Consider the following 52,307-nt stretch of genomic DNA (forward strand, 5'->3'; position numbering starts at 1 on the left):
AGTACATTGCAACGGTCTGTTCGCGCATGGGGAAAGTAGGAATGAGGCGGTTAGAGACCTCAAACCTACTTCTGCTCTGCCGAGCAGACTTTTTTTGTGCTCTCCAACTACTCCGCAACTTGGGTTATGTAGTTTAAGTGGTCTGGACCTCTTACGTCTAATGCGAATGCCTTTAAATGTTATACTTCAATTCGATAACCTTATTGGCAACGAAAATGCGCGACCAAAAAGGCCCTGGCTATCAAAGTCTTGTTCCTGCCCAACTCCTTACCCATCCTTCCGGGTGTGGCAGAACACCCTTTTTGCCCCTTACCGAAGTTGCTTTATCAAATGCAGTATGGTAGGGTAAACCCAAAAAAAGGACCTTCCTGCCATGTGGCAAGAAGGTCCTTTAGAATCTTGGTCGATTTATAGCTCTCGTAACCAGTGTCTTTGCTTGTGCTAAGCCAAGCGCAACGCGCTGGTTATTGGACCAGCACGGCGTTGAAGAATCGGCGCTCGGTAGTGCCATTTCCGGTGGCATCAACTCTGAGAACATAAGTATTGGCAGCGCGCGATGAAACGGGCGTAGCACCCGCGCCAACTGGAACACCATCGCCAGCGGCGCGGAGGCTATTGGCTGGAATGACCACGGTAGCCACGCCATCAACCACCGGGAAGCTGCCCAGATTAGCCGTGCGAGTCGTTCCGGTGGAGTAGGTTGTCACAATGCTCACCGACGAAGCACCGGTTGCCGCCACCTGTAAGGTGAGGGTACTGCCCACTTTGTAGTCAGCCGTGACTTTGTCGATATTGTTATCGAATACGATTTGGAGCTTGGGCCCCACGTTGTAGTCCGTTTCGGTTTTCTTGCAGCTGGCCAATGTCAGCACTGACAACAGCAGCAGCAGGAACGATAAAGAATTCTTTTTCATGCGATGAGATTTGAAAGAGGAGGTGAGTTTGGGCGCTGCTCTTGTCGCGAGCAGCGCCCAAATGATGCACTATCGGTCCCAGAAGACCGTCGGCGTGGTCAGGTTGGGACGGGCCGGAGTGTTGGGGTTGGAAGTGCGCTCCAGGTCGGAATATGGTAGAACGCGCAGGATGGCCGAAATACTCGAATTGACTGGAACAATCAGGGTTGGAAATCCAGTGCGGCGGTAATCGGTCCAGGGCTCTACGGCCACGCCGTAGTTGGCGATAAACTTCTCTTCTACGATAGACTGAATGGCGTTGGCCGCAGTCAACACCGGACGCGATGCGATGTAAGTGGTAATGTTAGGCGTGGCAATTTCGTCGGACACCCCAGCGTCGGTCATTGATGCCCGTATGCCAGCCGCAAACGACGTTTGGGCCAATGTTAAGTTACCGGTACGGGCATAGTATTCAGCCAGAATCAGGTTGTATTCAGCAAAAGTGAGCATTCGAACGGGGGCATTGCCATCGAAGTTGTTGAAGCCCGTACCGCCTGGAATGACGTTGCCGCGCAGGTAAGTATTCATGCGCGAAAAATTCGCGGCCACAACGGTCACACCCGTGCCATTGGCGGCTCCTACATACGGCAGTGAGGGGGCTGCCAGCGATGTCAGATAGACCGGTCGACGCGGGTCGTTCTTGGCGTTCATCAGGTTCACGAACGTTGCGCTGGGGAAAAAGGTGTTGTTGCGCGACTTCTCGAACTGGTCAATGGGGTTGTTCCGGTTCGGTATCGCTTCGAACCGCATCAGAAAGTTGTCGGCGTTATTACGCAAGAAAATCGAGGCGGGTGCGGCGAGCAGGGCCGCGAAGTCGGCATTTGAAGTGGCGTTTACTTTTGGGAATGAGTGCAGGTACAGGCGCAATTTCAAGGTATTGGCCATCCGTTCCCACTTGGCCATGTCGCCGCCATAAATCAGGTCGTCGTTGCTGGGGGTGAGTATCGACGACTTCTTAATGTCGCTGATGCCATCATTGAGCAAGGCGATGATGCCGGCGTACACGGTAGCAGATGCGTCGTACTTGGGCGCAAAGTTCTTGTCGAACTGCAACGCCTCCGTGAAGGGAATATCGCCAAAGGCATCCGTCGTTACTGAAAACAGGAAGGCTTTGGTGATTTTCGCGATGCCGGCATACTTTGGGCTGCTGTCCTGGGTCTGGTCAATCAGCTTCTGCATATCGGCGAGGCTGCCGGCAAAGATTGCGCCGCGCCACACGTTGTTGATGTCGGTAGGCGTGATGTTGTAGCGGTCGTACTCGGCCGTTTGAATACCGGAGCCACCCTGCCCGGAAAACTGCTGTACGATGAGCGAGGTGTAGCGGTGCAGGTCCGACCCCATCAGGAAGCCCAGCGACGTTTCGGCGGCCACCAGCAAGTTGGAGGCGGGAGCCACCAGCACGGCATTGGGGTTCTGGTTAATGTCCAGGAACTTCTCGCACGAGGCGAACAGCCCCAGGCTGGTAGCACCGGCTGCGGCCAGAGCGAATAATTTGAAAGCTCTCATAAAATCCGGATTATTGAATTAGAAGGAAAGGCGAATCGAGCCGCCGTAAGTCCGCGACTGGGGCAGGGCGTTGAACTCCAGGCCCTGCGAGTTGCTCTGGCCCTGGGCGTTCACCTCCGGGTCGATGTGCGGCACGTTGGGCGCGTACAAGAAGACGTTGCGCGCGTTGAGCCCGATTTCAACGGTTCCCAAAAAGGTTTTGTCGGTCAGGGTTTTAGGCAGCACGTAGTTCAGCGCTACCTCGCGCAGCCGCAGCCAGGAGGCATCAAACACCACGAGCTCGGCTTTGCCAAACCCGTACAGGTCGTCGAAATAGTTTTCGGCGGTAATCTGCACGTTGTTGGTGCGGAACGTGCCACTGGCGCTGCCATCGGCATTGAGGTTGGGAATAACCCCATCGATGACGTAGGTAGCGGACCGGTTGCCGGTTTCTTTGCCGGCTCCCTGACGACGCAGGTCACTTACGTTGCGCGAAATAATGTCGCCACCGTAACGAATATCCAACAGCGTGCTCAAGGTCAGGCCTTTGAACGAGAAGTTGTTGGTCAGGCCACCTACCCAGTTCGGGTTGGGGTCGCCGATGATTTGGTTATCGGAGGCCAGTCGGGTACGACCGTTTTGCGAGAGCAATAGCTTGCCCTGCGGCCGGCCTTTCTCATCCACGCGCTCGCGCTCAAACACGCTGCCGAAAATAACCCCGTAGGGCTGCCCGGCAATGAGGCGGGTACTCGGCGTTACGAAGCCGCCCAACGTAATCTGGGGTACGCCCACGGCCAGCTCGACTACGGTGTTGCGCACCCGCGAAAAGTTGAACGAGTTGGTGTAGGTGAAATTCTTCGTCTTGATTGGCGTCGTGCTCACGAGCAGCTCGATGCCTTTGGCTTCGGCGATGCCCGCGTTCCGGTAGTAGGTGGAAAAGCCGGAGGCCGCCGCCACGGGAACGTCAAAAATGAGGTCAGTGCTACGCTGCTGGTAATAGGTGGCTTCAACGGCGATTCGACCGCCGAAAAATCCCAGGTCCACGCCGCCTTCGTAGCTGGTCGTGAACTCGGGGCCCAGACTGGAGTTGCCGCCCGTGTTGCTCAAAGACTGGCCTAGTTGCCCACGGAAGGGGTACGCGATGTTGGGGCCGAAGCCGTCGGCTGGGTTATTGGAAGCCGCGTAGTACGTGTCGGTGACGTAAATAGGGGCCTCCCGGCCAACTTTGGCCGCGGCAGCCCGCAATTTGACCAGGTTCACCGTCGTGTTGCCTTTCAGCATCGGCAAGGCATCGGACAGTACGACGCTGAGCGAGGCGCCGGGGTAGAAATAGCTGTTTTTAGCGGCGGCTCCGCTGCTGGGAACAAGCGTGGATGAGTAGTCGTTACGGCCCGACAACGTAAGGGTCGCAAAGTTGCGGTAGCCCAGAGCCAGGTCGCCGAAGAAGCCGACGAGGCGGCGCTTGGTGCGGTCGCCGAAGGGCTGGAACGAAAGCGCGTTGTTGATATTGTTGAAGTAACGGACCTGTAGGTCGCTGCCCAACACCCCGATATCCACCGACTTACGCTGGTTTATCTCGTTGCCCAACAGCAGGCGTATGTTGAAGTCTTCGGTGATATCGTGCTTCAGGTTGGCCGTCAGGTAAGAGCTGATTTCGGTGCGCGTGAAGGTATTGTCCTGCAGGTTGCCCACCAGCGCGGCCCCGCCGCCAATGCTCACACCGCGGCTGCCGCGGCCGTTCACCGCCTGCGACACCAGGTTGTAGGTATCCACGCCCAGCTTGTAGTCGAGCGACAGCCATGGAGTGAAATCGTACCCTACGTTTACATTACCTACCACGCGGTTAATCTCGTCCTGGTAAGTGTTGTTCTTGATGGTCCAGAGCGGATTGTCATCGTTGCTGAACCAGGTGTTGTTCGGCGTGAAGGAGCCCGCCACGGCGGCACCCTGCTGGCCGCCACCGGGCAGCTCGAACGGGTACCGATTGACATCATAGCTGCGCGGCAAAAACCAGCTGCGGAAGAATGGATTGGCCAGCACGTTGCCTTGGGGGGTCCGCTGCGATTGGTTGTTCGTGTAGATGACGCTGGTGCCCGAACGCAGCTTGTCGGTGAGCTGCGCGCTGCCGGTAAAGGTTAGCGTGTTGCGAGTCAGCTCATTGTTGCTCAAAATGCCGGATTCTTTCAGGTTGCCATACGAGGCATAGTAGCGCAACCGCTCGGTAGCGCCCGACAAGGCGATGTTATTCTGAAAGTTATAGCCTGTTTTGAACAGGTCCTTTACGTTGTTCGGGTTGATGGTAAGCTGCTCCTGCTCACCGCGGAAGTTGGTCACGGCCTGGCCCGTGGCCGCCGGGCCCCACGACGAGTTGCTTAGGGGGTTGAACACGCCCAGGTTGCCCTGGCCGTAGGTATTCTGATAGTCGGGCAGGCGGCCTACCTGCACCGTGTTGTAGTTTGAGGTGACGGAGACACTCTGCTTTTTGGCTCCGTACCGGGCTCCCTTCTTCATCGTGATGATGATGGCACCCGAAGCAGCCCGCGAGCCGTAGAGCACCGCCGCCGCCGGACCTTTCAGCACCGAGATGCTTTCCACATCGTCCTGGTTGATGTCGATGGCGCGGTTTGAGTTCGATACCCCGTTTTGCAGAGCATTGCCGCCACCGCCGTTGTCAATCGGAATGCCGTCCACCACGAACAGGGGCTGGTTGCTGGAGGTGAAAGTGGTCATGCCCCGAATAAAAATGCTCGACGAAGCGCCCACCATTCCGTTGGCCGCCTGTACCCGCACCCCGGCCACCTTTGCCGTAAGCGAGTTCGAGATATTGGTAGCGCGGGCCTGGGTCAGCTCGCGCGATTGAATTTCCGAAACCGAGAAGCCAAGGGCTTTTTTCTCCTGTTCCCGACCGAATGACGTGACGACCACCTCGCTCAACTGTTTGGTATCCTGCGCGAGGGCAGCATTAACCTGCGATTCGGAGCCGATGGCCCGCTCTTGGGTGGCCATGCCCACGGAAGAAAAGACGAGCGTACCACCGCTCTCGGGCACGGAGAGGCTATAAGCACCGTCCGCGTTAGTTGAAATGCCGCTGTTAGTGCCCTTGAGCAGGACTGTAACACCGGGCAGCCCTTCGCCGGATTTTTGGTCTGTTACTCTACCCGAGACCGTGCGCGTTTGCGCCATCGCTCCATGGAGAAGGGTAAACATGAGCACAAAACCCATGAGTAAGATTTTTTTCATGAATAGTAGGTTGAGATTAAAAAGATGTTAAAAGATTTCTCTATTGCCAAAACTAAGGTATAGCCACCACATATTGGAGAATATTTAAATCGTAACAGGGCTCTTGCACCAAATCTTTATACATATGCCACCTTATATTGAAAATGAGCGAAAGTCCAAATTGGGATGATTCGGACTTTGGGCGGTGGTCTGAGTTGTGCTGAAGTTTTGAATTAATGGATGATTTTAACCCTCCACACCTGCGTTAGGCGCAGCAGCCTGGCCCTTCACAAGAACGGTTCAAGCTACGGTAAGACTAAGTTGCTAGTCATTAGTTGTCAGTTGCTAGTATGATGGCAATCAACTGACTGACAACTAACAACGAGTGACTAACAACCCGTTTGCTTTTGAATGACTGCTTACATACCGTGGTGCGACCTGCGGTCACCAAGCAGTTTCTGCCTCCGCTGCTCTCACACGGGCCGCGCAGTTGGCCTGAGCCGCGAGAAGTTGCTCCAAGAGCCCAACTCCCGGCGTGGTACCGCTCGCGCAACGGTCGCGGCCCGCCTGAGCAACTCCGGATGGCCTAAAAAAAAAAGTCCCGGTAAGCCCCTGTTATTGCCACCGCCGACGCTCAAACTAAATGAGCTGTGGACGTTTATGGGCCGTAGAAAGCAGAAAGTCTGGCGCTAGTTGGTCTTAGAGCGGGCCTCGTGGCGCATCGTGGCCTGGGGGCTGGGCTGCCGGGGAGGCCAACGAGCTGGCGCGCGTAACAGCAGTCAATCAATTAGCCAGCAATCAAAAGGGCTTTTCGGGTGGCTATTGGGCCAGGTCCTTTGAAATTGATTTTGCGACAATAAAATCTAAATCATCCCAATTGGGACCACCGCCTGACACCGAGTAGTGGAGATGCCTGCCGCAACCCGGCTAAACGCAGTAGCGCCTTCAGATTCATTGAATCCGAAGGCGCTACGTCACCTTGTTTGCTCAGCTTCGATGGGCTAAGCGGAGGGATAAAGACCTAAATCACATTGAAACGGGCGTATAAAGCATATGGCGGGTTGATTTGAGTACCCGAAATTACTTTGGCCGGCGGAGTGCCAACGCCGTCCAGCCGCACATCGGTGAGCGGAGTCAGAATCACGCGGGAGCCGTCTTCCAGCACGTACTCGAACGTGAAGATGATGGCATCGCCGTTGAGGATGGGATTGCGCGCACCGGGAGCGCTGGGCGTCGACAGAAGCAGGTTGCTGAGCGACGGCAGAGTTCTGCCAGCGGCGAACGACAGCCGCTGGAGGCCCGAAAGAGCATCCTGGCTGTTGAGGGATACCGTGGCCGGAAAGGAGCTGTAGGAGCCAGCCAGGGCCCGAGGGCCGATTGCCTGGTTAGGACGTTGGAAGCTCTTATAAACTTCGACAGCCCTAATCTTCACGTCGCGCTGGTCGGGGATGTTGAGAACAAACTCCAGGACCGGGCGGGTGGGATTCGCCAATGTGGCCAGCTGGTTGATGCTGGCACTGGCCCGTTGGGTGTCGAAATACGACTTAGACGCGTCGGCGGTGAACTTAGGGAAGATGAGCGGCACGCTGGTCACTTCCGGGGCCGGAATCTTGCTGCTGTCTTTGCAGGCGCTGAGCGAGCCCATTGCGGAGAGCAGCAGCAGGCCAAAAATTACCTTTTTCATAAACTGAGCTAGTTAAAGCGAAGGGGTGGCGGGCCTATCGGTCCCAGAAAATGCGGTAGTTGGCATCCGACTCGGTGAGCTGGCGCTTGGGCGCGGCCGGGTTGGGGTTGGCAATGAGCGACGACTGCGAGTAGAATAAGCGGCGGGGGAACAAGCCGGCACCGCGCGTATCCGCGTCGCCGTCTTCTTCCAGGCCCACGTTGCTGCCAATGTTAGCGTTGTCGGGCACGGTGATGATGGGGAAGCCCGTGCGACGCCAGTCGGTGTAAATGTCCGGCCCCATGCCGAAGCTGGCGATGTACTTCTCCTCCATGATAACCTGGAGCGGAGCAGCACCATTGAAGCGCACCAAAGCGGCATTTCGGTAATTGGTAATTTCCGAAGCTGAAATCACCCCGAGCACCCGCGTGGCGGCACCGGTAGGATTTGGCGGCGAGTTGGGCACGGCCGGAGTAGAGGTACCCTCTGCCAGCGCGATGGCGTTGACTTTTGCAAAAGCAGCATTGATGGCATCTCCTAACGCGGTGCTGGCACCAGCCCGGTCGTTGAGGACTACCAATCGGGCTTCGGCTTCCAAAAACTTGAGGTTGAAGAAGGGCAGCAAGCGTTGGGCCACGGTGCCCCGCCCGAACGTAGTGTTGGCGTTGCCGCCGCGACCATCGTCGAAGCGCCCGCCCACGGGGTACAGGCCGGGCAGCGTGCGGGTATTGGACGATACGCCGTTGCTGGCCGGACCCGTGCTGCCCTGACGAACGGTGATGAAAGCAGGCTTTGAAGCGTCCTGGAAGTCGTAGGTGCCTGGGCTGTTGGCGGCGGTGCTCTCCGGTTGTTGATTGAAGAAATAGTAGGGAATGCGGGGGTCGGGGCTAAATGGGCCTATAGCGGTAGCCGATTTGCCGTTACGGTACCGCATCAGCAGATAGAGGTACCGGCCGATGCTGTTTTCGCGCCCAACATCAACATAGTCGGACAGGAAGCCAATGTTCCGGTTAGCGGGCGCTTCAGACTTGCTGTATTTGAATTCAAAGTCGTTGTCGGACTCGTTCCTCATCAGGCCGCTGGCATCGGCCAGCAGTGCGCTGATTTCGGGCCGGAAGCCATCGGCGCGGGTCTTGCGAATCTGCACGTACAGCTTCAGTTTGAGCGTGCGGCCGAAACGCGCCCATTTAGCAAGGTCACCATCATAAAATAAGTCTCCCCTTACTGCGGACCCCCCCGGCTTAGCCAGGTTGGCGATGCCTTCGTCAATCAGCGAAAACAGGCTCTGGATGCCCAGGCTCGAATTGCCGTTGTAGATGTCGGCGTCTTTGTCGTAGCGCGGAGCCAGGTTAGCAGCTCCTTTCAGGGCTTCCGAGTAGGGAATATCGCCGAACATGTCGACCATTTCGCTAATCACGTAGGCTTTCTGGATTTGGGCAATGCCCACGTAGCCCCAGCGTTGCTCGGCCGTGCCCTGGGTAATGAGTTGCTCGTTGTTGGCGAGCATGTCGGAGTACAGGCCGCCCCACTGGTTGCCAAACGAGTCGCCGTTCTGCTGGTAGGTGCCGATGCCCCGGCCGTTGGAAAGCTGGCCCATCAGGGCCGACGTAGCCTGGCCGATGCCCGCAATGCTAAAGCCCAGGTACGTGGAGGTCGCGGTCTGCGTCACGGGGAGCAGCAAATTCAAATCGGCCTTGGTCGGACGAATGGGGTCTACGTTGACGTCGTAGAAGTCCTTGCACCCCGAGGCTCCCAGCAACAGGCTGGAAAGGGCCAGCGCGGTGGAAATAGTACGTAATTTCATGAGGATAGTGAGTCGAAGTCTGAATTAGAAGTTCACGCGCAGGTTCACGCCGTAGCGACGGGTGTTGGGTGCGTTGGTGTATTCGAAGCCCTGCTGATTGCTAGCGCCGAAGGTGCTGGTCTCAGGGTCGAAGTTGGTGTACTTCGGGATGTTGGGCGAGTACCAGTACAGGTTACGGCCCGAAACGGAGATATTGATGACGTTGAAAGGCGTTTTGGCCAGCAAGGTCTTGGGCAGGTCGTACCCCAGCGAGATTTCGCGCAGGCGCACCGTGGTAGCGTCGTACACGCCTTTCTCGTCGATGCTGCCCAGGCCGGCCGCGCCCGAGCTGAAGTAGTAATCATTGACGGAAATGGCCGTGTTGTTGGCAATCGTCGAGCCGTCGGCGTTGCGCAGGGGCGTGCGGGTAGCGGGGTCGCCCTTAACCCCGTTGATGATAACCAGGCGGTTACGGTCCTCGGTGTCTTTGGTCACGCCCCGGCCCAGGTACGACTGCAGCGTAGTCGAGTACAGGTCGCCGCCCTTGCGGTAGTCCACCAGTACGTTCATCGTAATGCCCTTGTAGGTGAACTGGTTGATGAAGCCCATCTGGAACTGGGGGTTCGGGTTACCGATTACCTGCAGGTTCTGGTCGACAATGAGATAGCCGGTAGCGGGGTTAATCAGGTAGTTGCCGCTTTCGTCGCGGGCAGCGCGGCGGCCGTAGAACACGCCGTAGTCCTCGCCCGGCTTCAGAATCGCCTGAATGCCGCCGCTGAAGCCAGTACCGAACGCAATCTGGGGCAGGCCTTCAATCAGGCTCACTACCTTGTTCTTGTTGTGCGTGAAGTTGAACGTGCTGCTCCATTGGAAATCTTTGGTCTGCACGGGCTTGCCCGTGAAAGCAATTTCCACGCCTTTGTTGGTAATTTCCCCGAAGTTGGTGAAGTACGAACCGAAGCCGGTACCGGCATCGAGTGCAATGGGGGCAATCTGATTGGTCGAGCTACGGTTATAATAGGACGCTTCCAGAGTCACCCGGTTCTTCAGGAACGATAACTCGGTGCCAACTTCAAATTCGTTGGTGAACTCCGGCGTGAGCGCGGGGTTGCCAATGGTACCACTCAGGCCCAGGCCTGGCGTGGTGTTGAACGGGAATTCAGTGCCGATGCCCTGGCCGGCGTTGCCAAACGTGGGGTTGATGGTATAGCGAATCGGCCCGGCCACGTACGGGCTGGCATCGCGGCCCACGCGGCCGTAGGCGGCCCGCAGCTTGGCCAGCGACAGCCAGGGAATGTCCAGGCCCAGGGCTTCGTTGATAATAACCGAGCCGCTGAGGCCCGAGTAGAAGAACGAGCGGCCGCTGTTGCCGACCTCACCGTTTTTGTTCAGCGTCGACGACCAGTCGTTACGGGCCGTGCCGGTTAGAAACGCCCAGTCCTTATAGCCTATGGTGGCTTCGCCGAGCAGGCCCATCAGGCGGCGCTTGGAGAAGTCGTAGCCGTTGGTATTCTTCTCGCGGGTGTTTTCGATATTATCGATGCCAAACACGATAATGCCGCGGCCGGCGTAGGCCAGAAAGTTTTGCGAGCGCTGGTTGATGTTCTGGCCAAAGGTGGCCCGCAGGCTGATGTCCTCGGTCAGGTTTTTGTCGAATGCCAGCAGCACAGTCTGGTCCAGCTCGGTGTTCTGAATGTTGTCTTCCAGCACGTTGCCCACGCCGCCGTAGCCATTGGAGCCGGGGCGCACGGTGGTGCGGCGGTTGTCGGTGTAGGTGTTCACGCCACCTGTGTAGGTGAGCGACAGCCAGTCGCGAAACGCGTAGCTCACGCTGGCATTGGCCGTGCTACGGTCGGTGCGCGATACGTACTGGTTGTTCTCGGTGCTCCAGCGGGGGTTATCGGCCTGGGCCGACAGCCAGCCGAAATACTGCTGGCGTGTGAGCGGGTCGATGTAGGGCAAGCCCTGCAGGTCCATGTTGCGCGGAATAAACAGCGTGCGCGCAAACGCCGACGCACTGCCCACGGCGTTGTTGGCTCCCAGCTGGGGGCCCTGCTGCTCGGCATTGGTGTAGCTCACCGTGCCCTTCACGGTAAACTTGTTGAACTGGCCCGAACCGCCGGCACTGATGCTGTTGCGCACGTAGCGGGCATTGGGAATGGTACCCACGTTATCGGTGCGCGATACGATGGTCGTGAACGTGGTATTCTCGCTGCTACCCGTCAGCGACACGGAGTTCTCGTACAGGTGGCCGGTATCGAAGTAGTCCTTCACGTTGTTGGGGTAGGCCTGGTACGGAATGGTTGCATCCGTGGCAATGCCCAAATTGGTGTTGCCCGCCTGCGGGTGGGGCAGTACCGTGGGCGCAATGTCGCTGCCGAAGGCGGGGCCCCATGAGCCGTTGGTGGCGTAGTTGTTGCCACCGCTGCCAAAGTTGGCGCCCGTGCCATACGTATTCTGGTACTCGGGCAGGCTCGCGATTTTCTCAATTGCGTAGCCCGTGCTGTAGCCAATCTGTACGCCTTTGGCCCCGCGCTTGCCGCTGCCGGTTTTGGTGGTGATAACGATAACGCCACCAGCCGCCCGCGAGCCGTAGAGGGCCGACGCCGCCGCGCCCTTCAGTACCTGAATATCCTCAATGTTGTTGGGGTCGATATCACCCGTGCGGCTGGAGTAGCCGGCCCCGCGCACCAGCTGGTTCTCCGATTCCGTTTGGGAGTTGTCGTAGGGCACGCCGTCCACCACGAACAGCGGCTGGTTGTTGCCCAGCAGCGACGTATTGCCGCGGATGGTGATTCGCGACGAAGCCCCGGGCACCCCGCTCGAGCTGATGATGTTCACCCCCGGCACCTTGCCCGAGAGTGTGCGCAGAATATCCGGCTCGGACTTCTGCACCACCTGCTCGGCCTTTACACTAGCCACGGCATACCCCAGGGCACGCTTCTCGCGCTGAATACCCAGCGACGTTACCACGACTTCATCCAGCTGCTTGGCATCAACCACCATGGCTACGTCAATAGTAGCTGAGCTCCCTAAGGTTTGCTCTATCGTAATATAGCCCAGGTATTTGAATTGCAGTACGGCATCTGGGCCGGATACGTTTAAGGCATACTGGCCATCGGCGTTGGTGGCGGTACCCGTAGTGGTACCCTTCACGATGACACTCACGCCCGGCAGGCCTTCATTGGTGCTTCTGTCGAGGACGCGCCCCGACACGACACGGCTCTGCGCCCAGCTTCGCCCGGTCAGCGTTAGCAACAGCAGCAGGCTTAATAGTAAGGTTCTCTTCATTGATTTATGTAAAATGGGTGTATGAGAAAAGAGGAAAGAAGTTAGGGTGGCAAGTATTTAAAAGTTGAAAGTACGGCTTTTGCCGAAAATCCCGTTACTCACCGGTCTGCTTATGGCTGTGCAGCGAGTTTGGTTATCTGTCGGCCTGACGGGTGGCGGACAGCTAAAAAACAGTATATAAAATCGGGGGAATGCTCCGTGAGCAACTTTCGAGTGCTTGTACATTTAAGAAAATCCTGCGGTTTCTTGTGATTCTCAAACGATAGATTGGAAGTCCGGATTTTTGGACTGGCACAACCAGGCATAGCACCCAGATGCCATCGGCCGCGGAATGGCACATCAGCGGCCTGAAGGAAAATCTCCATTGGTTCTACCCGGTTTAAGTGGTCAGCCTGTTGCCAGCATATGTTGTGAGATACGACCGAAGTAAATGCACAATCAGGTAGGCGGAGTACCGGGCAACCATTGTCAATTGCTAACCTGGCAGCTTCTTCAAAAGCAATTTCGACCGTAACCCGGCAGGTAGATAAACCCCGATAATTCAATGCACTCACTACTGTTGGCAACAGGTGTACAAGGTAGTGATAGGGCCTGCAAAATGCTGCTTAACTACAGTGCAATCCAGCGCTTAACAGGATTATGGCCTAAAGCAGCAAATCACGGGTTTTACATGAATTCAGGCTAAATCCAAGTAAACTGACTAGATAAGGGGGCAGGCTAATGTTAGCGTAACAAAAAAACTTGTAATACCTTGCTGCCAGATTACTCCATTCCAGAGTGCGTTTTTTTTCTTTTTTCCCACCTTACTCACATTTCACTTTTTTACTCACCACTTTCACTTGTACATGAAACACTTTTTTTTCATGGTCGTCTTACTGATGACCTGCCTGTTGCAGCAGGCGGTTGCCCAAGACAAGTCCGTGTCCGGTCGGGTCACAGACGGGTCGAATGGCCAGGGCTTGCCCGGCGTAACGGTGCTTGCCAAAGGCACTAAAATCGGTACGGCGACCAACGCCGAAGGCCAGTTTACCCTGTCCGTACCGGCTTCAACTACCACCCTCCAGTTCAGCTCGGTAGGGTACAAAAGCACTGACCGGGATGTTACCTCCGCCTCGACGGTGGATGTAACAATGGCCGTTGAGGCTCGCAACCTCGATGAAGTAATTGTAACGGGCCTGGGCACGAGCATTGCCCGCTCCAATGCCGCTAACAACGTGGCCTCCATCTCGGCCGATGAATTGGTGGGCCGCACCCGTCCCTCCACGGTGGACGGGGCTATGTACGGCAAGCTTTCGGGCGCCGTAATCACGCAGAACAGCGGTGCCCCCGGTGGAGGTATTTCGGTGCAGCTGCGCGGTCCTTCGTCCATCAACGGCTCTTCGGAGCCGCTGTATATCATCGATGGGGTGTACGCCAACAACAACTCCTATGACTCAGGTCGTGGAGCTGCTGCCTTCAGCAACGCCGGTGGTGGCCGCCAGGACGGTGCCACCAACCGCCTCTCCGACATCAACCCCGACGACATCGAAAACATCGAAGTGCTGAAAGGGTCCTCTGCCGCCGCCATCTACGGCCAGCGCGCCAACGCCGGTGTTATCATCATCACCACCAAGAAAGGCCGCGCCGGCCAGACCAAAATCAGCGTCCGTCAGGACTTTGGCGTTACCAGCATCCTGCGCAAGTTTGGCTATTCGGATTTCACCCCCGAGAAACTGGACGTGTACTACGGCCCTGGCCAAGACGCCGATGACCAGAAAGTGTTGCTGGCTGCTGCTAAAGCTTCGGGTAAAATCTTCGATTACGAGAATGAGCTGTATGGCAACAAGGGCTTTCTCTCGACTACTAGCGCCAATATTTCCGGCGGCGGGGAGCGCATCCGCTTCTTCGTTTCGGGCTCGCGCACCGATGAGGCCGGTATCCAAAAAAAGACGGGTTTCCAGCGCAATAGCGTGCGGGCCAACGTGTCGACGGATATCACCAAGAACTGGGACTTTGCGCTGAACTCGAGCTATACCAACTCCAGCAACCAGCGTGGTTACTCCAACAACAACAACAACGACGCTTCCATCCCGTACCTGGTGGCCATCACGCCGAGCTACGCCAACCTGTTCCCCGTGAACGGCAAGTACCCTGACAACCCCTACGCCAATGAAAACGCGCTGGCCTTGCGCGACCGCGGCATCAACAACGAGAACACCAACCGTTTCCTCGAGTCATTCACCTCTACGCTCTACTTGTTGCGTCAGGAGAACAGCTCGCTGCGTTTCGCTGCTTCGGGTGGTATTGACTTCGCTCTGACCGACGCCGAATTGTACCTGCCCGAGGACTTGCAGTCGCAGGTTCGCCTGGCCAACCCCGGCGCTTCGCGCTACAGCAAAACCAAGCAGCTGAACACCAACCTGCAAGGCGTGCTGATTTATAACCTGCAGCTGGGCAAAGTGGGCCTGACCACCTCGGTGGGTACCACCCGCTTCACCCAGGACGTGGACGGTTCCTTCGTGCAAGGCGAAGGCTTGGTGCCGACCCTGCGTAACCCGAACCGGGCCACGCGCCAGACCTTCGGTGAGTCCTTCTCGTCAAGCGTCGACTTGGGCTATTCTATTGGCCAGGAAGTAAACTTTGCTGACCGCATCATTGCCCGTGCCGGCGTTCGCGCTGACCAAAGCAACCTCAACGCCGACCCCAAGAAGAAGTACTACTTCCCCAACGCTTCGTTGGCCGTAAACCTGAGCAACTTCGACTTCTGGACCTTCAAAGACCAGGTGAACCTGTTCAAAGTACGTGCTGCTTACGGCGAAACCGGCGGTGTACCCGGCTTCGGCTCGTACTTTACGCCTCTGAACACAGTGGTAATCGACGGCCGCACCGGCCTGCGCAACATCACTGCCGTGGGCTTCGACCGCGTGGCTCCCGAGCGTGCCGCTGAATTGGAAGGTGGCATTGACCTCGCCTTCCTGAACAACAAGATTACCTTGGAAGCCACCGTGTACCGCAAGAAAGTAACCGACTTGCTGTTCAGCTACGCGCTGGCCCCTTCGACCGGTGTAGGCGCCATCTCGGCCTTCCCCGTGGGCGACCTAGTCAACAAAGGCCTGGAAATTGGTCTTGGCGTACTGGCCATCGACCGTCCGAACTTCCGCTACCACCAGCAGACCCAGTTCTTCCTGAACCGTTCGGAAGTAACGCGCCTCACGGTGCCTACGCAGGCTGCTGGCCCAGGCTTCGCCACGCTCTTCGGCCGCAACTACCTGGCCCTGGGCGAATCGCCCACGCGGTGGTTCGGCAACCCGGTAGTGGGCGGTTTCCCCACTCGCTACCAGGAATCGCAGCCTCAGTACCAGATGACGTTTGCGAACGATTTCACGTTCTTCAAGCACATCGACCTCTCGTTCCTGATTCACGTGAAGCAGGGCGGCTACAACAGCACCCTGACCCAGAACGCCTACGACCAGGGCGGTACTTCGCCTGATTACATGGAGCCCATCACCCTGGCCGACGGTACCCGTTCGTTCCTCGGCTTCGAGCGCTACAACGGCGACCTGAGCAACACCTCGTCGAACTACATCCAGGACGCCAGCTACATGAAGCTGCGTGAAGTATCGCTGTACTATTCCTTCACGAAGGACCAGCTCGGTGCCTCGATGGGTAAGTTCGTGCAGCGGGTTAAAGTGGGTGTTTCGGGCAACAACTTGGTGCTCGTAACCCCCTACAAAGGCGGGTTTGACCCGGAAGTGTCCAACTTCGGCAGCCGCCCGGTGGGTGGCAACCAGGACTTGTACGCCTTCCCGAGCGCGCGCCGTATGTTCCTGCACTTGAACTTTGATTTTTAAGCGCCCGTTCGGCCCCTACAACCCTTCAAGCTAACCTCAAAGACCATGAATAAAACTTTTATCCGGGCACTGCTGCTGAGCGGTGTCGTTGCTTCCCTCTCGGGATGCAGCTATTTTGAAATTAACAAGCTGGAAGACCCCAACTTCCCCACGCTGGCATCGGTGTCGAGCAATGCTACCAAGCAGCAGATGGACTTCCTGGCCTCCGGGACGTTCTCGGATATGCGGACCAACGGGGACGGTATCGTGTGGTACCACCAGCTCACCGGCATCATCGGCCGCGAAGTTTATGTGCTGGCCAACTCCGACGGTCGCTACGTAACGAACCCTCTCGGTACGGCTCCCTTCGACAACAACAACTTCCTGAGCGGCCGGTACTTCACCACCTACTCTTCAGCACGCCGTACGGCCCGTATCCTGGTGGCTTCGGCCAACAACACCAGCTCAATAACCGAAGAGCAAAAGAACGGCTACATCGGTTTGGGCAAAACGGCTGAGGCTTACGCCATGCTGGTGCTATCGGACCTGCAGTACGAGAACGGATTGCGCGTTGAGGTAACCAACGAGCAGAAGCCGGGCAAGATTCAGCCGTACCCCGTGGTGCTGGCTGCCATCAAAACGCTGCTCAGCGACGGCGACGCGGCCTTGGCAAAAGCGGGCACCACGTTGGCCTTTCCGGTTCCCAGCGGTTTCGCGGCGGGCACTGCCGGCGCTTCCTTTAACACGGTGGCGGGCTTCCGGCAGTACAACCGGGCCCTGGCGGCTCGTTTGGCCATTCGCTCCAACAACTATGCAGATGCTTTGGCCGCTATTACGGCTGCTGGCAGCTTCTTCAGCAATGACGCTCTGCCCGTAACGGCTGGTCCACGCTTCAATTACTCGGCTACGGCCGGCGACGCCGTGAACCCCTTGTTCCAGGCTCCCAACGCGGCTCTTTCGGTGACCACGGTGGCGCACCCCACGTTCCGGACCGACATTCGCACCGGCGACACGCGCATCAACAAAATTGCTGCTCGTACTACCCGCCTGTCCCGTCAGGGCCTGAGTAGCAACGATGACGTGGTGCTGTACCCCACGCAGACTTCCCCTATTCCGGTTATCAAGCGGGAGGAGTTGTTGCTGATTGCCGCCGAAGCCAACGCCAACACCAGCAATTTGCCTTTGGCCATCACGCAAATCAACAAAGTGGGCACGGCCTATGGCTTGCCAGCTTACACGGGTCCGATAACTGTGGCTGCTGTGATGGAGGAAATCCTTTATCAGCGTCGCTATTCGCTGTTCTTTGAAGGCCAGCGTTGGGTTGACCTGCGTCGCCTCAATAAGCTCGACAAGTTGAACGTACCCGGCACCAGCCTGCCTGAGAAACTGAGCACTGGTCAGCAGACCATCGTGCTGAAACAACTGCCGATTCCTTTCCAGGAAATCGCCTGGGACCAGGCTAATCCTCAGTAATTAGCTTTTGCCGCAAGGTAAATAAAAAGGCCACCCATTCGGGTGGCCTTTTTTGTGTTCTCACCGCTAGGCAGAAGCTACTGCGGCTCAGCTCCGCATCAGAAACCCCTTGATAAACTCATCCAAATCCCCGTCCAGCACATTCTGCACGTCGGTGCGTTCGATGCCGGTACGGAGGTCCTTGATGAGCTTATAGGGGTGTAGCACGTAGTTGCGAATCTGGGAGCCGAATTCGATGCGCTTCTTGGTGGCTTCCACCTTGTCGCGCTCGGCGTGCCGCTTGTCCATCTCAATCTGGTAGAGGCGCGATTTGAGCATGCGCAGGGCGTGCTCCTTGTTCATGAGCTGGCTGCGCTCAATCTGGACGGCGATGATGATGCCGGACGGCGCGTGGGTGAGGCGCACGGCGGTTTCCACCTTGTTCACGTTCTGCCCGCCCGCGCCGCCGGCCCGGAAGGTATCCCAGGAGATGTCGGCGGGGTTGATGTCGATGACGATGGTGTCGTCAATTACGGGGTAGGCAAATACGGACGCGAACGAGGTGTGCCGCCGCCCGCTGCTGTCGAAGGGCGACATGCGCACGAGGCGATGAACCCCGATTTCGCTCTTGAGGTAGCCGTAGGCAAAATCACCATCTATTTCGAGCGAAGCCGATTTGATACCCGCCCCTTCGCCGGGCTGGTAGCTGATTTGCTTCACGCCAAAGCCGTGGCTTTCGGCCCACATGATGTACATGCGCATGAGCATTTCGGCCCAGTCCTGGCTTTCGGTACCGCCGGCGCCGGGGTTGATATCGATGATGGCCGACAGCTGGTCCTCTTCGTCGGAGAGCATGCGTTTGAACTCCAGCTGCTCCAGTTTCTGGAGCGTGGCGTCGTAGTCGGCCTGCATTTCGGCCTCCGGCACGTCGCCCTCCTTGTGGAAATCAAACAGGACTTCGGTATCAGCCAGTGCCTGCTCTACGGCTTCGTAGTCGTCGGTCCAGGTCTTGATGGCCTTGACTTCGCGCAGGGTGGTTTCGGCGGCTTTCGAGTCGTCCCAAAAGCCGGGAGCGGTGGTTTGCGCCTCGGCGGCGGCTATTTGGGCTTTGCGGGTATCGTAGTCAAAGATACCTCCTCAGGGCCTCGGCGCGGCCCTTCAAGTCCTTAATCTGGTCTTGGGTCATGGTGGGGGATAGGTGAACGGATAATCGGGAAACCGGCGGCGGTGAAGCTGCCACCAGGAGATTACCAAAGCGCGAAAGTACCGAATTCTGACCCGGCACCCGGCTTTGGTTCTGGTCGTACCTTTACAGTAGGTCCGGAAATAGTCGGTAGCTCACTTCCTGATGGGCTGCGTCCGGCTTTCTCCCCTGTCGCTTCAGGCACGGATAAGGAACGGCCGTTGCCCTGTATCGGACTGACCACAAGCAACTGATTATGACAACTGAGGAGCTAAAACGAGATTTTGAGTCGGCGCACATCAAGCACGTGCATTTTAAAAGCAAGCTGCGCTCGTTCCTGTTTGGCAACGGCGGTGCCGAAGGCCCCCTGCGCGACCCTGAGCAGTGCAGCCTGGGCCAGTGGATAGCCAGCCGGATGCGCGGCGCGGGGGCGTATGCCCACTTGCCAGAAGCCCGACAGTTCGACCGGCAACACGTTCTCATTCATCGGGAAGCCAACCGGCTAATGGATTTGCACCTCCTCGGCCAGAGCAGCGAGGTTAGCGCTGGTTACGTCCCGCTACAGGTAATTGCCGACGAAATGGCGACACTCCTCCAAACCATGGAGGCCAGGCTGCGTACGCAGGCACACTAAATGCGCAACGCCATCTTATCTGCATGAAAATAACCCTCACCACGAAGCTGTTTGCCGGGTTTGTGCTGTTGCTGGCGCTTTTTGCCGTGGTGGTGCTATTCTATTATCAGCTGGCGGGGCAAGTGTTGACCAATTCGCGCAAAGTGGAAGCCTCCCAGCGGGTATCGAACAGGGCCATTACCCTACTGCGGCACATCGGGGATATGGAAACGGGTTTCCGGGGCTACCTGCTGATTGGTAATGAGCAAACCCTGGTGCCCTATTACGATGGCGAGCGGAACCTGATTGGCCGGTTTACGCAGCTGCGCGGGATGATGGACAGTGCGCCTGAGCAGATTCAGCGTCTGGAGCAGGCCCAGCGGCTGTTTCGGCAGTGGGAGAGCTACAGCCACCTGATGATATCGGAAAAGCGCGAAGCCCGCCGCCGCAATCCCCGGCAGTCGGGCCTCGACGCGCTCCCGCACCGCAGCTTAACCGAAGGCCTCACGGGGAAGCAGATAATGGATAATATCCGGAGCCGGCTGACGGCGTTCGAAAACTCGGAGGGCGTGGTGCGCAAGCAGCTGCGCCAACGGCTGGACGACAGCATTCAGCGGGCCAAGTGGCTGTCGGTGGCGCTGGCCGTATCAGCCTTGGTGCTGGGCCTCCTGTGGGCAATATACATTGTGCGCATCTTCTCTACCCGCCTCAAAAGCATGTTGGAGCTGGCCCGGCGCATGGCCGATGGCGACTACACCACCCAGATTGTCGACACCAGGCAGGACGAAGTGAGCGAGCTCACGGCAGCCCTGAACGTGATGGCTCGCACCGTAGGGGCCAATATCAATCAGCTCGAAAGCCGCAACCAGGAGCTTGACCAGTTTGCCTACGTGGTTTCGCACGACCTGAAAGCGCCCCTGCGCGGCATCGAAAGTGCTTCGCGCTGGATTGAGGAAGACATGGGCAAAGACCAGCTGCCCGCCCATATTCGCGAGTTTCTGGGACTGATGCGCCAGCGCGTGCACCGCATGGAAAAGCTTATCAGCGGCATTCTGGACCTGGCCCGCGTGGGCCGCGTGGCCCAATCCGACGAAACGGTATTCGTGCGAACCCTGCTGCGCGAGATTATCGACACGCTGAACCCCCCCGAAGGCTTCCAGGTGGAGCTGCCGTTTTTCCTGCCCACGCTCACCACCAATGCCGTTCAGCTCCAGCAGGTGTTCACCAACCTCATCAGCAACGCCCTGAAGTACCACGACCACCCGGCCACGGGCAGTGTGCACATTGGCTGCGACGATGCCGGCGAGTTCTACCAGTTTTCGGTAGCTGACGACGGCCCCGGCATCGACCCGGAATATCACGACCGTATTTTCATCATTTTTCAGACCCTGACCGAGCGCGACACCCTCGAAAGTACCGGCGTGGGCCTGGCCATCGTAAAAAAAATAGTGGAGCGCCAGGGCGGGCGTATCTGGGTCAAATCGGCGCAGGGACAGGGCGCTAAGTTTATTTTTACCTGGCCTAAGCAGCCCCCCAAAACCAAGCCCATCGGCGCGGGCATAGCCGCCAAGCCCGCATCTACCGTACAGATGCCAAATTAAGACCCGCTCACCGCGGTTTGTCGCGGGCATATTCCCGCTATTGCCAATTGCCAAGCCTATGTCCGCCGACTATCCCACGCCCAGCATTCTGCTCGTGGAAGACGACCAGATGGACGTTATGAACGTGCAGCGTGAGCTGCGCCGCAACAACATCAACGTACCGCTCATTCATGCCCGCAACGGGAGCGAAGCCCTCAAAATGCTGCGAGGCGACGACGGGGAAACGAAGATTGCCAGGCCCAGCCTGGTGATGCTCGACATCAATATGCCCCGTATGAATGGCCTGGAGCTGCTGGAAACATTACGTTCGGACCCGGAATTCGTGGGCCTTAATGTTTTTATTATGACGACTTCTGACCTGGAATCGGACCGGTTGAAAGCCCGGGAGCTGGCCGTGAGCGGCTACATTATCAAGCCGCTGAGCTTTGATACCTTCGGCGAGGGAGGAACCAGTATCGATGGCTTTAGTCTGTTCCTGGACCTGCTGAAGCTGAAAGACTAGGCCCCCGGGCGCTTTTGGTAAGCTCACAGCAGCCGGAAACTCATGCGATGATGGGGGCTGGGCCCGTGCGCCCGGATGGCCGCCCGGTGGCGCTGCGTAGGGTAGCCGGCGTTTTGCTCCCAGCCGTATTCCGGGTATTCGGCGGCCAGGGCCTGCATGTAATCGTCGCGAAACGTTTTGGCCAGCACCGAAGCGGCGGCGATGTGGCGATAAAGGCCGTCGCCTCCCACAATGCACGAATGGTCGAAGCCCGCCAAGGGCCGGAAGCGGTTGCCATCTACGGCCAGGTGCGTGGGCACTACGGCCAGCGCCGCCACGGCCCGGTGCATGGCCAGGTAGCTGGCCTGCGCAATATTGAGTCGGGTAATTTCTTCCTCCGAAGCCTGGCCGACGGCCCAGGCCACGGCCTCGGCGCAGATAATGGGGCGCAGGGCTTCGCGCCGCTTGGCGCTGAGCTGCTTGGAGTCGTTGAGGAAGGGCGGATTAAAATCGGGGGGCAGGATGACGGCGGCCGCGAATACGGGCCCCGCCAGGCAGCCGCGCCCGGCTTCGTCGAGGCCGGCCTCCAGGGCCTGGCCGGTGTGGGTGGCTAAGAGCAAATCGGGAGAGGAATAAATAGAAATGGAGGAACAAAGAACCCGCAAAAAAGCGGCATTCTTTGTTCCTCCATGCTACAGAGGCCTTGTGCAGGCTGTATCAGGCCTTAATGGCGGCCGGCGGTGCTACCTTCATCGGTGGGGTTGGTCTCGCCCCGGCGCTGACCCTGGCTGTCGCGGGGGCCTTCGTCGATTTCGGTGTCCTCGTCGGTACTCACGTATTCGTTGGTGGTAGGGCCGAGGCCCTGGATATTCTGAGCCAGGTCGGCTTCGGCCTGGGCATGCTTGAGGTTGAACAACGGGTCGTGCTCGTTGGGGGTAGGGTTTGGCTTGGAGTTGGAGGGCGATTTGGCCATGAAACAGGTGTCGGACGGAATGTAGGCGACCGAACGATATTGGTACGGCCCGATGCGCTTTAAGGTTAAAAGCGGCAGCGCCGGACAGCCCCAAAAACTGCCCGATTAACCAGCACCTGCCCCGCGCAAACTAGTCCAGACGCACAAAAAAAGGCCGCTACCCAAGGGCAACGGCCTTAAAGTGGCGGGTCTGGCTTAGAGGTGTCTACCCCACCTTTTCAGCCAGAGCGCCGCCGCACGAGAGGTCCTTCCTTTCCACATTTCCAGCCCGTGCGGGGGTACTTATGATTCAAATGTACTACAGCCTTTAAGCAGGCGCAATAGTTTTTTGATAAAACCGCTGATTTCGTCGGTCAACGGCCCTGATGGCTCGGTGGATGGCGCGCTAGGGCCGGCCAGTAGAGCGGTGGCATCCGCCGGGCTGTGTACTTTTACGCGCATCATCAGTCCTGTTATTACGCCTATGCTCCTGCTTTCTCCCGACCCTGATTTTGATGAAACCCACAACCCATGGCAAACCCTCGGCACGGAAGTAAAGTATCATAATGCCTGGATTTCGGTGCGCGAAGACCAGGTGCTCAACCCCAATGGCGGGCGGGGCATCTACGGGGTGGTGAGCATGAAAAACAAAGCCCTGGGCATCGTGCCCGTGGATGAGGACGGTAATACCTGGCTGGTGGGCCAGTACCGCTACCCGTTGAACGAGTACAGCTGGGAGATTCCGATGGGTGGGGGACTGCTGGAGCACGACATTCTGGCATCGGCCCAGCGCGAGCTGAAGGAGGAAACCGGCCTGACCGCCGCCCGCTGGACGCGCATTGCCCGTCTGCACACCTCCAACTCCGTGACCGACGAGGAAGGCTTCGTATTCCTGGCCGAGGACCTGACCATGGGCGAGCTCGAACCCGAAGAAACCGAAGACCTGCGCCTCTGGAAACTGCCGCTGGCCGAAGCCATCCGCATGGTGATGGACGACCGCATTACCGATGGCGTGAGCGTGGCCGGCCTGCTGAAGGCCGAAAAGGTGCTGCAAAGTCGCCCGCCGGCCCCAACCAACCCGCAACGGCGCTAACTTTGCGGCTATGCGCCATCTGCTTCGTTACCTTAGTCAGCGCCTGTACACCGTTTGGGCCGTTTTCTGGTTCATCGTGCCGTTTGTGCTTATCTATCCGTGGCAGTGGTTTTTTAGTCGGCGGCCCAACGGGGGCGGGGTGGTGCACAGCCTGAACCGGTTCTGGTCGACGTTCTCCATTACCATGTGGGGCATGCCCGTGCAAGTGGTGCGCGAAAGTCCGGGCCCCAATCCGCGCCCCTGCGTGTACGTGGCCAACCACGGCTCGTACGTCGATATCATGATGCTGTTCAAGTATATACCGGGATTTCTGAACATGATGGGCAAAGCCTCGCTGGCCCGCGTGCCGGTGTGGGGGCCACTTTTTGGGCGGGTCTATATCACGGTGGACCGCGCCAGTGCCGTGAGCCGGGGCCGGGCCATGGTGGCCGCGCGCCGCAGTTTGGCCGCCGGCCAGAGCATTGCCATTTTTGCCGAGGGCCGCATTTCGCCCACGCCCGGCAAGGAACTGTTGCCCTTGGTAGACGGCGCTTTTCAGATGGCCATCGAGGCCGGAGTGCCCCTGGTGCCCGTGGGCATGCCCCTGAACCACATGTTTATGCCCGACGTGGAAAAGGACCTGCGGGTGCGCTTCCACCGCCTCAAAATTGTTTTTCACCCGCCCATTTCCACCGCCGGCCTTACGCTGGCCGACATTCCGGCCCTGAAAGAGCGCGTGGCGGAGCAGCTGCGCGGCGATTTCCTGCCGGAAGGAGCCGTGAAACCCGGCCCCAGCACCTGGCGCCGCCCGGCGATAGCTGCCCCCCAGCAGCAGCCGAAGTCCGTCAACTCCTAACTCTCAACTTTTAACTCTCAACTCATCGCGTGAGTACTGACCTTGGCACCCTGCGCGGCCTGGCCCATCTGGCCCGCCTCGAATTTGACGCTACCCGCGAGCAGCAAATGCTCGGCGACCTGAATAACATCCTCGACTTTGTGGCTCAGCTCGAAGGCCTGGACACGACCGGTGTGGAGCCGCTAGTGCATCTCTCGGAGGAAATCAACGTGTTGCGGGCCGACGAGGCCCGCAACACCGTGAGCCACCAGGATGGCCTGCGCAATGCCCCGCGCAAGGACTCGGACTATTTCCGGGTGCCCAAAGTGCTGGAATAGTCAGTGACGCCTGCTGTACTGAACCGCATTGGGCGGCCCGGGGTGCTGGCCGTGCTGGCTACGCTAGCCGTGGCGCTGGCCGTATTTTATTATTTCACCGGCGAAGGCAGCACCCTGCCCATTCAGCTGGTGCCGCACCTACAGGCTATTCCGCTCACGCTGGGCGAAGTGGCGGCTGGCCCGGTACGTCTGCCGGTGCAGGCCAGCGGCTTTATCGTGACGCTGACGCATGATGTAGCGGGGCCTTTCACGCAGCCCGTGGCGGCGAGCGTGTTTCTGGTGCTGCTGGCGGTGCTGCTGGCGGGCTGGGTGGCTGTGGCCAGCACCTTGCAGCGCACGGCGTTTGTGGCGAGCATGGTGCCGGTTATTTTCCTGCTGCTGTCGCTCAATACGGAGTCGCTGGGCATTTTTAACACCAACGAGCGGTACTTTCTGTACCTGATGCTGGGCTTGATTGGGGGCGCGGGGTTCGCGCTGCACGCCTTCGCCGAACACCTTTCGCTTACTACCCGATTTGGTCTGGTCGGAACTGTGGTGACAGTTCTGAGCGGGCTGCTGTTTGCCCAAAGCCAGCTCCCGGCCTCGGAAACCGCGCTGCAGCTGGCTGCCTATGCTACTCCGGCCGGCGCGGTGCTGGTGGCGGTGTTGGTGCTGTGGGTAGGGGTGGAGAATATCCGGGCGCTGCTCTGGTTCAATTCGCAGGCCGAGCAGCCGGGCAGCCGGTTTGGGCTGGGGCCATTTCTGGCGGCCAGCGGGCTGTATCTGGCCGTGGTGGGGCTGTATGCCTGGAACAACGGCACCTTGCAACTCTGGCCCGGCCTGAGCCTGGACCCGCTGGTGCTGCTGCTGCCGGCCGTGCTGGCGGGTGGCCTGGGCTTGCGGCTACGCGCCCCCAGCTACGCCGGCGTGCTGCCCTATGCCCGCGGCGCGGCGCAGCTCTACCCGTTAGTGGTGATGGGTGCGGCCGGGGCATTGGGCTACGCGTTTGCCACGGCCAATACGCCGCTGCTGGTGGCGGCCCGCAGCTTCACGGGGCTGGCGCTGGCGCTGGTGGGCGGGGCTTTTTTGCTCTATATATTCATTAATTTTTCGCCGCTTATCCGGCAGCGGCTGCGGGTATACCGGGTAGTGTTTGAGCCGCGCCGGCTGCCGTTTTACACCGTTTATATTCTGGCAGTGGGTGGCTTGCTGATGGTGCAGGCGCGGCTGGATTTTCCGTTGCCCGACCAGGTGCGGGCCGGCCAGTACAATTACCTCGGCGACCTCACCCGCCAGCAGAGCGAGGCCGCGCCCGATGACCTGGCCCTGGCCGGCCTGGCCGAGCGCTACTACGCCGAGAGTGGCGACGTGCTCTACCGGGCCAACGTACACGCGCAGTTTGGCCGGGCGGCCCTCTACCGCTTCCGGCAGCAGCGCCAAAACGAGATAAATGCCCTGCGCCGCGCCTTGGTGCGCGGTCCGAATGAGAAGATTTTCCTGCGCCTGGCCACGCTCTACAATGCGCCCGACGACCTGTTTGATGGTCTGGATATTCTCCGCAGTGGCCTGAAGGCCCAGCCGCGCAGTGCCGCCCTGGCCGGCGACCTGGCCCAGCTATTCACCCAAACCTCGCTCACCGATTCGGTGGCCCATTACCTGGATAAGGCGGAGCAGCTGGCCCCGGGCAACTACGCCAGCCGGACCAATCAACTGGGCTTCCTGCTGAGCCAGAACCTGCTGGCCGAAGCCCAAAAGCTAACTGCTAAAGCTCCCCTGAAAACCGACGAGCCCGGCGTGGTGAGCAACCATATGCTCCTGCAGTTGCAGGCCGCGCCGCTGCCCGGCGCTACGCCCAGTATGCCAGCCGTGGCGGCGCTGCAACTGGACGCGGCCAGTTTTGCCCAGCTCTACCACGGCGTATTGCTGGCGGTGGCCCGCTACCCCCAACAGCTCACGCCTGCTCTCCTCACGCGCCTGAGCCAGCTCGGCAACGAGCCTGCCAATGCTGATTACTACGAGCAGCTGCTGTTTCTGCAGGCGCTGGCCCGCCACACGCTGGGCCAGGAAGTGGCGGCCCGCCAGTTGCTGGTGCCGCTGGCCAGTGGCACTTCGGGCACGGCCGCCTACTATCAGCAGCTGCTGGGCATGTGGCAGATACAGCAAGGGCAGTATGCCGCTGCCGCCGACCAACTGGTCTTCGCGGCGGCGCACGGCGCGCCGCAGGCCCCCGAAATGCAGGCGTATGCATTGGTCTTAAGCGGCCAGACTGATTCGGCGCGAGCGGTTGCGGCGCGGCTGCTGGCTTCTGCCGACTTGGGACAGCGCGAGCAGGGCCGGCGGGTGCAGCATCAGCTGGCCGTCGGTTCGCTGGTAGCCACCACTTCCCCGGTTGGGCGCATCGGGGCCGACTGGCTGGCTCAGGCCCGGCAGGCTGAGCAGCAGAACAACGCGGCGGCCGCTACCAAAAGCTACCAGCGCATTGTGCGCGAAGCTCCGTTCAATGAGGCCGCAATTGCGACGGCGGCGGCGTTCTACACGCGCCGCCGCAACTTTCCTGCGGCCTACGAAGCCCTGCGGGCGGGGCTCGACGAAAACCCTCGCTCCTCCGGTCTGTTGAGTGCCTACGTGCTGGCGGCTGCCGATGCGGGCCTCACCGAGTACGCCGTCGAAGCCCTGGCGCAGCTGCGCCGGCAGCTTCCCGCGGCGGCTTATGCTACTTTAGCAGCCGATTACGCCGCCCACCAGGCAGCCCGGGCGGCCGCGTCGGCATCTTTCTCCGAGGCTCCGGCCCCTTCTCCTCTGCAATAAGTCCCCCTACGCCATGAGCTCAAACGTTATTGAAACCACCGACATCGCCAAAACCTACGTCATGGGTGCGGAGGTGATTCACGCCCTGCGCTCGGTGAGCATCCAGATTGCGCGTGGCGAATACGTGGCCTTTATGGGCCCGTCGGGCTCGGGCAAATCCACGCTAATGAATATCGTGGGCTGCCTCGATACGCCCAGCAGCGGCCAATACATCCTCAATGGCCAGGACGTGAGCCGCATGAGCGACAACGAGCTGGCCGAAGTGCGGAACAAGGAAATCGGCTTCGTTTTCCAGAGCTTCAACCTGCTGCCCCGGGCCAGCGCTTTGGATAACGTGGCCCTGCCGCTCATCTACGCCGGCCTCAACAAGCGCGACCGCACCGAGCGCGCCGTGGAGTCGCTGCGCTCGGTGGGCCTGGCCGACCGCGCCCATCACCGCCCCAACGAGCTCAGCGGGGGCCAGCGCCAGCGCGTGGCCATTGCCCGGGCCCTCGTGAACAACCCCAGCGTGTTGCTGGCCGATGAACCCACCGGTGCTCTGGACTCCAAAACCAGCCACGAAATCATGGACCTGTTCGAGGCGCTGCATTCTAAAGGCAACACCATCATTATGGTGACGCACGAAGAAGATATTGCCCGCTACGCCCACCGCATTGTGCGCCTGCGCGACGGCCTGGTGGAGTCCGATGAGCGAAATGCTCAGGTTACCACGCACGCCGTTGCGGCCCACTAATCTGAACAACTAGCGGCTGTTTTGGTAGAGAGAGCAACTACTGTTCAACGAATCTGAAAGATGAAGATTTACACCAAAACCGGCGATAAAGGCCTTACCTCGCTAATTGGCGGCACGCGGGTGCCGAAAAGCAGCCTGCGCATTGAGTGCTACGGCACCGTGGACGAGCTGAATTCCCACATTGGCCTGGTGCGCGACCAGGATATCAACGCCACCCGCCGGCCGCTGCTCAAGGAAATCCAGGACCGGCTGTTCACCATCGGCTCGGCGCTGGCGGCCGACCCGGACAAGTCGAAAATGAAGCTACCCGACCTGCACGCCGAAGACGTAACGCTGCTGGAAGACGAAATGGACCGCCTGAACGCCGACCTGCCGGAGCTGCGCGCCTTCATTCTGCCGGGCGGGCACCCTGCCGTGAGCCACACGCACGTGGCCCGCTGCGTGTGCCGCCGCGCCGAGCGGCTGACCATCCACCTGGGCGAAGAGTCCTTCGTGGCCGAATTGGTCGTAGTGTATCTGAACCGCTTATCCGACTTCCTTTTCGTGCTGAGCCGCGCCATGGCCCACGAGCTGGGCGTGGAAGAAGTGACCTGGAAGGCACGACTTTAAGCCTGATTGGGTTATCGGGAATATGATAAAACGTCATGCTGAGCGCAGCCGAAGCATCTCTACCGTGCAAGCGAATAATTACTACCACACGCGAGATGCTTCGGCTGCGCTCAGCATGACGTTCTTGTTTTTTTAAAATACTTTTTACCCACACTGCTCTCATCCTCCGTACTCGGAAAATCCCACCCACGCGTACCCGAAACCGATACCCTATGATAGACCTGCTCCCCATTCGCACGCAGCGCACCACGGACTCCCGCCTGGATACGCTCGATGCCGACCACCTCGAATTCGGCAAGCTGTTTTCCGACCATATGTTTGTCGTGGACTTCCACGATGGCGAATGGCAGGACGCGCAGATTGTGCCCTACGGCGATATGACTGTGAGCCCCGCCAACTCGGCGCTGCACTACGGGCAGGCCATTTTTGAGGGTATGAAGGCTTACCCGCAGGCTGATGGCGGCGTGGCCCTGTTCCGGCCGCTCGACAACTGGGCCCGCTTCAACACCTCGGCCGAGCGCATGTGCATGCCCCCCATCCCCGAGGAGCTGTTTATGCAGGGCCTGCGCGAGCTGATTCGCCTCGACTCGGGTTGGGTGCCCACCGGGCCCGGTGGCGCGCTCTACATCCGGCCGTTCATGTTTGCTACCGATGGCTTTATCGGCGTGCGGCCTTCGGAGTCGTATCGCCTCATGATTTTCACCTGCCCCGTGGGCCTGTACTACAACAAGCCCCTGCGCGTGCGTTTCGAGCAGAAGTACGCGCGCTCGGTCGAGGGTGGCGCGGGCTTTGCCAAGAACGCCGGCAACTATGGCGCGGCCATGTACCCCACCAAGCTGGCCCAGCAGGAAGGCTACAACCAGCTCATCTGGACCGATGCCTCGGAGCACCGCTTCGTGGAGGAGTCGGGCACGATGAACGCCATTTTCGTGATTGACGGCCGCGTGGTAACGCCGGCGCTGAGCACGTCCATCCTCGATGGGGTGACGCGCCGCAGCGTGCTGGCCCTGGCCCGCGACATGGGCCTGACCGTGGAAGAGCGCAAAGTGAGCAGCGTGGAAGTGATGGAAGCCCTGGCCGCCGGCAAGCTCGAAGAAGCCTTCGGGGCCGGCACCGCCGCCACCATCGCGCCCATCTGCACCATCGGCTACGAAGGCCACGACTACGACCTGCCCGTGGTGGGCCCCAACGCCTTCTCGAAGCGCGTAGGGGCCGCCCTCGACGCCATTCGGAGCGGCGAAGGTGCCGACGTGCACAACTGGATGGTGCAAGTGTAGGGATAAAAGCAAACAGACCGTCATGTCGAGCGCAGCCGAGACATCTCGCTCGGAGTAGTAACTCAATCGTTTAACGACGCACGCGAGATGTCTCGGCTGCGCTCGACATGACGTTTTAGCGTGAAATCAGAAAAAGCCGCTTCACTCCGAAGCGGCTTTTCTTTTTTGCCCCACCTTTGCACCGCCAAGCGAATGTCGCCCCGCCGATTCATTCACCCATTCGCTCATTCACTCATTCACCCATTGCAGTAATGTCCGTTTCCCTGAAAACCGTTACCCTCAACGACACGCACCGCCAGCTGGGTGCCAAAATGGTGCCTTTCGCCGGCTACGACATGCCGGTGCGCTACTCTTCCGACCTCGATGAGCACCACACCGTGCGCCGGGCGGTGGGTATTTTCGACGTGTCGCACATGGGCGAATTCCGGCTGCGTGGCCCCCAGGCCCTCGACCTGATTCAGCGCGTGACCAGCAACGACGCCAGCAAGCTCGCCGATGGCAAAGCCCAGTATTCCTGCCTGCCCAATCACGACGGCGGCATCGTGGATGACCTGCTGGTGTATAAGCTGGCTGATGAGGATTACCTGCTGGTTGTCAATGCTTCCAATATTGAGAAGGACTGGAACTGGATTCGGCAGCACAACACGCAGGGCGTGGAAATGGAGGATATTTCGGACCGCACCAGCCTGTTTGCCGTGCAGGGCCCCAAGGCCATTGCCGCCCTCCAGCAGCTCACGGATGTGGACCTAAGCAGCATTCCGTACTACTCCTTCGTGCAGGGCAGCTTTGCCGGCGCGCCCGATGTAATCATCTCGGCCACCGGCTACACCGGCGCGGGCGGCTTCGAGCTCTACGTGCCCAATGAAAGCGCCGCCCTGGTCTGGGATAAGGTGATGACGGCCGGCCAGGCCTACGGCATCAAACCCATCGGCCTGGGCGCGCGCGACACCCTGCGCCTCGAAATGGGCTACTGCCTCTACGGCAACGATATTGACGACGCTACTTCGCCACTGGAAGCCGGCCTGGGCTGGATTACCAAGTTCACCAAGGACTTCACCAACTCCGCCAATATCAAAAAGCAGAAGGAAGCCGGTGTGAGCAAAAAGCTGGTGGCCTTCGTAATGGACGGTACCGGCATCCCACGCGGCCACTACGAATTGATGGACGCCGACGGCCAGAAAATCGGCGACGTGACCAGCGGCACGCAGTCGCCCTCGCTCAGCAAAGGCATTGGCATGGGCTACGTGAAAACGGAGTTTGCCGCCCCCGGCACCCAGATTTTCGTGCAGATTCGGGGCAAGAACCTGCCTGCCACCGTGAGCAAGCTGCCGCTCACCAAAGGCACGGAGGAATAGACTGATAACGGTCAGTGATTAACGGTTAGTTGTTGGTCACTGACCACTAACCGTTAATCATTAACCACTGAAAAGTGCCCAAACTAGATATTTGCTTCTCGCCCGAGCTGCTGCCGCTGTACGACCTGAGCGGCAAGGTGGCCGTAATCGTGGATATTCTGCGGGCATCCAGCACCATCGTCACGGCGCTGGGGGAGGGGATAACCCACGTTTTCCCGGTGGCTTCGCTGGAAGAATGCACCGCCTACGGCCAGGAGCACGGCTGCCTGACCGCCGCCGAGCGCGACGGCCTGCCCGCGCCGGGCTTCGACCTGGGCAATTCGCCTTTTGGCTTTCTGGATGCGGCGCGGCCGATGCGGGGCCGCGCCCTCACCATCAGCACGACCAACGGCACGGCGGCGTTGCGTCGTTCGCTGGCGGCCGAGGCCGTGGTGGTCGGCGCGTTTCTGAATCTGGCTGCCGTGGCCGATTTTGCCAGGCAGCAGCAGCGCGATGTGCTGGTAGTGTGTGCCGGCTGGAAAGGCCAGTTCTGCCTCGAAGACACCGTATTCGGCGGTGCGCTGGCTGCGCGCCTGGCTCCGGATTTCGACGTGCGCGGCTCCGATGCTACGCTGGCGGCGCTGCATCTGTGGCGGCAAGGGCAGGCTGACTTGTCGGCCTACCTGCTGCAATCAGCCCACGTGCGCCGACTCAATTCATTGGAAGCCAGCCAGGATTTTGAGTTCTGCCTGCGGATTGATGCCTACGCCAATGTGCTGCCCGTGTGGGAGAATGACCGGCTGGTTGACGCTGCGCTTAATTAGGAATGAGCAACGAAAGAACGTCATGCTGAGCCTGCCGAAGCATCTCTACCTCAATAGTAAATCAATTACTCGCGCGGTAGAGATGCTTCGGCTCCGCTCAGCATGACGTTTTTTCGTTGCTCATCTTAGTTTCTCATTATCCTGATGCCGCTGGCTGTCGCGCTGAGTCTTTTTGGCCAGGTTGCGGGTCATGGCCTCGGTGAGATTGACGCCGGTTTGGTTGGCCAGGCAAATGACGACGAACAGCACGTCGGCCAGCTCGTCGGCCAGCTCCCGGCCTTTGTCGGACTCTTTGAACGACTGTTCGCCGTATTGCCGGGAGATGAGCCGGGCCACTTCGCCTACCTCTTCGGTGAGAATGGCCATGTTGGTCAACTCATTAAAATAGCGCACGCCGGTGGTGGTTATCCAGGTATCGACGGTTTTCTGGGCTTCTTCGATGGTCATGTTGGTCGAAATAAGATGGTATGGAAATGCCGGGTTCAGGCCGGCGAATCAAGTACGATGGTCACCGGGCCGTCATTGACCAGGCTCACCTGCATGTCGGCCCCGAAAATACCGGTGGGCACGGGCTGGCCCAATTCGGCGGTCACCATGGCCACGAATTGCTGATACAGCGGCTCGGCCACGGGCGGCGGGGCCGCGCCGATGTAGCTGGGGCGGTTGCCCTTGCGGGCATCGGCCAGTAGCGTGAACTGGCTCACCACCAGAATCTGGCCGCCGGTATCCTGCACGCTGCGGTTCATCTGGCCGTTGTCGTCGCCGAAAATGCGCAGCTGCACCAGCTTGCGGCACATCCAGGTGAGGGCGGTGGTGGTATCGGTGGGCGCAAAGCCGGCCAGCACCAGCAGTCCGGGGCCAATCTGGCCCGTAATCTGGCCCTCGACGGTGACCTGGGCTTCGCGAACGCGCTGAATAACAAGACGCATAAAGAGCAAATGGGAGGAGGATAAACGGGGGAAAATCTTAAACTGGCCGTGCCGAACTTTGCGTTTGCCAGCTCCCAGCCAATCCATGCCTTTTTCTGACGCCACAAAGAACGAATATCCTGCTGTGAACCGATTGCCGTGGCTGGTGGGAGCGTTGCTGGTAGTGGCCGGGCTGCGGCTGTGGCGCCTCGCCGAAGCTGGCCCGCCCGACTACGACTCGGCGCACAACTGGCAGATAGTGCAGGCGTTGGCGCGGGGCGATTTCAGCCAGCTGTTTCACCACGGCAGCCCGGGGTTTTATGTGCTGTACGCGCCCGTGGGCTTGCTCACGCGCAGCTTTTTGGCGTTCCAAACCATTAATGCCCTGCTGGGAGTGGCCGGGCTGGGGCTGTTTGCGGCCTGGGTAGCTCGCCGGGCCGCGCTGACCGGACTGGAAACGGCGGGCCTAGTGCTACTAGCCGGTACCGGGCTGCTGCTCACGTTTTCGGGCCGCGATTTTACGATGGCCTCGCTCAATCTGGTGGTGTATGCCGGGCTGCTGCGGAGCCATTTTGCGCGGCTGCACCGCCCCACGCCGCACGCCTGGCTGCGGGTGGTGGGCTGGCTGGCGGCGGGTCTGTGCCTCGACTACAAATTCCTGTTCACCCTGCCAATCTTAGTTGTGCTGGAGGTGTGGCAAGCCGATGGCTTGTGGCGGCGGGTGTGGGGCCGGGCGCTGCTGCTGCTGGCGCTGCCCTACATCGCATTCGGGGTGGTGGGGGTGGCGGCGGGGCAGCCGTGGTATCGGTGGCTGGGGTTTTATGTGCGCACGGTGTTTCCCAGGGCGGCCAACGTGGCGGGCCGCCAAAGCACGCTGCACCTCGATTTGGGCTATTATTTCCGGTACCTCACCCAGTTCGAGTCGCCGCTGCTGCTGGCGGGGCTGGCGGGGGCTGTCTGGCTGGTGTGGCGGCAGTGGCCCGGCTGGCGCATGGCACGCGCCCAGCCACTGCCGCTGACGTGGTACCTGCTGGTGTGGGCCGGCTGCCTGCTGGCGGGCATGTCGCTGCTGATTAAAGCGCCGCGCGGGCTGCTGTTTGCCTATTTGCCACTGGCGGCGCTGGCCGTGCTCAGCGGGCGGCGCCTGCTGCCGGGCTGGGCGCTGGCGGCTGCGCTGCTGGCGGCTGGCGGGGTGAATGTCTTTCGCATTCAGCAAGCCATATACGCGCCGCTGCCCACCCAATACCCGCAGGTGGCCGCCTGGCTGCGGCAGCACGGCGCTACCAAAATAGCCAGCACGGTAGGGCAGGGCCTCGCGCCGTACCTGTCTAAAAACCAAACCCTAGTCGTCATCACCGATGAGCGGCAACTGGCTGGCCTGCGCGCCCAGGGCTACCAGTACGTGCTGCTCGACGGCTACTGGCGGGTGGCGGGCGTGGCTCGGTTCGACTCGCTGCGGCGACAGCCATCCGTGGCCGCCTGGTCCGCCCCGCAGCTGCACCAGCCGCTGCTGTTTCTGGAGCATTCCGAATTTACCGGCCTGAGCTACGATGCCACGCTGGCGGCCAGTCGAGCCGCTGCGGCCGATAGCCTGCCGTTGCGCCTGTACCGGCTACGCTAAGCGTGCGGCGGGTACAATTGCTCAAGTTGGCTGCTACATTTCCTGATGGCCGCCAACGCAAAAGCCCCCGTAGCGGCCTACTATCGGATAGTAGGGCCACTGCGGGGGCTTTGAAGGCAAGGTTGAACTATTGCGCCGTGCTGGGCAGGCTGTTGACGTCGATGGTCGGAATGCTGGAGCGGTAGGCTCTGTTGAGCGCCGCAATAAAAACGTTGGCCAGCAAGGCGTTGCCTCGGGGCGTCAGGGAAACGTAGTCCAGCGAGAAGACGTTGCCGCCCACGGGTTCGATGGAGTAGTTCACGCCGGCCACTGAAATCCCCTTGGCTACCTGGCTGAACAGAAAGTCGTCCAGGTTCAACGTGCTGGCTTTTTTCGCAGGCGTGATGATGGGTAGCTTATACACGGTGCTGGCGAGGGTTCCCAACGTGGTATTATAGCTATCCACAATGGCTTTGGCAAAGCTCAACTCCCGCGAATCCAGCACATCCTCATCCCGTAGGGGGTTGCGAATGTCGCGGCCGTAGGGCAGCATCAGGATAGTGGTTCCCACCTGCACGGGCGTGCGCTGGCCGATACGCACCAGGGCCGTAGCCAGCACATAATCATCATCGGTAATGCGCTGCGCCGGGCCTGGGGTTTGGCCCGGAGAAACAGGTTCCGTAATGTAAATATTGGCCGTATCGCCGAACGCGAGCCGCAGCCGCGCTTTCAGGGCTTCGCCCTTCCCCAGCCGCAGGATGGGGAGTGAAGTCAGGGCCGGGAGAGTGGCAATAATACCCCGCTGCCCGTTGGCCGTGAGGCGGTCCAGAATTTTTTTGGAATTCTGGGTCAGGCTGGTCAGCAGGAGCGAGCGGTTGGGTAGCCTTGGGTCGTCGAGGCCCCCGCACTGCCCGCCGCTGCGCACGAAGGGCAGCAGGTCATCGAGCCCCTGGAAATAGGTGAAGAACGTGGACGAAGGCGCGGCCGCCGCCACCACCTGCAGGTACGAGCGGGAATCGCCGGCTGGCAGCAGGCGCTCGAAGTAGGGATTGAACGCCGCGCCGGGCGTGGCCGAAGCTTCATTACCCAACCCAGTGGTTTCAAGCTGAGAAAGAAGCAGGCCGGGCACGCCCAGGTTCTGGGGCAGGGCGCTGGCCGTGGCGCTGCGCGTGAGCAGGCGCACGGTGTCGGCACCACCACAGGCGGCGGGGTTGATGACCTGGCGCCGCACGGCCTGGCCGGCCACGCGGCGGCTGCGGGCAAAGCCAGCCGGGGTAAAGTCAACCAGAGCGGTGTAGCCCGAGCCGCTGCCGGTTTCCAGCAGCGGCTGCGAGAACACGGCCTCGGGCGAAGCCAGGCGAAGCTGCCGGGCCAGCAGGTTCGGGAACGAGTACTCCTGACTGGCGCGGGTGAGGCCGCCGGCGCTCAAGCCGGCCGTGTAGCTGTCGCCCACGGCCAGGTAGCGGCTCACGTCGAGGCTCACGGTGGGGGCGGGCGCATCCTGGCTGGGGGCGCAGGCATTCAGCAGCACGGCAGTGGCTACCACACCGGCACGGCTCCACGAGTTCAGGTAAAAAATCTTCATCGTAAAAAATGAAATCTGTGCGGTAAGAGGATTGAGTAAAAGGCCGCAGCAGCGAAATCCGGAGGCTTAAGTCCGCTTTCTCACTGCCGCCACCGCTCTACTAAAAAGCCAGCGAGACGCCCACCGAAGCGGTGTTGGTGGCCGTGCGGTAAGTGCCGCTGATGTTGGCCACGTTCGCGTTGGTTTGGGTGGCGCGGGCCGTGCGCAGCTGGCCGTACTCGAAGGCATAGCCGGCTTCGAGGGCGATGAGCGACGTGAGCTGATAGCTCAGGCCGGCCGAGGCCCCAAGGCGGTTGGCGTCGATAAACTCGGGGTTGATGTACTCGTCGCGGATGGGCGTTTCGTCGTAGCGCAGGCCGCCCAGCACGGTCAGCTTATCGCTCACCCGGTAGTCGGCTCCCACCCGGAACTGGAGGGCGTCTTCGTAGCGGCGCGACGTATTGATTTTGCGGGCCGGGGCCGCGCCGCTGGCGGCCACGTCGAGCCGGAGCGAATCGAGGGTGCTCCAGCCGCTCAGGGTGAAGTCAAACGTGATGAGCAGCTTCGGCGTGATGCGGTCGGCGATGCCCACTGAGAGCGTGCTGGGCAGGTTAAACTCCGTGTTGACCGCAGCGGAGGCCGGGTTCAGGGCCGCGTCGCGGGCCGGCACGCCGACATTGGTGAAGGTGCCGTTATCCATTTTCAGCTTCACCCCGCTGCGGTAGCTGATGCCGAAGGCCAGGTTGTCGCCGGTGCGGCCATACAGGCCCAGGTTCACGCCCAGGCCCGAACCGCTGCTGCTGAGCTGCGCCTGCGCGGCGGGGTCGTCGTACTGGCCCAGGGCGCGGTTCTGGGTGTATTTGCCAAACGCGTATACGAAGCCCACGCCGGCGCTGAAGTTGTCGTTTAGCTTGATGCCGGCGGTAGGCTGCACGAACACGGTGCTGAGCTGGCTTTCCTGAATCACGGCGCGGCCTTCCCAGTTGCCGGGCCACTTGGTGTGGTAGCCGTAGGGCGTGGTCACGGCCAGGCCCACGCTCACGCGCTTGCCGACGCCGCGGGTAGCGTAGAAGTAGCCGCCGGGCTGAATGGCCAGCTCCTGGTCGGTGCGCTGGTAGGTGTCCTGGCCGATAAACGAGGCCCGCCGAACCTGGCCCATGCCGCCAAAGCTGAGGCGCGTGAGCGAGTCGCCCCACTGGGCCAGCAGGCCGGGGTTGGTACTCAGGCCGGCAATGCTGTTGATGTAGGCGGTGCTGGCTCCACCCAGGCCCAGCACCCGCGCCCCCTGCGGGCCGGTGTCGAATCCGCTGGCCGCAGCCGTCAATCCACAGAAGACAGGAATCAGAAAAAGAAGAGGTTGGCGCATACGGGCGGTTTTGCGGAAAAAGTAGCAGACAAAAGTACACAGCCGGCGGGTAGCGGCGCGGGCCCATAAGCGGGAGAAGAAGTCAACGGTGCATTTTAGGCTGTGTGAGGGCTTAAAGCTGCTTTAAGTAGTTAAGGATAAATAATCGACACGAATTTGAACGTCATGCTGAGCGCAGCCGAAGCATCTCGCGTGTAGCAGTAAACCAATCGATTGAGTTACTACCACACGCGAGATGCTTCGACTTCGCTCAGCATGACGTGCTTTTTTTAGTGACGATTATTTAGGCACTACTACTTATTAAATAGTAGCCTGTGGCAAGTCTGTAAAATAGAGTTGGTCAGCGCTTCACGCCCAGGCTATCGAGCCGGTGCTGGTAGCGGCGGGCGTTGCGCTTGTGCTGGGCGTAAGTTTCGGCGAAGTCGGAAAAGCCGCTGCCATCGGGCCGGGCGCAGAAAAACAGGTTTTTGTTGTGGGCCGGTTTGAGTACGGCCAGCAGCGAGCCGGGCAGGGGTGTAGTGATGGGGCCGGGCGGCAGGCCCTTGTGGCGGTAGGTGTTGTAGGGCGAATCCACTTTTTTGTCCACGTTCAGCACGCGTTTGCGGGTGCCCAGGCCGTGCAGGGGCCAGAGCAGGGTAGGGTCGGCTTGCAGGGGCTGGCCGTTGCGCAGGCGGTTGAGGTACACGGCAGCGATGAGCGGCTTGTCGGTGGGCTGAGCAGTTTCGCGCTGCACGATGCTGGCCAGTACGCTCACCTGGGTGCGGGTCATCCGGAGCGAATCGGCCCGGGCCTGCCGCTCCGGCGTCCAGAACCGGCGGTAGCGGGCGGCCACCGAATCCAGCAAAGCCGGGGCGCTGGTGTTCCACAGCAGCCGGTACTGGCCGGGGATGAACAGCGTGCGGATAGTGCAGGTATCGAGCCGATAGCGGCTTTGCAACCCGGCATTGTCACCGAGCAGCAGCTCCAGCTTGAAGGAATCGGTTTCCAATTGCCGGCTCACCTGGCGCGGCAGCCGGTCGAGGTAATGAAACGGCTTCAGCTCGAACCGCACGGTGTCCTGCCGCCCGAATAGCAGCATTTTGACCAAATCGATATTGCCCATCGCCGGGTCGAGCCGGTAGCGGCCGGGCTTTACGTGGGCCGGGTAGTCGTGGTGTTCGGCCACCCAACGGAACGTGGCGGGCTCCCGCAGCAGCTGGTATTTCTGCAGCGAGTCGAGCACCGCCGCGTAGCCCGTGCCGGTACGGATGTAGAGGTAGGCCGGGCCTTCGGCAAAGGTTGTGACGTTGGGGCGGTAGGCGATGCGCCATACGGCATAGCTGCCCGCTGCAAAAAGCGCCAGCAGCAGCAGGAAGTAGGGAAGCAGACGGCGGATGGGCTTGGGCAAAAGAGTTGAAGCGGCTGGAAGAGTAAAGTTAGGACGACGTGGGCGAGTTGCCCGGCATCACGTTCCTGATGATTTCTTCAAATTCCTGAACAGCTTCGATTCAACTACCTTCGAACGTGAAAAGCTCGGAACTACACCGCAAATTGCTGAAGGATGGCTGGTATAAAATTGCCCAGACGGGCAGCCACATCAAAATGGCGCATCCCACCAGGAAAGCTCTCACCCGCAGCGGCTACCTGGAGTTTCCGCTGCACGGCAGCGCCGAAGTCGGCAAAGGACTTGCCGCGCTACTCCTGAAGCAGGCGGGGCTGAAGTAACGCCGCTTGGGCAGCACCTTGCAAAGGCGACGGAACCCCGCCCGGCTCTGGTAGTGTTGGTAGTAGATTCACTACCTTTAATGGGCAAAGATTCACGGCCGGCGCACTGCGTCACCTCACAAACTCACCAGCACCACCACGCAATGAAGAAGTACGAAATGATTGTGGAGCGCACCGCCACGGGGTACAGCGCCTACAACGAAGCCGAAGGAGCCTACACGGTGGGCGGCAACTTCGAGGAGCTAAAAGCCAACATGGTGGAAGTGCTGAACCTGGCTCTTAGCGACACGGGCCGCACCGTGGGCATAGCGGACGTGAAAATCACCTATGACTTGAAATCGTTTTTCGATGCCTACAAAGTCATCAACGCCGCCGCGCTGGCCAAGCGCCTGGGCATGACCCAAAGCCTGCTCAGCCAATACGTTTCCGGCAACAAAAAGCCCAGCCCCACCCAGACGCAGCGGATTTTGGAAGGCGTGCGCGCCGTGGGGCGCGAGCTGGCGGAGATGGACTTTGCGTTTTGATTCTCCTTGCCGCTTCGAGCCCGGCGAGCGCAAGCGCGTACATTAGTGGCGCTCAACGGCTAGCGCATTATGTATAGCGGCAATAGGTGGATTAATTGGAAGCTGGATGATTCAGCGGTGCGGGAAGCGTCACTTGGTAAGTTGAAATAATTTGGTATAAAAATGAGCACTGGTAAACAATCGCAAAATGACCACTACGGCAAAATGGCAGCGATTTACTTCCTGTTCTTACTTGCAATTGTAGCACTTGGGATAGCATCATTCAGCATCTACGATAGACGGCGCATTCGGCAAATAGGAATTTCTGAGATAGGTACTGTTTACAAAATAGAACATATAACTAATACAGATACAGATGTATTGGTGTTCAATGTGAAATTTGCTTATGCAGGTTATGACTACAATATTCATAACGATAATATGACGATTGATAATAGATATCGACTGCATGAGAAATTAAAAGTGATGTTTCTTAAAGATTTTCCTGAAAAAGCAATTATCGATGACCCTAGAGAAAATGGTGTTCCCGGTCATGCCATTTTCTTAATTATTGGATTCGCATTGTTGGCATTTGCTATTTATCTGATGAGAGCAGAAAATAAATTGGCTGTTCAAATCAGGTAACTAAAATTCCAAATATCCCTCCCCATTCCCGGCCCTGCGTAGGACGACATATATGGCCCTGCGACCGGCGACCGGGTGCGCCTCGGCGATACCGACCTGCTGATTCAGGTAGAAAAAGACTACTGCGTGTACGGCGAGGAATACAAGTTCGACGGCGGTAAGTGCTGCGCGACGGCATGGGCCAGACCGCTGGCATAGGGCCGGCCGACGCGCTGGATTTGTTGATTACTGACGCGCTGGTGGTTGACTGCAACGGTATTTACAAAGCCGGCAACCTGCAAACCATCGAGTCGATTTCTAACCCGTTATTTTTAACCGAAGCATAGCCGGTGTCCCCTTTTTTGGTAGGGGAGAGCCGTGCGGGGTAGAGGTCAGGCGAGAGACTACCCTGCCACCAGCTCCGCCACGGCTGCCTCAAAGGCCGCCTTTTCGGCCAGCCGCACAATTTCCGTGGGGGCCGCCGCGCGCGACTCACAATCCGGAATAGCACACCGCTCGCAGGTTTCGTTCACGATGCGGAAGGGCAGGGCCGGGTCGTCCAGGAAGCGGACGTGCGCCTTCAGGTTATCGTCGCAGCGCAGGCCCACGGTCACGCTCAGGGCGGGCTGGGTGGGGGTGCCGGCGCGGGCCAGCGTGAAGCAGAGGTACTCGTCGTCGGTGCCGAAGTAGCGGGATTTCTGGGCTCCGGCTACCGTCACGGGGGCGGCGGCGGTGTCGGGCACGGGCAGGGCGCGGGCCTCGTCCAGCAGGCGCAGGCTCACCCAGCGGCGGCAGTAGTGCTCGTTCAGCTCGTTGCCGTGGGGGTTGTGCAGGCGGGCCAGGTGCAGCTCTTTGGTCAGCTCGTAGGGGGCCAGTGAATTGGTCTGGTCGAAGCGCAGGAAGAACAGGCTTTGCAGCCCGAAATGGCGCGGCAGCAGCGTCGTGAGGCGCTGCATAAACATCTCGGGGCTCACGTCATACTGCGTCATCAGGTTCAGCAGCAGCTCCGGCTGCCACTTTTTGGCCCCGAAAAACTTCTTCACGTCGCGCAACAGGCTCTCTTCCTCCATCAATAGCGCCCCGGCAAAGTAGGAGGCCTTAAAGTTATTGAGCACCTCATCAAACGAGCTGACCTGCAGGCTGCTGTTCACGTAGGGCCGCTCCGTCAGCTTGAGGTAGTTGAAGGCTACCTCACGGCCCAGCACGAAGGCCTGCTGGCCCCGGCTCAGGCCCGGCCGCAGCAACAGCCGCCGGGTTTTGGGCTGAAACACGCTTCGCAGCCGCGCCTGGGTGGCCACCGCGTGCCGGCCCAGCGTCTCACGGTCGAGGGTATAGCCGTATTCCTGGGTCAGTACGCGCTCCAGCTGGCCGAGGTCGAACGGGGCGGCGGTGCTGAGCTGGTGGCTGCCCACGAAGGCGCGCACATCCTGCTCCAACTCCTCGAAGTAGTTGTCGTGCATCTCCTGAAACGAGCGCAGCGCGGCCAGAAACAGGTGCTCCTGACGCATCTCGTAGTTGCGCGCAATCTCGAAAATGGTGCTGATGAAGGCATTCATCTTGGCCGGCGCATTGGCAATCAGCTCGATGATGCGGGCCGGCTCCAGGCCGTACATCTCCAAGGGAAACTCCTTCAGCATCTTGGAGTTGAGCAGCTCGCCGATGGGCTCCAGCCGGCGCGGCAGCTCCAGCGAGGTGAGCTGGTCGTAGCGCACCTCCAACGCCTTGCTCAGGCTCAGAATCTTGTCGGCCTTGGGGTACTTCTTGCCCTTTTCAATCTCGTTCAGGTAGCTCACCGACACATCGCAGACCCGCGCCAGCTCGGCCGGACTAAGGGCGCGCTCCTGCCGTAGCTCGCGCAGCTTGAGGCCAAAAATGAGGCGAACGACTTGGCCGTGGTTCAGCATTGGGTGACGTGGAAAGGTGGGAATGTGAAAATGTGAAAAAATTCTAAAGTCAGAACAGCAACAGCTTCCCGGCATAAAAAGCCATTGCGAGCCGCAGGAGTGCGGTTTTGATACGTTGCGTAAGCAGTAACAAAGGTAGGGATGAAAGCAAATTTTATATTTTTAGCGAATATTCGCTGGAAAATTAAATTCGCTTAACTATGTTTGTATCAGTTGCACCGCCAGAGTCGCGGGACGATGGCCGAAGAGAGTCATTTTCCCATTCCCACATTTCCACATTTAAAAAAATGACTTTCACCGACACCGCTCCCGCCCCCACGCCCAAGTACCTCACTCCCGAGCGGGTGAAAGTTCTCGGCACCTACTCGCCCGAATACGCCGAAATCCTCACGCCCTCAGCCCTGGCCTTCGTGGCCGAGCTGCACCGCCGCTTCGACCAGACCCGCGAGGCGCTGCTGGGCCGCAGGACCGAGCGGCAGGCCGATTTCGCGGCCGGCATCCTGCCCGATTTTCTCCCCGAAACCAAGCGCATCCGCGAGCAGGACTGGACGGTGGCCCCGCTACCCGAAGACCTGCTCGACCGCCGCGTGGAAATCACCGGCCCGGTGGAGCGTAAGATGATTATCAACGCGCTTAACTCCGGAGCCAGTGTATTTATGGCCGATTTGGAGGATTCCAACGCTCCGACCTGGGACAACGTCATTCAGGGCCAAATCAACCTGCGCGATGCCGTGCGCCGCACCATCTCGCTCAGCACGCCCACCAAGGAGTATAAGCTGAACGAGAAAACCGCCGTGCTCATGGTGCGCCCCCGCGGCTGGCATCTGGTGGAGAAGCACATTCTGGTCGATGGCGAGCCCATCAGCGCGTCGCTGCTCGATTTTGGCCTCTACTACTTTCACAATGCCCACGAGCTGTGCGCCCGGGGCTCGGCCCCGTACTTCTACCTGCCCAAGCTGGAAAGCCACCTCGAAGCACGCCTGTGGAACGACGTGTTCGGTTTCGCCCAATGGTCGCTGAAGCAGCCCAAGTGCGTTATCAAAGCCACGGTGCTGATTGAGACGCTGCCGGCCGCTTTCGAGCTGAATGAGATTCTCTACGAGCTGCGCGAGCACAGTGCCGGCCTCAACTGCGGGCGCTGGGACTATATTTTCAGCTACATCAAGCGGCTGGGGCTGAACCCCGACTTCCGGCTGCCCAACCGCGCCGAGGTCACGATGACAGTGCCCTTCATGGCCGCCTACTCGCAGCTGGTTATCCAGACCTGCCACCGCCGGGGCGTCCACGCCATCGGTGGCATGGCCGCCCAGATTCCCATCAAAAACGACCCCGCCGCCAACGACGCGGCCCTGGAAAAGGTCCGTCAGGACAAAATCCGCGAAGCCACCAACGGCCACGACGGTACCTGGGTGGCCCATCCCGGCCTTGTACCCGTGGCGCTGGAGGTATTCAACCGCCTCATGCCCGGCCCCAATCAAATCGAGAACAAGCGCCTCGACGTGCAGGTAAACGCCGCCGATTTGGTGCAGGCACCCGAAGGCCACATCACCGAAGACGGGTTGAAACTGAACATCGACGTGGCCATTCAGTACCTGGCCTCCTGGCTGGGCGGCAACGGCTGCGTGCCGATTTACAACCTGATGGAGGATGCCGCCACGGCCGAAATCAGCCGCGCCCAGGTGTGGCAGTGGCTGCACACGCCCGGCACCACGCTGGCCGACGGCCGCCCCGTGACTACGGAGCTGTACCGCTCGCTGGTGCCCGGCCAGCTCGATAAAATCAAAGCCCAGGTAGGGGAGGAGGCCTATTCAACCGGCCATTTCGTGCCAGCGGCCCGGCTTTTCGACAAGCTGGTGATGAGCGAGCAGTTCATCGAGTTTCTGACTGTGCCCGCCTACGAGCAGCTAGCGTAGCGCCGCCGCTGGCCGTAGTCTAATGGCGCCGCTGGCCGTAGTCTAAGCGCAGCGACGACTACGCGCCGGACGTAAAGCGAGTTTGTAACTCGCCGACGAAGAGCAGGTAAGCTCAGATTAGCATGGCCGCTCCGCGGCCGTGAGTTGCCAATTCACTTCACCCCCGGCCCGCAGTCGTCGCTACGGTTAAACTGCGGCCAGCGACGGGCCAGCGACGGCCAGTACCTCTTATCCCTGAGTCAAAAAAGCTGCTCTGAAAGCAGCCTGGTAATTCTTTGCCTTTTCCGAGTCGCATTCAACCCACCATTCAACCCCAATACCATGAAAACGCAACCCCAACGCGCCGCCGAAATCGCCCTGGACTGGGCCCACAACCCCCGCTGGATTGGTATTCAGCGCCCGTATTCGCCCGAGGATGTGGTGAAGCTGCAGGGCTCCATCCACATTGAGTACTCGCTGGCCCGCCAGGGTGCCGACCGACTCTGGGACTTGCTGCACACCCGCGAATACGTGGCCGGGCTGGGTGCCCTGACTGGTAACCAGGCGGTGCAGGAAGTGCAGGCCGGGCTGCTGGCCATCTACCTCAGCGGCTGGCAGGTGGCGGCCGATGCCAACGGCGCGGGCCACATGTACCCCGACCAAAGCCTGTACCCCGTGGACAGCGTGCCGGCCGTGGTGCGCCGCATCAACAACGCCCTGCTGCGGGCCGACCAGATTCAGCACCTCGACGGCCGGAGCGACGTGCATTACCTCGCACCCATCGTGGCCGACGCCGAGGCGGGTTTCGGGGGCAACCTGAATGCGTTTGAGCTGATGAAGATGATGATTGAGGCCGGGGCCGCCGGCGTGCATTTCGAAGACCAGCTGTCATCGGCCAAAAAGTGCGGCCACCTCGGCGGCAAAGTGCTGGTGCCCACCCAGGAAGCCATCAATAAGCTGGTGGCGGCCCGCCTGGCTGCCGACGTGCTGGGCGTGCCCACCCTGGTGGTGGCCCGCACCGACGCCGACGCCGCCGACCTGCTCACCGCCGATGTAGACCCGCGCGACCAGCCCTTCATTCTGCAGGAAGCCGAGCGCACCAACGAGGGCTTCTATCGCATCCGCTGCGGCATTGAGGCCGGCATTGCCCGCGGCCTGGCCTACGCGCCCTACGCCGACCTTCTCTGGATGGAAACCTCGCACCCCGACCTGGGCGAAGCCCGCAAGTTTGCCGAAGCCATTCACGCCAAGTTCCCCGGTAAGCTGCTGGCCTACAACTGTTCACCCTCGTTCAACTGGGCCTCCAGGCTGAGTGTGGAGCAGATGGAAACCTTCCGCGAAGAGCTGGCTGCCATGGGCTACAAGTTTCAGTTTATCACCCTGGCGGGCTTCCACGCCCTCAATACCAGCATGTTTGAGCTGGCCCAGGCCTACCGCCAGCGCGGCATGGCTGGCTACTCTGAGCTGCAGGAGCGCGAATTTGCCCTGGCTAAGGATGGCTACCAGGCCGTGAAGCACCAGTCCTTCGTGGGCACCGGCTACTTCGATGCCGTGCAGAACGTGGTGACCAGCAACCAGACTAGCACCGCCGCCCTGGTGGGCAGCACCGAGGAAGCCCAATTTTAAGAACCTGACGCAAAAAGAACGTCATGCTGAGCGCAGCCGAAGCATCTCGCTTGGGAAAGTAAATCAATCGTTTAGTCGAAAGAATTACTAACCCGAGCGAGATGCTTCGGCTGCGCTCAGCATGACGTTCCGGTTTGTCGGGTAGGCTTTTTAAAATGCGTCGGCAATCGACCCGTAGTCCTCACCGTGCTTCTCGGCTGAATCACGCAGCAGCTGCTGCTGCCAGGGGCGCAAAGCCCCTTCGGCACCTTGCTCAATGATTTCGGCGATGAGGCGATTGCTGAGCACCATGTTGGCCATGGTGGCCCCGTGGTCGCTGATGAGGTGGTTTTTGAGCGTATTGAGCAGGGTTTCGCGGGCATCGGCGCGGGTGGCGGCGGAGCCGTTGAGGCGGCGCCGGAACGGAAACTTGCGGTGCTCGGGAGCCAGCGGGGCATCCGGTTCCAAATCGGTAGTGCCGATGGCCAGCAGCTGCTCGGCGTAGGGCGGGCGTTTCAGCTCGGGGTGCAGGCCGTTGGCGGTGCGCAGCTGGAGCGGCGTTTCGATGGGCTGGCGGGTGAGCTCGGCCAGCCGGTCGTTGCTGAGGACGTGGTAGGGCGGGCGGTCGAGCTGCCGGGCCACGGCATCGCGCAGCATGTACAGCTCCCGGAAAATGGGCATCTCCGAGCTGGAAATCTTGTATTTGGCCGCATTGCGTGACCACGGGCGCGGGTCGTCGCGGCCGTAGCGCACGGCTTCGAGGGCCAGGTTTTCCTGGGCGGCCCAGTCGGCGCGGCCCAGTTCTTCGAGGCGGGCGCTGAGGCGGTCGGTGAGTTCGAAAAGAAAGAGGACATCGTTGGCGGCGTACTCCTGCTGCGCTTCGGTGAGGGGGCGCTTCAGCCAGTTCGACTTTTGTTCCCCCTTATCCACTTCAAAGCCCAGCTCGGCCTGAATGAGGCGGCCCAGGGAAATATTATTATCCTCGGCGGCGAGCAGCGTGAACTGCACGCTGGTATCCACAATGTTGAGGCAGTTGACGCTGAACACCTCATCGAGCAGCAGAATGTCCGACTTGCAGGAATGGAACACCTTGGCCACGGCCGGGTCGCGCAGCACGGCAAACAGCGGTTCGAGGCCGGCGGCCATGTCGGGCAAGGGCAGCGGGTCAATCAGGTACGCTTCCTGGCCGTCGAAGACCTGAATAAGAGCCAGGTGCCGACCGTAGCGGTGGCGCATATCATCAAATTCGAGGTCGATGCCGATGCGCGGCAGCGTGGCAAAATGGGCGGCCGCGGCGGCAATAGCGTCGGCCGTAGTGAGGTAATGAATCGTTGGCATTGAGGCGATAAGGGAGTCAGCGAAGCTAGCGCCGGGAGCGGCAATTGTTGGTGCGGTAAAGGTAGGCATGCGCGGCAAGCCCGGCAGAACAATATAATTACACAAGTCAAAAGCTTGTGTAATTATATTTGCCTCGGCATTGAGTAGCAGGAGTGAATTGTAAACAATCAATTAATTCGGGGTTCTCAATGCACTGTTTTTCGGGTCAACTCCCGGAAATTTCTTAAATTTCAATTTTTCACCCAATTCCTGTTCTCATGAAGCACAAAATCTTTACTCATCTTAGGTTCCTGCTGCTCTTTGCGGCGTGCCTGTATTCGGCGTCCGCCTGGGCGCAAACCCGGGCCATCAGCGGCCGGGTATTGGGTTCCGATGGTGGGGCCGTGCCCGGGGCCACCGTGCTCGAGCGCGGCACTACCAACGGCACCAGCTCCGGGGCCGATGGTGCTTTCAACCTGAGCGTGCAGCCCGATGCAGTACTGGTTATCAGCTCGGTGGGCTACACGGCCCAATCTATTACGGTTGGTGCCCAGAGCACGATTAGCGTAACGCTGGCCGTGTCGGCCACGCAGTTGACCGAGGCCATTGTGGTGGGCTACGGCTCGCAAACCAAAGCCGACCTGACGGGGTCCGTGAGCACGCTCACGACCAAGGATATTGCCAACGCGCCGGTGCAAACCTTCGAGCAAGCCATCCAAGGCAAGGCGGCGGGGGTGGTCATTGAGAGCGGCAGCGGCAAGCTGGGCCAGGCCATCAAGGTGCGCGTGCGTGGCACGGCCTCGGTGAGCGGCGACACGCAGCCGCTGTACGTGGTGGACAACATTCCGATTGTGACGGATAACCTGTCCTCGACCGGTGCTCCGACCAACCCCATCGCCGATATCAACCCCAACGACATTGAGAGCATCACCATTCTAAAAGACGCGGCCGCCTCGGCTATCTACGGCTCGCGTGCCTCGAACGGGGTGGTGCTCATCACCACCAAGCGGGGTAAATCCGGCGCGACGCGCTTCAACCTGGGCTACCAGACGGGCACCAGTCAGGCCACGCGCCGTCGGGAGTTCCTGAACTCCAAGGAGTACGTGGAGCTATTCACCGAAGCACTGAAAAACGCCGGCCGCACCGATGCCAGCAACGCTGCCCGCTTCAAGGGCTACGCCGCCGGCGTGGACGTGAATGCCAACTACACCGTCGACACTGACTGGCAGGACCAGGTGTTCCGCAAAGGCAGCTTCAGCCAGTATGACCTGAACACGAGCGGGGGCACTGATAAAACCAAGTATTATCTCTCGGGCCAGTACAGCACGCAGGAAGGCATTCTGGTGGGCAACAAGTTGCAACGCATTGCCTCGCGCCTCAACCTGGACCACAAGGCTACCGATAAACTGACGCTGGGCATCAACATTGGCTTATCGCGCACCCGCAACGACCGGCTGCCCAACGACAATGCCTTCAGCACGCCCTTGCAGGCAGTGGCATTGGCCCCTATTACGCCCGTTATCGACCCACGCACCGGCCTCACCAGCGGCGCGCTGGACCTGAACACCGGCAACCCGAACAACAACTTCCCCTTCTACTACAACCCGTTGCTGGGGGTGCAAAACAACGCCGCCACCTACGCCACCTTCGTGTACCGTACGCTGGGCAACGTGTTTGCCCAGTATGAAATCATCCCCGGCCTCTCGTTTCGCTCGGAGCTGGGCCTGGACATCCTGAACCAGGACGAGGACCAGTACCTGGCCCGCGTGACCTCCCGCAACTCGGGGCCGACCAACGGCTTCGCCTTTAGCGCCCATACCACCAGCGGCCGCTTCATCACCAACAACTTCCTCTCCTACCGCAAGGTGCTGGCTGAGCTGCACACCGTGGAAGCCACGCTGGGTACGTCCTACGAGGAGCGCAAGCAGAACTACACCAGCGTGGAAGGCTCGCAGTTCGCCAGCGATGCTTACCGCAAGCTGGGCAGTGCCGCCGTGTACTCGGCCGGTAGTTCGGAGCTCACCCGCAGCTCCCTGCTCTCGTACTTTGGCCGCCTGAACTACTCTTTCGCCGGCAAGTATTTGCTGGGCCTGAGTGCCCGCATCGACGGCTCGTCGCGCTTCGGCCCCAACCAGCAGTACGGTTTCTTTCCGGCCGCCTCGTTGGGTTGGGTCGTGACGGAAGAAAGCTTCCTGAAAAACCAGAAGGTGTTGAGCTTTCTCAAGCCACGCATCAGCATTGGCCGCACCGGTAACCAGGGCTTCATCGACTTTCCTTGGCAGGGCCTGTTCGTCGGTACCTCGGGCTACGTGGGCATCCCCGGCCAGCGCCCCCTGCAGGTGGCCAACCGCGACCTGAAATGGGAGTCGACGACCCAGGCCGATGCCGGCCTGGAGATGGGCTTCTTCGACAACCGCATCAGCGCCGAAGTGGACGTGTACCTGAAGCGCACCACCGACCTGGCACTGAACGCCACGGTGCCCGCCACCTCCGGCTTCCCTTCCCAGTTCAAGAACGTGGGCACCCTGGAAAACAAGGGTGTGGAGCTGTCCTTGACCACGCGCAACTTCGTGGGCGACTTCACCTGGACCACCACCGTGAACGCCGCCCGCAACGCCAATAAGCTGACCTTCCTGCAGGGCCAGCCCATCCTGGGCAACTTTGTGAGCCGCGCTCAGGAAGGCTTCCCCATTGGTACTTTCTTCGCCCCCGAATACGCCGGTGTGGACCCCGCCAACGGCGACGCGCTGTACTACATCAACCGCGCCAACGGAGACGGCACCGGCACGGGCTCCAGCGACCGTAGTCTGGGCACGACCAACGATATTAACCAGGCGCAATTGGTGCCGGTGGGCGACCCCAATCCCCGTTGGACGGGTGGCCTGACCAACACCTTTGGCTATAAAGGCTTCGACCTGACCGCCACGTTTATTGGTGTATTTGGCAATAAAATTTTCGACGGTGGTGCGCAGTTTTACTCGGTTGCCTTCAACAACGGTCCCGACAACCAGACCCGCGACCAGCTCAACCGCTGGCGCAAGCCCGGCGACATCACCGATGTGCCCAAGGCCGACTACCTGAGCGGCAACGGTTCGAGCCAGTCGTCGCGCTTTATCAAAGACGGCTCCTACGGCCGTCTGCGCACGCTCACCCTGGGCTATAACCTGCCGAGCGATTTGGTTAAGAAAGGCTATTTGCAGTCGGTGCGGGTATTTGCTCAGGCCCTAAACCTGGTCACCTTCACGGGCTACAAGGGCTGGGACCCGGAAGTGAATACCGACTACCTCGCCACCAGCACCACGCAGGGCAACATCAACCAGGGCATCGACTTCTACACCGCGCCTCAGCCTCGCACCATCACCTTCGGCGTCAACGTCGGCTTCTAGCATTTGGGTCGCTTTACGGCGGTCCACTCCCACTCCTGACTCCTCAAAGACATGAAAAAAATTGCTTATACGCTGGCAACGGCCCTGCTCCTGGCAGGCTCCCTGACCAGTTGCGATAAAAAGCTCGATATCGACCCCGTCAACTCGGTGCGGGACGAACTGGCCCTGCGCACGTCGTCGGACGTGGAGGCGGCCCTGGTGGGCTGCTACACCGGTATTCAGAATGTGGAAGCCTACGGCGGCTACATTCAGCTGATGTCGGACCTGCTGGCCGACGACGGGGAAATAACCTTTGTGGGCACGTTCGTGCCGCCCATCCAGATTAACCGCAAGGTCATCATCAAAGACAACGGCTTTGTGCAGGCTATTTGGGTCAACGCCTACAACGTTATCAACCGCACCAACAACGTGCTGGCCAACATCGACAAGCTCGATACGCCCGCTAAACGGGCGCGGGTAGAGGGCGAGGCAAAATTCATCCGCTCGGCCATGTACTTCGAGCTGGTGCGCCTCTATGGCAAGGATTGGGGCGATGGTAACCCGTCGTCCAACCTCGGCGTGCCGTTGGTGCTCACGCCCACGCGGGTACTCGACGCTTCTTCTCAGGTGCGGCGCAACACCGTGGCCGAAGTGTACGCCCAAGTCATTGCCGACCTGACCGACGCCGAAGCCAAGATGCCAGTGAGCTCGCCAGCGGCATCTTTTTTTGCTAACAAGTACGTTGCGGCCACCATGCTTGCCCGGGTTTACCTGCAGCAAGGGCGGTTCGCCGATGCCGGCGCGGCTGCTAACCGCGTTATCAGCGCCAACAAGTACACTCTCAATGCCAGCTACACGGATGAGTTCTTCTCTGGCTCGGCGGCGGGCCTGTTGCCCAACTCTGTGGAAGACATTTTCGCCATTCAGATTTCGGCCCAAAGCGGCCGCAATGAGTTGAATACGTTCTATTCAATTAACCGCCGGGGCGATATCAGCGTTGAGGATAAGCACACCAACCAGTACGGACCGACCGACGAGCGCGGCGACTTATTCACGACCAGCAGCGGGCAAACGTATAGCAACAAGTACGACGACCTGTACGGCAACATCAAGCTGATGCGCCTGGCCGAGCTGTACCTCATCCGCGCCGAAACCAACTTCCGGGCTGGCACGGTGGTGGGTGCTACGCCCTTGGCCGACATTAACCGCGTCCGGACACGGGCTGGCATAGCGCCGCTCGCGGTAGTGACGCTGCCCGCCATTCTACGCGAGCGTAAGCTGGAACTGGCGTTCGAAGGCTTTCGGCTCGGCGATGTAAAGCGTAACCGGGAGACGATTACCGACCCCGACGGCGTAGCAGTGCCCTGGAACTCGCGTCGTTTGGTGTTCCCCATCCCGTTGCGCGAAATCAACGTGAACCCTAACCTGGTGCAGAACGAAGGATACAACTAGTGCCGGACCCGCCTCTCCAGGCGGGTGTATTCATCCTAAAAAAGGCCGCTCCAACTATTGGAGCGGCCTTTTTGGTTGTCTGTGTCGGGTCCGGAAATAGGTTGACAGCTTTCCCAAAAGATGTCATGAAAACTGAGTTTGAGCCGCGTGTGCGGCGTAGTCAGCGCGACTACAGTTTGCCCTTTAAATTGGCCGTGGTGGGTGAAGTC

General features: G+C 59.9%; 38 protein-coding genes and 1 pseudogene. 23 read left to right on the forward strand and 16 right to left on the reverse strand.

From position 1 onward, the window contains the following. Positions 1-464: 464 nt before the first annotated feature. The 6 genes from ABD819_RS18370 to ABD819_RS18395 all read right to left on the reverse strand — a co-directional run bounded on the left by ABD819_RS18370 (position 465) and on the right by ABD819_RS18395 (position 12,394). Entirely contained in the window at positions 465-914 is a 450-nt protein-coding gene (locus tag ABD819_RS18370; protein WP_345126628.1) for a hypothetical protein, read from the reverse strand. Between the two features lie 69 nt (positions 915-983). Next, the gene (locus tag ABD819_RS18375) at positions 984-2,459 is read right to left on the reverse strand and encodes a SusD/RagB family nutrient-binding outer membrane lipoprotein (protein ID WP_345126631.1); all 1,476 of its coding nucleotides are present in this window, start codon (positions 2,457-2,459) and stop codon (positions 984-986) included. A gap of 18 nt (positions 2,460-2,477) precedes the next feature. Beyond that, a complete protein-coding gene (locus ABD819_RS18380) occupies positions 2,478-5,678 on the reverse strand; it encodes a SusC/RagA family TonB-linked outer membrane protein (protein ID WP_345126632.1) in 3,201 nt (1,066 codons plus the stop codon). A 1,000-nt stretch (positions 5,679-6,678) separates the two neighbouring features. Continuing rightward, complete coding sequence (locus tag ABD819_RS18385) at positions 6,679-7,341, reverse strand: hypothetical protein (protein WP_345126634.1); 663 nt, start codon at positions 7,339-7,341, stop codon at positions 6,679-6,681. A gap of 34 nt (positions 7,342-7,375) precedes the next feature. Beyond that, a complete protein-coding gene (locus ABD819_RS18390) occupies positions 7,376-9,124 on the reverse strand; it encodes a SusD/RagB family nutrient-binding outer membrane lipoprotein (protein WP_345126635.1) in 1,749 nt (582 codons plus the stop codon). 24 nt (positions 9,125-9,148) lie between these two features. Then, positions 9,149-12,394: a SusC/RagA family TonB-linked outer membrane protein gene (locus tag ABD819_RS18395; RefSeq protein WP_345126637.1), complete on the reverse strand. Its 3,246-nt coding sequence runs from the start codon at positions 12,392-12,394 to the stop codon at positions 9,149-9,151. An 845-nt stretch (positions 12,395-13,239) separates the two neighbouring features. Between ABD819_RS18395 and ABD819_RS18400 the strand changes: the two genes are divergently transcribed. After that, positions 13,240-16,224 carry a SusC/RagA family TonB-linked outer membrane protein gene (locus ABD819_RS18400; protein WP_345126638.1) on the forward strand — a complete coding sequence of 995 codons (2,985 nt, stop codon included), beginning with the start codon at positions 13,240-13,242 and terminating at the stop codon, positions 16,222-16,224. A gap of 45 nt (positions 16,225-16,269) precedes the next feature. Further along, positions 16,270-17,676 carry a RagB/SusD family nutrient uptake outer membrane protein gene (locus ABD819_RS18405; RefSeq protein WP_345126640.1) on the forward strand — a complete coding sequence of 469 codons (1,407 nt, stop codon included), beginning with the start codon at positions 16,270-16,272 and terminating at the stop codon, positions 17,674-17,676. Positions 17,677-17,763: 87 nt separating this feature from the next. On the opposite strand, the gene prfB is transcribed toward ABD819_RS18405, so the two are convergent. Continuing rightward, a protein-coding gene (gene prfB, locus ABD819_RS18410) for a peptide chain release factor 2 (protein WP_345126643.1) occupies positions 17,764-18,841 on the reverse strand; the annotation gives its coding sequence in 2 pieces (ribosomal slippage) (positions 17,764-18,780 and positions 18,782-18,841; 1,077 coding nt in all). Between the two features lie 253 nt (positions 18,842-19,094). Between prfB and ABD819_RS18415 the strand changes: the two genes are divergently transcribed. From ABD819_RS18415 to ABD819_RS18425, 3 genes are read left to right on the forward strand one after another with little or no spacing between them, the layout of a single operon-like run. Further along, positions 19,095-19,472 (forward strand): CZB domain-containing protein, encoded by a 378-nt coding sequence (locus ABD819_RS18415; protein ID WP_345126644.1) that lies wholly within the window; start codon positions 19,095-19,097, stop codon positions 19,470-19,472. A gap of 23 nt (positions 19,473-19,495) precedes the next feature. Further along, the gene (locus ABD819_RS18420) at positions 19,496-21,052 is read left to right on the forward strand and encodes a sensor histidine kinase (RefSeq protein ID WP_345126646.1); all 1,557 of its coding nucleotides are present in this window, start codon (positions 19,496-19,498) and stop codon (positions 21,050-21,052) included. Between the two features lie 58 nt (positions 21,053-21,110). Then, positions 21,111-21,554: a response regulator gene (locus tag ABD819_RS18425; protein ID WP_345126649.1), complete on the forward strand. Its 444-nt coding sequence runs from the start codon at positions 21,111-21,113 to the stop codon at positions 21,552-21,554. 23 nt (positions 21,555-21,577) lie between these two features. Here ABD819_RS18425 and ABD819_RS18430 read toward each other — a convergent pair whose 3' ends face one another. Continuing rightward, positions 21,578-22,153 carry a ribonuclease HII gene (locus tag ABD819_RS18430; protein WP_345126650.1) on the reverse strand — a complete coding sequence of 192 codons (576 nt, stop codon included), beginning with the start codon at positions 22,151-22,153 and terminating at the stop codon, positions 21,578-21,580. A gap of 104 nt (positions 22,154-22,257) precedes the next feature. Next, positions 22,258-22,506 carry a hypothetical protein gene (locus tag ABD819_RS18435; protein WP_345126652.1) on the reverse strand — a complete coding sequence of 83 codons (249 nt, stop codon included), beginning with the start codon at positions 22,504-22,506 and terminating at the stop codon, positions 22,258-22,260. Between the two features lie 463 nt (positions 22,507-22,969). Between ABD819_RS18435 and ABD819_RS18440 the strand changes: the two genes are divergently transcribed. The 9 genes from ABD819_RS18440 to ABD819_RS18480 all read left to right on the forward strand — a co-directional run bounded on the left by ABD819_RS18440 (position 22,970) and on the right by ABD819_RS18480 (position 32,294). Then, positions 22,970-23,578 (forward strand): NUDIX domain-containing protein, encoded by a 609-nt coding sequence (locus tag ABD819_RS18440; protein WP_345126653.1) that lies wholly within the window; start codon positions 22,970-22,972, stop codon positions 23,576-23,578. Positions 23,579-23,588: 10 nt separating this feature from the next. Beyond that, positions 23,589-24,413 carry a lysophospholipid acyltransferase family protein gene (locus ABD819_RS18445; protein ID WP_345126655.1) on the forward strand — a complete coding sequence of 275 codons (825 nt, stop codon included), beginning with the start codon at positions 23,589-23,591 and terminating at the stop codon, positions 24,411-24,413. Positions 24,414-24,442: 29 nt separating this feature from the next. After that, on the forward strand, positions 24,443-24,730 hold the full coding sequence (gatC, locus tag ABD819_RS18450) for an Asp-tRNA(Asn)/Glu-tRNA(Gln) amidotransferase subunit GatC (RefSeq protein ID WP_345126657.1): 288 nt from the start codon (positions 24,443-24,445) through the stop codon (positions 24,728-24,730). Positions 24,731-24,733: 3 nt separating this feature from the next. Further along, positions 24,734-27,517 carry a tetratricopeptide repeat protein gene (locus ABD819_RS18455; protein ID WP_345126659.1) on the forward strand — a complete coding sequence of 928 codons (2,784 nt, stop codon included), beginning with the start codon at positions 24,734-24,736 and terminating at the stop codon, positions 27,515-27,517. Positions 27,518-27,530: 13 nt separating this feature from the next. Continuing rightward, the gene (locus ABD819_RS18460) at positions 27,531-28,250 is read left to right on the forward strand and encodes an ABC transporter ATP-binding protein (protein ID WP_345126660.1); all 720 of its coding nucleotides are present in this window, start codon (positions 27,531-27,533) and stop codon (positions 28,248-28,250) included. Between the two features lie 60 nt (positions 28,251-28,310). Beyond that, the gene (locus tag ABD819_RS18465) at positions 28,311-28,859 is read left to right on the forward strand and encodes a cob(I)yrinic acid a,c-diamide adenosyltransferase (RefSeq protein ID WP_345126662.1); all 549 of its coding nucleotides are present in this window, start codon (positions 28,311-28,313) and stop codon (positions 28,857-28,859) included. A gap of 212 nt (positions 28,860-29,071) precedes the next feature. Beyond that, positions 29,072-30,136 (forward strand): branched-chain amino acid aminotransferase, encoded by a 1,065-nt coding sequence (locus ABD819_RS18470; protein WP_345126665.1) that lies wholly within the window; start codon positions 29,072-29,074, stop codon positions 30,134-30,136. A gap of 251 nt (positions 30,137-30,387) precedes the next feature. Further along, positions 30,388-31,491 (forward strand): glycine cleavage system aminomethyltransferase GcvT, encoded by a 1,104-nt coding sequence (gene gcvT, locus ABD819_RS18475; RefSeq protein WP_345126668.1) that lies wholly within the window; start codon positions 30,388-30,390, stop codon positions 31,489-31,491. Between the two features lie 74 nt (positions 31,492-31,565). Then, on the forward strand, positions 31,566-32,294 hold the full coding sequence (locus tag ABD819_RS18480; RefSeq protein WP_345126670.1) for a 2-phosphosulfolactate phosphatase: 729 nt from the start codon (positions 31,566-31,568) through the stop codon (positions 32,292-32,294). Positions 32,295-32,414: 120 nt separating this feature from the next. Here ABD819_RS18480 and ABD819_RS18485 read toward each other — a convergent pair whose 3' ends face one another. After that, entirely contained in the window at positions 32,415-32,741 is a 327-nt protein-coding gene (locus ABD819_RS18485; RefSeq protein ID WP_345126673.1) for a nucleotide pyrophosphohydrolase, read from the reverse strand. Between the two features lie 35 nt (positions 32,742-32,776). Continuing rightward, positions 32,777-33,223 (reverse strand): D-aminoacyl-tRNA deacylase, encoded by a 447-nt coding sequence (dtd, locus tag ABD819_RS18490; protein ID WP_345126675.1) that lies wholly within the window; start codon positions 33,221-33,223, stop codon positions 32,777-32,779. Between the two features lie 85 nt (positions 33,224-33,308). Between dtd and ABD819_RS18495 the strand changes: the two genes are divergently transcribed. Beyond that, positions 33,309-34,823: a hypothetical protein gene (locus tag ABD819_RS18495; protein ID WP_345126678.1), complete on the forward strand. Its 1,515-nt coding sequence runs from the start codon at positions 33,309-33,311 to the stop codon at positions 34,821-34,823. 127 nt (positions 34,824-34,950) lie between these two features. Here ABD819_RS18495 and ABD819_RS18500 read toward each other — a convergent pair whose 3' ends face one another. The 3 genes from ABD819_RS18500 to mltG all read right to left on the reverse strand — a co-directional run bounded on the left by ABD819_RS18500 (position 34,951) and on the right by mltG (position 39,119). Next, positions 34,951-36,387, reverse strand: a complete 1,437-nt coding sequence (locus ABD819_RS18500) for a hypothetical protein (protein ID WP_345126681.1) — start codon at positions 36,385-36,387, stop codon at positions 34,951-34,953. A gap of 100 nt (positions 36,388-36,487) precedes the next feature. Further along, positions 36,488-37,732 (reverse strand): OmpP1/FadL family transporter, encoded by a 1,245-nt coding sequence (locus tag ABD819_RS18505; RefSeq protein WP_345126684.1) that lies wholly within the window; start codon positions 37,730-37,732, stop codon positions 36,488-36,490. A 340-nt stretch (positions 37,733-38,072) separates the two neighbouring features. Then, positions 38,073-39,119 (reverse strand): endolytic transglycosylase MltG, encoded by a 1,047-nt coding sequence (gene mltG / locus ABD819_RS18510; RefSeq protein ID WP_345126687.1) that lies wholly within the window; start codon positions 39,117-39,119, stop codon positions 38,073-38,075. Positions 39,120-39,235: 116 nt separating this feature from the next. Here mltG and ABD819_RS18515 point away from each other — a divergent pair, with 116 nt between their 5' ends. The 4 genes and pseudogenes from ABD819_RS18515 to ABD819_RS18530 all read left to right on the forward strand — a co-directional run bounded on the left by ABD819_RS18515 (position 39,236) and on the right by ABD819_RS18530 (position 40,910). Continuing rightward, the gene (locus ABD819_RS18515; protein ID WP_345126691.1) at positions 39,236-39,436 is read left to right on the forward strand and encodes a type II toxin-antitoxin system HicA family toxin; all 201 of its coding nucleotides are present in this window, start codon (positions 39,236-39,238) and stop codon (positions 39,434-39,436) included. A gap of 143 nt (positions 39,437-39,579) precedes the next feature. After that, positions 39,580-39,960 (forward strand): helix-turn-helix domain-containing protein, encoded by a 381-nt coding sequence (locus tag ABD819_RS18520; RefSeq protein ID WP_345126694.1) that lies wholly within the window; start codon positions 39,580-39,582, stop codon positions 39,958-39,960. A 162-nt stretch (positions 39,961-40,122) separates the two neighbouring features. After that, complete coding sequence (locus ABD819_RS18525) at positions 40,123-40,584, forward strand: DUF3592 domain-containing protein (protein ID WP_345126697.1); 462 nt, start codon at positions 40,123-40,125, stop codon at positions 40,582-40,584. Positions 40,585-40,659: 75 nt separating this feature from the next. Beyond that, positions 40,660-40,910 (forward strand): annotated as a pseudogene (locus ABD819_RS18530) (hypothetical protein). Positions 40,911-40,967: 57 nt separating this feature from the next. Here the strand turns inward: ABD819_RS18530 and ABD819_RS18535 are convergent. After that, positions 40,968-42,467, reverse strand: a complete 1,500-nt coding sequence (locus tag ABD819_RS18535; RefSeq protein ID WP_345126699.1) for a helix-turn-helix domain-containing protein — start codon at positions 42,465-42,467, stop codon at positions 40,968-40,970. A gap of 287 nt (positions 42,468-42,754) precedes the next feature. On the opposite strand from ABD819_RS18535, the gene aceB reads away from it, so the two are divergent. Beyond that, complete coding sequence (gene aceB / locus ABD819_RS18540; protein ID WP_345126702.1) at positions 42,755-44,380, forward strand: malate synthase A; 1,626 nt, start codon at positions 42,755-42,757, stop codon at positions 44,378-44,380. A 321-nt stretch (positions 44,381-44,701) separates the two neighbouring features. Beyond that, positions 44,702-45,985, forward strand: a complete 1,284-nt coding sequence (aceA, locus tag ABD819_RS18545; RefSeq protein WP_345126705.1) for an isocitrate lyase — start codon at positions 44,702-44,704, stop codon at positions 45,983-45,985. A 150-nt stretch (positions 45,986-46,135) separates the two neighbouring features. Here aceA and ABD819_RS18550 read toward each other — a convergent pair whose 3' ends face one another. Continuing rightward, positions 46,136-47,302, reverse strand: a complete 1,167-nt coding sequence (locus tag ABD819_RS18550; protein ID WP_345126707.1) for a ribonuclease D — start codon at positions 47,300-47,302, stop codon at positions 46,136-46,138. 257 nt (positions 47,303-47,559) lie between these two features. Between ABD819_RS18550 and ABD819_RS18555 the strand changes: the two genes are divergently transcribed. Together ABD819_RS18555 and ABD819_RS18560 are read left to right on the forward strand one after the other, a co-directional pair. Beyond that, positions 47,560-50,667, forward strand: coding sequence for a SusC/RagA family TonB-linked outer membrane protein (locus ABD819_RS18555; protein ID WP_345126709.1), 3,108 nt, complete (start codon positions 47,560-47,562; stop codon positions 50,665-50,667). A gap of 51 nt (positions 50,668-50,718) precedes the next feature. Next, positions 50,719-52,098: a RagB/SusD family nutrient uptake outer membrane protein gene (locus tag ABD819_RS18560; protein WP_345126711.1), complete on the forward strand. Its 1,380-nt coding sequence runs from the start codon at positions 50,719-50,721 to the stop codon at positions 52,096-52,098. The last annotated feature ends 209 nt before the right edge of the window (positions 52,099-52,307 follow it).

The organism is Hymenobacter antarcticus, from assembly GCF_039539545.1.
In the GTDB taxonomy this organism is placed as follows: Bacteria; Bacteroidota; Bacteroidia; order Cytophagales; family Hymenobacteraceae; genus Hymenobacter; species Hymenobacter antarcticus.

Bases quoted from the DNA above. Each gene is read 5' to 3' on its own strand.
- ABD819_RS18370 (WP_345126628.1), bottom strand. From the start codon at position 914: ATGAAAAAGAATTCTTTATCGTTCCTGCTGCTGCTGTTGTCAGTGCTG.
- ABD819_RS18375 (WP_345126631.1), bottom strand. From the start codon at position 2,459: ATGAGAGCTTTCAAATTATTCGCTCTGGCCGCAGCCGGTGCTACCAGC.
- ABD819_RS18380 (WP_345126632.1), bottom strand. From the start codon at position 5,678: ATGAAAAAAATCTTACTCATGGGTTTTGTGCTCATGTTTACCCTTCTC.
- ABD819_RS18385 (WP_345126634.1), bottom strand. From the start codon at position 7,341: ATGAAAAAGGTAATTTTTGGCCTGCTGCTGCTCTCCGCAATGGGCTCG.
- ABD819_RS18390 (WP_345126635.1), bottom strand. From the start codon at position 9,124: ATGAAATTACGTACTATTTCCACCGCGCTGGCCCTTTCCAGCCTGTTG.
- ABD819_RS18395 (WP_345126637.1), bottom strand. From the start codon at position 12,394: ATGAAGAGAACCTTACTATTAAGCCTGCTGCTGTTGCTAACGCTGACC.
- ABD819_RS18400 (WP_345126638.1), top strand. From the start codon at position 13,240: ATGAAACACTTTTTTTTCATGGTCGTCTTACTGATGACCTGCCTGTTG.
- ABD819_RS18405 (WP_345126640.1), top strand. From the start codon at position 16,270: ATGAATAAAACTTTTATCCGGGCACTGCTGCTGAGCGGTGTCGTTGCT.
- ABD819_RS18415 (WP_345126644.1), top strand. From the start codon at position 19,095: ATGACAACTGAGGAGCTAAAACGAGATTTTGAGTCGGCGCACATCAAG.
- ABD819_RS18420 (WP_345126646.1), top strand. From the start codon at position 19,496: ATGAAAATAACCCTCACCACGAAGCTGTTTGCCGGGTTTGTGCTGTTG.
- ABD819_RS18425 (WP_345126649.1), top strand. From the start codon at position 21,111: ATGTCCGCCGACTATCCCACGCCCAGCATTCTGCTCGTGGAAGACGAC.
- ABD819_RS18435 (WP_345126652.1), bottom strand. From the start codon at position 22,506: ATGGCCAAATCGCCCTCCAACTCCAAGCCAAACCCTACCCCCAACGAG.
- ABD819_RS18440 (WP_345126653.1), top strand. From the start codon at position 22,970: ATGCTCCTGCTTTCTCCCGACCCTGATTTTGATGAAACCCACAACCCA.
- ABD819_RS18445 (WP_345126655.1), top strand. From the start codon at position 23,589: ATGCGCCATCTGCTTCGTTACCTTAGTCAGCGCCTGTACACCGTTTGG.
- ABD819_RS18460 (WP_345126660.1), top strand. From the start codon at position 27,531: ATGAGCTCAAACGTTATTGAAACCACCGACATCGCCAAAACCTACGTC.
- ABD819_RS18465 (WP_345126662.1), top strand. From the start codon at position 28,311: ATGAAGATTTACACCAAAACCGGCGATAAAGGCCTTACCTCGCTAATT.
- ABD819_RS18470 (WP_345126665.1), top strand. From the start codon at position 29,072: ATGATAGACCTGCTCCCCATTCGCACGCAGCGCACCACGGACTCCCGC.
- gcvT (WP_345126668.1), top strand. From the start codon at position 30,388: ATGTCCGTTTCCCTGAAAACCGTTACCCTCAACGACACGCACCGCCAG.
- ABD819_RS18485 (WP_345126673.1), bottom strand. From the start codon at position 32,741: ATGACCATCGAAGAAGCCCAGAAAACCGTCGATACCTGGATAACCACC.
- dtd (WP_345126675.1), bottom strand. From the start codon at position 33,223: ATGCGTCTTGTTATTCAGCGCGTTCGCGAAGCCCAGGTCACCGTCGAG.
- ABD819_RS18495 (WP_345126678.1), top strand. From the start codon at position 33,309: ATGCCTTTTTCTGACGCCACAAAGAACGAATATCCTGCTGTGAACCGA.
- ABD819_RS18500 (WP_345126681.1), bottom strand. From the start codon at position 36,387: ATGAAGATTTTTTACCTGAACTCGTGGAGCCGTGCCGGTGTGGTAGCC.
- ABD819_RS18505 (WP_345126684.1), bottom strand. From the start codon at position 37,732: ATGCGCCAACCTCTTCTTTTTCTGATTCCTGTCTTCTGTGGATTGACG.
- ABD819_RS18520 (WP_345126694.1), top strand. From the start codon at position 39,580: ATGAAGAAGTACGAAATGATTGTGGAGCGCACCGCCACGGGGTACAGC.
- ABD819_RS18525 (WP_345126697.1), top strand. From the start codon at position 40,123: ATGAGCACTGGTAAACAATCGCAAAATGACCACTACGGCAAAATGGCA.
- ABD819_RS18535 (WP_345126699.1), bottom strand. From the start codon at position 42,467: ATGCTGAACCACGGCCAAGTCGTTCGCCTCATTTTTGGCCTCAAGCTG.
- aceB (WP_345126702.1), top strand. From the start codon at position 42,755: ATGACTTTCACCGACACCGCTCCCGCCCCCACGCCCAAGTACCTCACT.
- aceA (WP_345126705.1), top strand. From the start codon at position 44,702: ATGAAAACGCAACCCCAACGCGCCGCCGAAATCGCCCTGGACTGGGCC.
- ABD819_RS18550 (WP_345126707.1), bottom strand. From the start codon at position 47,302: ATGCCAACGATTCATTACCTCACTACGGCCGACGCTATTGCCGCCGCG.
- ABD819_RS18555 (WP_345126709.1), top strand. From the start codon at position 47,560: ATGAAGCACAAAATCTTTACTCATCTTAGGTTCCTGCTGCTCTTTGCG.
- ABD819_RS18560 (WP_345126711.1), top strand. From the start codon at position 50,719: ATGAAAAAAATTGCTTATACGCTGGCAACGGCCCTGCTCCTGGCAGGC.